Below are 56276 nucleotides of genomic sequence, written 5' to 3'. Positions count from 1 at the left end.
AGTCGACGTAATAATGGCCCTGGCCGGGACCGTCGATGCCATAGGCCCAATGGAGGCCGGTGTTGAACCATTGCGGGGAGTTGGGCGCGACGCGCTGGGTGGCGAGCATATAGGCAAGCTCGTCGCGGAAGGCGAGCGCATCGGCTTCCGAATCGAAATAGCCGCCTTTCCAGCCCCAATAGGTCCAGGTTCCGGCGAGGCGATCAAAGACCTGCCGCGCGTCCATTTCCGAGCCGTAGCGCTCTTCCTCGGGGAGGGCGGCGAGCGCTTCCTCATCGGCCACGGAGCGCCAGAGCCAGGAGGGGACGGAATTCTCCTCGATCCTTTTCAGGCGCGCGGGCACGCCAGCCTTGCGGAAATATTTCTGCGCCAGAACGTCGGTCGCAACCTGGCTGAACTGCGCGGGCACGTCGATGCCTTCCAAGCGGAACACAACGGAACCGTCGGGATTCCTGATCTCGCTGGTCGCCTTGCGGAACGGAATCTCCGCATAGGCCGACTGGTTTTCCTTCGTAAAACGACGTTCGATCTTCATTGGTCCGATCCATCCTCGTATATATGGCGACTGGCCCGCGTCATTTCATCCTGACGCCCGGGACAGCAGCCGCGCGCCGCCGCATTCCGGCCTTGCGTTGCCGCAAAACCAAGCCCCCTTACCGCAAGTTCCAGCCGGCCCTTCCGGGCTTGCTAAACGACTTGCCGCACGATCCCGTTCGAAAAGTCTGCAACTTTCCGGGACCACGCTCTATTTGTCCGCCACCTGATTGTTTTGATCCCGCAACCGGGGAGATCACATTATCTGGTGCTTATTGTGAATGCAAACACTAAATCTTGTGTTAACGCACCATCTCCCCATCCATTTAACGGCGGCCTTGGGCAGCCGCCAACCCGCCAAAAGCCCGACATGAGAACCCGAACGCAAAATGCATGGATTTTCACGCATTTTCCGTCGCAAAAGCTCTGATGTCGGTGAAAAGCCGGCCTTCTACACGCGCGGCCACGCCACAAACGCAACGCTGAAAACCATAAAATGTGACTCGACCCGGTGCGTCAAGGGCTGGTCTGTTTCAAATTTATGACCGCAATATCTTGTGTGCCTTGCGTGTGGATAATGGGGAGAAGGGGTGGAAAAAGGGTCGCGCGCCTTGCCTGACGCGCGAGGGCAACGCGGGGAAAAGGGGCGCGTGGGAGATCGCCGTTAACGGCCTTGTTTTTGGTGAATCAGGTTGATCGGGGGCGTGGCGGAGAGGTTGAGGCATGGATTCCTGTGACAAGCACAGGAATGACGGGTTGCGTGATTGTCGCTGATAACCTTCAACCTGATAGCCTGCACAACGGTTCCGGTTGAGGAGCGCCATCTCCACTTCCGTCATTCCTGTGCTTGTCACAGGAATCCATTCCTCTACGGCGGCATTGCCTCAGCAGGGAAAAATATCTTCCGTTCGCTATTCCGCCGCCATCTGGCTGGACATGCCGAAGCCGCGCAGGATGATCTTCAGCTCCGGCTCGTCGACGCGCAGCGCCGCTTCTTCGGGACTCACCCATTCGGCCCGCCGCTCGCCGCATTCAGGATAGTCCTTTTCCTGATGCGAGAAGTGGACGGGGAAGACATCGACGGTGAAGGCGCTATCGGTGTCGTGAGGAATGTCGCTTTTTTCATAAGGGTAGCTGCCGACCGGCCGGGTGGCGACAGCGCCGCGCACGCCTGCCTCCTCATAAGCCTCGCGCAATGCCGCCTGCGGCAGCGTCTTGCCGACTTGCGGCCAGCCCTTGGGGATGATCCAGCGGCCCGTGCCACGACTGGTGATCAGCAGAACTTCCAGCCGGCCGCCATTATCGCGCCAGACGAGCGCCCCTACTTGCAGCCAGCGGCCGGTGGGCGTTCTCATCCTTTTGTCCGTCGCGACGGTGTTGGCAAGGTCGAAGTGCACGGGAAGCGTCTTTCCATTCATCTCCCCAAGATGGGTCGATTCGCTACGATAGCAACGTGCGAAATGAAAAAACCGCTAAGAATGCGCCGAAAACCCGCTTGTTTACGGCAAAATGCCGCGATTTATCCCCGGTGTGACTTGGCGATCGGCTCTTGATAGGTAAAACCCATGTCCCAGGGGAAGTATATCCAGGTGTCCTGAGAGACCTCGGTGACGAAAGTGTCGACCAGCGGACGGCCGAGCGGCTTGGCGTAGACAGTGGCGAAATGCGCCTTCGGCATCATCTCGCGCACCATGGCGGCGGTCTTGCCGGTGTCGGTCAGATCGTCCACCACGAGCACGCCGTCGCCGCCATTCTCAAGCAGATTGCCGCCTATGCCCTTGAGGATCTGGAGCTTACCCTGCTCGGAATAATCATGATAGGAAGCGATGCAGACGGTTTCGATGAGGCGGATGCCGAGTTCGCGGCAGATGATGGCCGCAGGCACCAGGCCGCCGCGGGTAATGGCGACCATGGCGCGCCATTCCCTACCGATGCCGGAGATACGCCAAGCCAGCGCGCGCGCGTCGCGGTGGAACTGGTCCCAGGAAACGGGAAAGGCTTTTTCGGGCAGGGACATCGGCGCGCACTCCAATTCAGCCGCATGGTCGGGCGCAATCTCCCGCCATGCTCTTCAAGAATGCGCTGCTGTTAAGCGGAAAAAGCCGCGCGTTGCAAGCGTCCGCTGCCCGAAACGCCTAGATTGTCAACGTGAAACCAGCGTCATCGTCGGCATGTCCGTGAGGATGGACCGGGTCACGCCGCCAAAGACCAGCTCCCGCAGCCGCGAATGGCTGTAGGCGCCCATGACGAGAAGGTCGAACCCGTTGGTCATCACATATTGCCGGATGGTCTCCTGCACCGACAGGCCCTGCGAGCTCAGCTGCTTGACAGCCACCTTGGCGCCGTGCCGCTCGAGCGCTTCGGCAAGGGCTGTGCCGGCCACGGCATTGGCCTTCTGGCTGGAGGATTCCGGCGGGTCGACCCAGACGATCTCGACCGAATTGACGGCGACGAGCAAGGGCAGAGCGTCGAAAGCGGCGCGGGCCGCCTCGCGCTTGCCGTTGAACGCGACGGCGATGCGGGAAATCTCTAATGGAGCCGAAAAGGCATAGGGGACGAGAAGCACCGGGCGTCCGCTGTCGAACACCAGTGTTTCGCTCGTATCGTTGGAGAGTTCGGGATCGTTGGGGTCGGGCTGACCGGCGATGATCAGATCGGCGCGGAATGCGCTCTGCAGGATCCCGTCGGAGCCGTCGCTGCTGTTGGCGTGGACGATGCGGAATTCATGCGGCAGATCGTACTGGCGCATTTCGACATCGAACAATTCCTTGAGGTTCTCGGCGTTTTCCTTGTGGCGCGCCTCGTGGACCTCGAACATCGTCGCATCAACGAAGCCGTTCGGGTCGGCATAAACGACCGGGGAAGGGATGGCATAAATGCCGATGATATGTGCGCGGTCGCTTTTTGCCGCCACAAGGGCTGCCGCGGCGACGACCCGCTTCATCTCGGCGGCGTTGCGCACATAGGCGATAAGGGTCCGGTATCCCATATTGAGCCTCCTTCCGGTCTCCTGCTGCGCATTATGCTGTCTCGGACGGCTTCGCCCGGCGGCAAAATGCATATGGTCCGTTCCGTATAACGCGCAGAAGCCTGCTGCGTTGCACCCTGTCTAGCCGTACTTCGCTTCGCCGGCCTTGCGCCAGCGCAAAACCCGGCGAGGGCGATCAGGCGGCCTGCTGGGCTTTCAGCCGCGCGACCATCTCCTCCACGGCGGCGACCGCCGCTGCAAGCTTTTCCTCGTCGCGCGAGCGCACCACCAGCTCGGTCGAGAACCGGCCTTCCTCATAGCGGGGATAGGAGCCGATGACGGTATCGGGGTGGGCCTTCTGAATGGCGCGCAGCGGCTCGCCGATGACGCCTTCGCCGAAGGGGCACTGCACCAGCCGCGAGATGAGCTTGCTGCCGGTGCGAAGCGTGGGCACCACCTGGTCGAGCATGGCCTGGAAGATGGAGGGCACGCCCGCCATCACATAGACATTGCCGATGATGAAGCCCGGCGCGACCGAGATGGGGTTGTCGATATGCTGTGCGCCGCGCGGCATCCGCGCCATGCGCATGCGCGATTCGGTGAATTCGATGTTGCGCGCAGCGTAATGGGCGCCGAGAATCTCCATCGCCTTTTCGTCATGCTCGCAGGGCACACCGAAGGCCTTCGCCACCGCATCGGCGGTGATGTCGTCATGAGTCGGGCCGATGCCGCCTGATGTGAAGACATAATCATGGGCGCTGCGCAGCGTGTTCAGCGCGTCGACAATGCGATCCTCCTCATCAGGGACGATGCGGACCTCCTTCAAATCGATGCCGATGGTGGTCATGATATCGGCGAGATGGCCGATATTCTTGTCCTTGGTGCGGCCCGACAGAAGCTCGTCGCCTATGGCGAGCATGGCCGCAGTTACCGGCTTTTCCTGATGTCCATCCGACATGGTGTCATTCTCCGTTACCTCTCAAATATGTAAGCCGGAAATGCCCTGGTGAACAGTCCGTCACCGATTGGGGCGGTTACATTCTTTTCCATTGCGGAACATAAAGGGAGGCCGCGACGGGCCGGCGATTTCGACCGATACGGAGATTTTAAATGGCGAAGATTCTGGTGCTTTACTATTCATCCTGGGGGCATATGGAAGCGATGGCGAGGGCCGCCGCGGAAGGCGCGCGCGAGGCCGGCGCGGATGTGACGGTCAAGCGCGTGCCGGAGCTGGTGCCGGAAGACGTGGCGAAAAAAGCCCATTACAAGCTCGACCAGGAAGCGCCTGTGGCCAATCCGCTGGAGCTTGCTGATTATGACGGCATCATTTTCGGCATGTCTACGCGCTACGGCATGATGGCATCGCAGCTGAAGAATTTCCTCGACCAGACGGGACCGCTCTGGGCCGAAGGCAAGCTTCTCGACAAGACGGTAACAGTCATGGCCTCGACCGCGACCCAGCATGGCGGCGCGGAACTGGCGCTGGTCTCGGCGCAGATCTCGTTCCAGCACCACGGCATGATCATCGTGCCGCTCTCCTATGCCTATCAGGGGCAGATGGGCAATGATGTGGTGCGCGGCGGCTCGCCCTATGGCATGACCACGACCACCAATGGCGATGGCTCGCGTCTGCCTTCCGAGCAGGAACTGGCGGGCGCGAAATTCCAGGGCAAGCGCTTTGCGGAGATTACGGCAAGGCTGCACGGGTGATTGCGAATGGTTGGTAGCGAATAGGGCGAAAACCCTATTCGCGGGCATCGCTTCGCTACTCGCGCTTCCCGAATCGCTCGATCACCTCTTCAAGCGGGAGATGCCCCTGACAGGCTCCGTTGCCGGGCAGTGTCTCGCCATTTTCGAGGGCGGTGGCATAGGCGACTTCGGGGAGCGCCTCGATGCGTTGCCTCAGCGCCTGGAGCTGCGGCCAGCGCTGCGGTTCGGCCACTTCATGGAAGTCCAGCCAGCGGGCGACGCCGATAAGCATACCGTCCGCGAGCGTCGGATGGTCGGCGACGAGGAATTTCGTGTCACCGATCATTTCCTCCAGCCGGTCATGACGCTCGATCACGCGTTCCCGGCCCCATTGCCGCAACGTGGCTTGGACGGCGGGATCGGGCTCCGACATTTCCAGTGCAAACCAAAGTGGATAGAACGCGCCGGTAAAGCCGGTGTTGATGAAACCCATCAGCTGATGCATCCGGTCGGCTTCACAGGAAAGCGGATCAAAGCTGATTTTCCGCTCCGTATCGCGCGCTTCCATCCAGGTGGCAATCGCCATGGTTTCGGTCACAACATCGCCCTTGTCGGTGATGAGCACAGGCGTTTCGACGCGGGGATTGATGCGCTTATAGGCCGGCTCGCGCATTTCGCCGAGCATGTCGACGCGGCAGAGCCGGTAGGGCTGTCCGAGCCGTTCGAAGCTTGCGACGAGGCCCATGGAGCTTCCCAGCGGAAAGCCATATATAAGAATAGGGTCCATGATTTCGTTCTTCCGTGATTTCTGTTGACCACGCTGCGCAGCGGGGCGGAGATAAGCCGACCCTGCCGTTGAAGTAAATTACGCACCTTTTTGTTACCATGGAGCGGCTTATGAAGGACCTCGTCTCCCGTTGTCCCATTGAGGAAGTGATGCAATTGCTCAGCGGTCGCTGGCCGACGCTGCTGATCTATTATCTGCAGAAGGGGCCGAAGCGCTTCAGCGATCTGCGGCGGGATAATCCGACGATTTCGCATAAGATGCTGACGCTCGAACTGCGCAAGCTGGAGGAGGCGGGGATTGTCCGGCGCGTCGAGTTCGACGGCTATCCGCTGCGTGTGGAATATGATCTGACGCCCGCCGGGGAGAGGCTTGTTCCTTTGCTCAACGCCCTAGGGGATTGGTGGGAAGACGCGAGCGAAGACCAGCAGACGGAGGCTCGGTCTAACCCCATTCCTGCCTTCAATTCGTGACGGTAGATTGACGAGAGCTATTTACCGATGGTCAAAAAGACCGGGGTCGCCGCGGCATGGTGTAAGCTTGCTCTGTTCTCCGACGCGACAGGTTCGACCCTGTAGACAGTCAGGTAGGCGAAGAGCGCGACGCAGAGGATAAACGCAACGCCGATGGCGATGAGGAAAATGGTGAAGGCTCGCATTGTCTTGTCTTTCTGCCGCTGTCGCATGAGCCCCAGCAGCGAAGTTCACAGAACCTAGAAATGAATTTCCCCCGTCGCTTGTTCCCGTCGGATCATGTTCGTTCGACGAGATGCCAAAACCTGCGGAACCACCCACTACCCGTCGCGTTCACCCCTGACCAAGACGGAGAGAAACGATGGGAAAAAAACGCAAAGCGATTCCAAAGCGGATAGGCGGATTTAAAGTGCCGAAGCCCCTGCGGCGGTCAAAAATGCTGCGCGCCTTGCTTGGCACGTCCACCGGCCGCAACCTCCTAGCCAGTGCCCTGACGGCGGCTGCCGCTGCAGCGGCCGCAGCCCTTGTGGAGGAAAGGCATGAGATTGCCGAGGCCGGCAAAAAGGGGCTGAAAAAGAGCGGAAAATCGATGGCCATCGCGACAAGAGCGGTGCAGAGCGCGGCGGATGCCGCTATCGAGGTCATCGGCAACACCGCACACTCGCTGCTACCGGAGGGGGCGTCAAAAGAAAAAAAGCTCGATGCCGGCGAGGCCGTGATAAGACATTAAGCCTTGTGCGCGTGGAGCCCTTGCCGGAGACGAGAAGCGGTCTTCCCCATTTCCTGGAGAAAAGGCTCGCCGGCAATACTGGCGATTCAGCCTTTGCCCGCATGATGGCGGCGGGGAAATTGCGCGCCATCGGTGTGCTTGTGAGGAAACACCCGAGGGCTGTCTTCGATGCGCTGTCAGCGGGTATCTGGCAAGCCGGCCGTGTCGGCGTGGACGAATTGCTCGCCGCCGTGGCTTCCAAGCGTGTCCGGACGGAGAACCCCGAGCTTGACCTGTCGGATGGTGCGGACGGCGGGGGTCGATGAGAAACTCCTTATAAACCAAGAATACAACAGTTTCCCGAATGATGGCCTCCTCCATCAAGAGGTCACACTGAGACCTCCCAATAGCGTGGCGATTCGATATCAACAAACGAGGTTGTGTATGATGCTGCGCATTTCGCTTCTGGCGCTTGCCATGGGTTTGTCGCTCGTGCCCGTGAAGGCCGACCAGCCGAGCTATGGCCCGCAACTGGAAGGTTTCTCCTATCCGCATCAGATCCAGCGCTTCGACTTTACGTCGCAGGGCAAACCGCTCTCCGTGGCCTATATGGATATCGCGCCGAAAGGACAGGCAAACGGCAGGACAGCCGTCCTCCTGCACGGTAAGAATTTCTGCGGTGCGACCTGGGAGAAAACCATCGACGTGCTGAGCAATGCCGGCTACCGGGTGATCGCGCCCGACCAGATTGGCTTCTGCGCATCGAGCAAGCCCGAAGGCTATCAGTTCAGCTTCAATCAGCTCGCGGCCAATACCAAGGCCCTTCTCGACTCGCTGGGAATCAAGAAGACCACCGTCATCGGCCATTCCATGGGCGGAATGCTGGCAGCGCGCTATGCTCTGGCTTATCCGCAGGCGGTCGAGCAGCTCGTCCTCGTCAATCCCATCGGGCTTGAGGATTGGCAAGCGGAAGGCGTGCCTTATGCGACCATCGACCAGCTCTATGCGAGCGAGCTGAAGACCAGCTTCGACAGCATCAAGGCCTATCAGCAGCGTTTCTATTATAATGGCCGCTGGAAGCCGGAATATGACCGCTGGGTATCGATGCTCGCGGGCATGTATTCCGGGCCCGGCAAGGAGGCGGTGGCGCTCAATCAGGCGCAAACATCCGACATGATTTTCACGCAACCGGTCGTGCATGAATTCAGCCATATCAAAGCGCCCACGCTTCTCCTCATCGGCGGCAAGGACCGGACGGCGCCGGGGGCCAATCGGGCACCCAAGGAAATCGCCGAGCGGCTCGGCAACTACCCCGAACTTGGCCGACGCACCGCGCAAGCCATCCCCAACGCCACACTCGTGGCGTTTCCGGAGCTTGGGCATTCCCCCCAGGTGGAAGCGCCCGAGGAATTCCATCAGGCGCTGGTCAAGGGGCTTGAAGCTCTCGGTAAATGAGCCTCTCTTGCCTCCGTGGATACAGCCCGGAGGCGATCACCTGCGGCAGGTCAGGCCCCCTCCAGATCGACAGCGTGAACGTTGGGGTGCGAGCCTGTTACTTGCCGCTTTTTTCCCAGTTGGGTTTATACGACTGTAGTCTTCTGGACAGGCGTCAACGTGCAATGAATCCTGTGGAGATCAGGTGTACCACGCCTAAGAAGGGAAGGGCCGCCATTGGGCGGCTCTTGCTTAGTCCTTGGATTTTCTGAAAATCCGGAGCGGACGTTGGTGCGGACGGCGGGGGTCGAACCCGCACGGGCAAGCCCGAGGGATTTTAAGTCCCTTGCGTCTACCAGTTTCGCCACGTCCGCGTATCGTTTTCAATCAAGCACGTAAGCGAAACAGTCAAGAGGATGTTTTGTAAATTTTTCTTCGCGTTGCAAAACCTGTTCCCCGACCGTTCCAGTCATTTCTTTCTCTTGCCTTCGAAGGCCCTGATTACTTTGGCACATTTTCCAGGTGGCGAGTGTAGTGCGCTCCCATTCCCATTCGCTCCGATTTGTCGCCCAAAGCGGCTGCTCTGGGCGCCAACCGTTGGGGATAGCAGCCATAGACGCAGACGATCAAAGATAAGTGGCTATGGTACAGGTCGCCCCGGTATACGCGGGGCAGGGTGCGGTAACCATTTCCGCGTCCTCGACGTCCTCGGTCGCAAATGGAGCAAATTCTGCCAGCGTCTTTCGGGGTGACAAATTGGAGCCCGAAGACACTGGCAAATCAATAAAGGCCCGGTCTACCAGACCGGGCCTTGACGGAATGCGAGGCGAAAGCAGAAGCACGGTAAGCATACAGCGGGGTAGGCTTCGTGCCTTCTATCTAGCCGGGTAGCGTCCGGCCCGTTCTGAAGTGGGATTGCCTCCTAGCGCCATTATTAGCGCCAGGAGGCAATCGACCTTAGGTGAGGCTACTTGCGAACGTCCAAAGGCTCGCAGATATTGCCCATAGTTTTGCTGCAGCCATAACTAGTGGTCAGGCGAGCTGCCACTTCGAGTTTCATGCGGGAACCAACAACAGTTTCCGCCAGCTGCGTATCGAACTTTGACGAGATCATCTTTTCCTCCATCAGTTGGGTTAGAGATGAATTCCCCTGTTGAGGGGAGGGGGAGCTTTCCCAACAAAACAGGCCGAACGGTGGATATTTTATGGTCCCGCCAAGGCGCGCATCACGATGGCGCGACTTGTAGTGCCAAGCGAGCAAGGCTTGTTTTGCACCAGTCTGGTTTGGGCGCCGATTGACTCCCGCAACCGGAAGTGCATTCGTTGACGAAACATGGGAGCCTTGAGGATAAAAATGGCGAGGACGGTTTTCGTCACCGGAGCGGCGGGATTCATCGGGCAGCATGTGGTCCGCCGGTTTGCCGATGCCGGCTGGAACGTCAAGGCGGGCGTCCGCGATTCCCTTGATGGGCAACAGGATGACCGTTTTCATATCGTGCCTATGGGTGACATGACTGCCGTGGATGACTGGACGCCAATCCTCTCGGGTTCTGATGTCGTCGTCCATCTGGCCGCGAGAGCCCACAAAACCGCAGAGAGCGCCGGCGACGGGGCGGAGCTTTTCCGAAAAGTGAATGTCGAGGCAACGTTGAACCTGGCGCGCGGGGCAGCACGGGCCAGGGTGAAGCGGTTTGTGTTTCTGAGTTCCGCTGGGGTGATGGGCGATTTTACCGACAGGCCGAAACGCGAAACCGATGCCCCCCGTCCGGTAAGCCAATACGCTGTCAGCAAGCTCGAGGCTGAAACGCAGCTTCGCGCATTTTGCGAAAGCGTGGATATGGAACTCGTCATCTTCCGTCCCACGCTTGTCTATGGCGAGGGCAATCCGGGCAATTTGGAGCGGCTGATCAAGCTCATCAAGCTTGGCATTCCGCTGCCCTTCGGGCGCGCGCAAAACCGCCGAAGCCTTCTGGGTGTCGGCCATCTGGCTGAGGTAATTCTCAAAGCCGCCGAACTCCCCGGCCTCGATGGCGAAGTGTTCCTCGTCGCGGACGGCGATGATGTGACAACGGCCGATATCGTCCGGTGTCTCGCCCAGGGATGCGGACGGAAAGTCACTTTGATCGGCGTCCCGCTGTCCCTGCTTCGGCTCGTCGGGAAAGCGGCCGGCAAGTCGGCGGAGATCGAGAAGCTCTTCGGTTCGTTCCAAGTGGACACGGCAAAGAAGCGGGCGGTCTTCGGCGACGTTTCCAGGGAGGAGACGATGAGAGGACTTGTCGCCGCCGGGCGTTCCAGCAATGCCTAGCTCGTAACGACGGTCCAGTGCGTTCTACAGCAATCGCGCGCTCAGTCCTCCACAAAAATCTCCTCGCGCTTACGGTTGATACTGGGCAAGAGCACCACGACCAGAACGATAAGCGCCAGCAGGAGCAGGCCCGCGCTGATGGGCCTCGTGACGAAGATCGCCGGGTCGCCGCGTGAGATGATCATAGCGCGGCGCAAATGTTCCTCTATCAGCGGCCCCAATACGAAGCCGAGCAGCAGCGGTGCCGGCTCGCAATGCAGCTTCACCAGGATGTAGCCGATGAGGCCGAAGAAGGCGACCGTATAGAGGTCGAACACGTTGGAATTGACGCTGTAGACCCCGATGGACGAGAAGGCGAGGATGATCGGGAACAGCACGTAATAGGGGATCGTCAGCAGCTTCACCCACAGGCCGATGAGCGGCAGGTTCAAGACGATCAGCATCAGATTGCCGATCCACATCGAGGCGATGATGCCCCAGAACAGCGCGGGCTGCTCGATGGCGACGTTCGGACCCGGCACGATGCCCTGAATGATCATGGCGCCGATCATCAAGGCCATGACCGGATTGGCGGGGATGCCGAGGGTCAGCATGGGGATGAATGAGGTCTGTGCGCCGGCATTGTTGGCCGATTCCGGTCCCGCAACCCCCTCGATCGCGCCCTTGCCGAAGGTTTGGGGCTGCTTCGAGACGCGCTTTTCCACCGTGTAGGAGGCGAAGGAGGCAAGGATCGCGCCGCCGCCAGGGAGGATGCCAAGCGCGGAGCCCAGCGCCGTGCCGCGCAGGATCGGCGCGAACATCCGCTTGAAATCCTCGCGCGTCGGCATGAGGCCGGTCACCTTCTTGACCATCACGGAACGCTGATGCTCGTTCTCGAGATTGCGCAGGATTTCAGCGACACCGAAGACACCGACAGCCACGGCGACAAAATTAAGGCCGTCCGAGAGGTCGCGCATGCCAAGGATGAAGCGCGGCGTGCCGGTATAGATGTCGGTGCCGACGAGGCCGAGCAGGAGACCCAGCACGACCATCGCCAGCGCCTTGATGACAGAGCCATGGGCGAGCGCGATGGACATGATGAGGCCGACGATCATCAGCGAGAAATATTCCGGCGAGCCGAATTCAAGCGCGATGGCGGTCAGCGGCGGGGCGAAGATGGCGACGAGGAAGGTCGAGACGGTGCCGGCGAAGAAGGAGCCGATAGCGGCGGTGGCGAGCGCCACCCCGGCCCGTCCGTTGCGCGCCATCTGGTAGCCGTCGATGGCAGTGACGGCGGAGGAGGATTCGCCCGGCATATTGATGAGGATCGCCGTGGTCGAGCCGCCATATTGCGCGCCGTAATAAATGCCCGCGAGCATGATCAGCGCCGATACCGGCTCCAGCTGGAAGGTGATCGGCAGCAGCATGGCGATGGTCGCCGTCGCGCCGATGCCCGGAAGCACGCCGATGAGCGTACCGAGCAGTACGCCGATGAGACAGAACAGCAGGTTCCAGGGCGTGGCGGCGGTGGCGAAGCCGAGGGCGAGATTGTGGAAGAGTTCCATGGGAGGTCCTCTCAGCCGGCAATCCACGGGCCGAAGCGCCGGAACGGCAGGCCCAGCGCATAGCTGAACACGATGACGGAAAAGAGCGTGAGCCCGGCGACGAGAATGAGGGCGAAGCCCGGCTTCATCCGGTTGGAAGCGAAGGCGGCGATGAGGCCGGTCAGGAACACGGCGGGCACGAAGCCGAGGCCGCGGATCGTCAGGCCGAAGATGATGGGAGCGGGCAGGATGAACAGCATCCCGCGCCAGGCGAGGGGGCCGATGGGCTCCGCCTTGTATTGCGTCGCCTGCACGAGGATGACGAGGCCGAGAACGATCAGCAGCCCCGACAGAACCAGCGGGAAATAACCGGGTCCCATCCGGAACGCTGTTCCGAGTTCCAGCCCCAGCGCCTGCATGGCGAAGAATGCGCCGAGTGCGATGAAGATCGTAGCGCATAGGCCGTCACGGGGGTTGATGGTGATGGGTTTCATGGTTGGCCTCGGTTTCTGGCTCACGCCCTCCTTCCACCTTGCGGGGAAGGTGCCTGCGTTAGCGGGCGGATGGGGGTGGTGACGTTTGCGCTTTTGCTGGCGGCAGGGGCGTGTGCGTCACCACCCCCACCCGGCCCTTCGGGCCACCCTCCCCGCAAGGGGGAGGGATGGGGCCGCTGCTAATCCGCGTATTGCCCCGCGCCGTCGATGACTGGTTTCCAGCGGGCGACTTCGGTTTCGAGCTTGGCCTTCAGCCCCTCGGGCGTCGCCTCCGCATCGGTGGCGGGGAGGGTGCCGAGTTCGGCGAAGCGGGCGACGACGTTCTGGTCTTTCAGCGCCTTCTGCAGCGAGACGGAGAGCTTCTGCGTCACTTCCGCCGGGGTGCCCTTCGGCGCGTAGATGCCGTGCCAGATGCCAACAGTGAAACCGGGAAGACCGGCTTCGGAGGTGGGCGGCAGGTCGGGCAGGACGTCGAGCTTCTTGGGCGAGGTGACGGCATAGGCCTTGATGGTGCCGGCCTGGATCTGCTTCGTCGTGTTGGTGGTCTGGTCGCACATCATGTCGACCTGGCCGCCGAGAAGGTCCGTCATTGCCGGGCCGGTGCCCTTGTAGGGAACGGTGACGAGCTGGGTCTGGATCGCGTTCATGAACATCATGCCGCACAGATGCGAAGCCGCGCCGATGCCGGCATTGGCGAGCGTCACCTTGTCGGCATTGGCCTTCACATAGTCGATGAGGCCCTTCAGGTCCTTCGGCTCGAAATCCTTCTTCGCGACGATGGTCATCGGCACGTCGGTGACGAGGCCGACATATTCGAAGGCGTTCAGCGTATCATAGGGCAGCTTGCGGTAGAGCGTGGCGCTGGTCGCCATGCCGATGTGGTGGAGCAGCAGCGTATAGCCGTCAGGATCGGCCTTGGCCACGCGCGCCGCACCCAGCGTGCCGCCTGCGCCGCCGACATTCTCCACGATGATCTGCTGGCCGAGATCCTTCGACATGGCCTCGGCGACAAGCCGCGTCACCGTGTCCGTGGGCCCGCCCGCCGAGAACGGCACCACCATGGTGATGTTGCGCTGCGGATAATCCTGCGCGCCCGCTGCCGATGCGGCTAGGGTGAAAGCCGCGGCTGCCGCCACGGCTGCGAATAGATTCTTCATGCTGTCCTCCCCAGATAAGCCCGGGCCCCGGCGATTCTCCTCCCGCCAAAAGCTCAGGCACATGGCAGATATCGAACGGGAGAGGACGGCAAGTGTCAAGGGGAAACGCCATCGGCATTTTCTTTCCTTCCACCATAGTATAATCCCGAACGTTCATTAGTCGTCGGAATTGGCGAAGTACCGCAGCATAGGAGGCACCCTTGCCCGCAGCCAGCAAAACGTCCGCCGGGACGACGAGACAGCAGCCGAAATCCTGGGTCGAGGTGGCGCCACTGCTTGTCGATGTGGCCATGGGGCGCAAGCATGCCGACCTCGTCGTGCGCAACGGGCGATTGGTGAGTGTCTACTCGGGCGAGATCGTCGCCGGCATCGACATCGCCATCGTTGCCGGGCGCTTCGCCTATGTCGGCCATGACGCGGCGCATTGCATCGGCCCGACGACCAAGGTGGTCGATGCCGAGGGGCGCTATCTCGTGCCGGGGCTGTGCGACGCGCATATGCATGTGGAAAGCGGCATGGTGACGGTGACGGAATTCACCCGCGCCGTCATCCCGCACGGCACCACATCCATGTTCATCGATCCGCATGAGATCGCTAATGTGCTGGGGCTGGAGGGCGTGCGGCTGATGCATGACGAGGCGCTGGCGATGCCCATCAATGTCAAGGTGCAGATGCCGAGCTGCGTTCCCTCCGCGCCGGGTCTGGAAAATGCCGGGGCGTCCATCGGGGCGGCGGAAGTCGCGGAGGCGATGACTTGGCCCAACATTATCGGGCTGGGCGAGGTGATGAATTTTCCCGGAGTCGCCGGAAATGACGCCACCATGCGCGGGGTGATCGATGCGACGGCGAACGCGGGCAAGACCGTGGGCGGGCACTATGCCTCGCCGGACCTTGGCCGCGCCTTCCACGGCTATGTCGCCGGCGGCCCGGAGGACGACCATGAGGGCACGCGCGTCGAGGACGCAATTGCCCGCGTCCGGCAGGGCATGCGCGCCATGCTGCGGCTCGGCTCGGCCTGGTATGATGTGGCGAGCCAGATCAAGGCGGTGACCGAGCAGGGGCTCGATCCGCGCAATTTCATCCTGTGCACTGACGACAGCCATTCCGGCACTTTGGTGGGTGAGGGGCACATGGACCGGGTGGTGCGCCATGCGATCCGCCAAGGGCTGAAGCCGGTGACGGCGATCCAGATGGCGACGCTCAACACCGCCCAGCATTTCCGCATGGAGCGGGAGATCGGCTCGATCACGCCCGGAAGGCTGGCGGATTTTCTCATCGTCTCCGATTTGCCTGCCCTCACGATAGATCGGGTCTATGGGCGCGGCGTGCTTCTGGCCGAGAAGGGCAGGCTGCTGGCGGATATTCCGGCCTATGATTATCCGGCAAAGGCGAAGAACACGGTGAAGCTCGGGCGCAAGCTTGTCGCGCGTGACTTCGATATCACCGCGCCGAAGCCCGGCAAGACCGTCACGGCGCGTGTCATCGGCGTCATCGAGAACCAGGCGCCGACGCGGGCGCTGGACGCGGAGCTTCCCGTCAATGATGGCATCGTACAGATGGATCGGCGCAACGATGTCTGCCAGATTGCGCTGGTCGAGCGGCACCGGGGAACGGGCACTGTCGTCAATGGCTTCGTCTCCGGCTTCGGCTACACCCTCGATTGCGCGCTCGCCTCGACCGTGGCGCATGACAGTCATCACATGATCGTCGTCGGCACCAACAAGGACGACATGGCCAAGGCCGCCAACCGGCTCGGTGAGGTGGGCGGCGGGGTTGTGCTCTTCTCCAAGGGCCGCGAACTAGCGCTGGTCGAGATGCCGATTGCGGGCTTGATGTCGGATGAGCGGGCCGAAAAGGTGGCAGCCAAGGCCGACAAGCTCGTCAATGCCATGCGGGCGATGGGCTGCACGCTCAACAATGCCTATATGCAGCACTCGCTGCTGGCGCTGGTGGTGATTCCGGAATTGCGCATATCGGATATCGGCCTTATCGATGTCCGCACCTTCGAGAAAGTAGACCTCTTCCCATGACCGGTTTTACCAAAAGCGTCGAGCGCGCCACGGCAAAAATGCGCGCGCTCTTCCCCGAGACGCCGCTGCAGATCAATCATCACCTCTCCCGCAAATATGGCGCGGAAATCTGGCTGAAGCGCGAGGACCTCTCGCCCGTGCGCTCCTACAAGATCCGCGGCGCGTTCAATTTCATCTCCGCCGCGATCGAGCATTGCCCTGACGATACGGTGTTCGTCTGCGCCTCGGCGGGCAATCATGCGCAGGGCTTCGCCTTCGTCTGCCGCCATTTCGGGCGGCGCGGCGTGGTATACATGCCGGTGACGACGCCGCAGCAGAAGATCGACAAGACCCGCGCCTTCGGCGGCGATTTCATCGAAATCCGGCTTATCGGCGATATTTTCGACGCCTGCTATGCCGCGGCGCAGGCCCATGTCGCGGAAACCGGCGCAATGATGGTGCCGCCATTCGACCACGCCGAAATCATCGAGGGGCAGGCGACGGTGGCCCATGAAATCCGCGAGCAATTGCCCGATGGCAAAGAGCCGGATTTGATGATCCTGCCGGTCGGGGGCGGCGGGCTTTCGGCAGGCGTCACCCGCTATCTCGGCGATCTCGGCTGGAAGACGCGGTTCCGCTTCGTGGAGCCGAAGGGTGCGCCGAGCCTTAAGCAAAGCCTGGAAGCCGGCAAGCGCGTGAAGCTTTCCCGCGTCGACAATTTCGTCGATGGTGCGGCGGTTGCCGAGATCGGCAAGGAAAACTTTAGGCTTCTCAAAGGTTTCGAGCCGGACTCTGTGATTCTGATTCCGGAAAACCGCCTCTGCGGCACCATTGTCGAGATGCTGAATATCGAAGGCGTGGTGGTGGAACCTGCGGGTGCGCTCGCCATCGACGCGCTCAAGGATTTCAAAAAGAGCGAGCTCAAGGGCAAGCGCATCGTGCTGGTGGTCTCGGGCGGCAATTTCGATTTCGAGCGCCTGCCCGATGTGAAGGAGAGGGCGCTGCGCCATGAGGGGCTGAAGAAATATTTCATCTTCCGCTTTCCGCAGCGGCCCGGCGCGCTGCGCTCCTTCCTCGACCTTCTGGGGCCCGACGACGACATCGCCCGCTTCGAATATCTGAAGAAATCGGCGCGCAATTTCGGCTCGGTGCTGATCGGCATCGAAACGAAGGACCCCAATAATTTCAGCATCCTCAACAAGCGCTTCGAGGCGGCCGGCTGGTCCTACCAGGATGTGACCGAGGACGAGGTGCTGGCGGATTTCGTTATTTGAGTGAGATAGTGAACAGGAGAAATGCTCTGTCTCACTATCTCATTATTCCCTACTCACTATTTTCATTTGCATTTCCTATCGAATACCCCCATATGTCGCGGCAGGCGCTTGGGCCGGATCATCCGGCTTTCCCGTGGTATGGACTTGGTTGCGTCGAAAAAGGTTCCGGAGCGTGAGGCTTCGGACACGGCAGCGCAAGTCGCGTGCGGGCATTATGCTCCAGCGCTTCGTCGTTTACCGAAAAGAGAATTGCCAGCAGGTTGCGCCTGCCGGCAGACCGTTTTTGCGGGACCGGAAGGCCGGTGCCCGCTCGAAAGAGATTGAGTTTGGAAAACACCATCGAAAATAGCGGCTTTGCCGCATTGGGCATCACGGGCGTGCTGCTTAAGGCTGTCGAGAGCGCCGGCATGAGCGCGCCGAAGCCGATCCAGGAGCAGGCCATTCCGGCGCAGATCGCGGGCCGCGATATTCTCGGCATCGCGCAGACCGGCTCCGGCAAGACGGCGGCATTCAGCCTGCCGATCCTCGCCAAGATCATCGGCCTTGGCGACAAGCGCAAGGGCAAGACCGCACGCGCGCTGATCCTCGCCCCGACGCGGGAACTCGCCGTGCAGATCGAAGAGACGATCCGCACGCTGTCGAAAGGTGCGCATATCTCGACCGCGCTGATTCTGGGCGGCGTGTCGCGTCTCACCCAGATCAAGCGGATGCAGTCGGGCGTCGATGTGCTCATCGCCACGCCGGGCCGGTTGACCGATCTGGTGCGCGAGAATGCCGTCGACCTCTCCGAAACGCGCTGGCTGGTGCTCGACGAGGCCGACCGGATGCTGGACATGGGCTTCATCAACGATGTGAAGCGCATCGCCAAGGCAACGCATAACGACCGCCAGACGGCTTTGTTCTCCGCCACCATGCCGCAGGAAGTGGCGTCGCTCGCCGCCGGGCTGCTGCGCGATCCGGTGCGCGTCGAAGTCGCGCCGCAGGGCACGACAGCGGCTGAGATCACGCAGGTTCTGCATCCCGTGCCGACCAAGGAGAAGAAGCGGGTGCTTTCGGGCATGCTGACAGACCAGACGATGGCGTCGGTCATCGTCTTCACCCGCACCAAGCATGGCGCCGATGCGGTGACGCGCAATCTGGAACGCGACGGCTATGACGTCGCCGCCATCCATGGCAACAAATCGCAGAACGCGCGCCAGCGGGCGCTGAACGGCTTCAAGGACGGCTCGGTGCGCATTCTGGTGGCGACCGATATCGCCGCGCGCGGTATCGACGTGCCGGGCATCAGCCATGTGGTCAATTACGACCTGCCGGACGAGCCGGAAAGCTATGTGCACCGCATCGGCCGTACGGGCCGCAATGGCGCTTCGGGAGCAGCGATCACGCTTTACGATCCGGCGGCCGAGCATGCCAAGCTGAAGGCGGTGGAGCGGGTGATCCGCATGAAGCTGCCGGTCAAGGACGCGCCGGCCCCGGTCGGTCCGCTGCCGGTGAAGCCGAGGGCGGAAAAGCCAGAAGCAGCTGCCGAACGCCCCGCCGGCAACCGCAACAAGCCCAAAGGCGGCCAGCGCCCCGGCCAGCGCAACCATGCCAAGCCGCATGGCGAGCGCCGCGAGGCGATCTGGAGCAATGACGGCTCCGCGCGCGAGGGCGCCGAGCGCGATGGCCAGAAGAAGAAGCCCTTCCGCCGCAGACGGCGCGCGGCTGGGGCGAGGGCGGCTTAATTCGCCTCCTCGATTTCCCGCTTGGCGGCCCGGACCAGGAAACCGGACCGGGTCAGCCCATGCTTGCTCGCGTAGTCATCGATCTGCTGAAGCATATCTTCGTTCAGCGTGATGTTGACGCGCACCGCCCTGGGCGCTTTGACCTTGAGCGGTACAAGGAACGCCACGGCATCTCTATTGTCGGGATCGGCCATGATGGCTTCCAGGCTGGAGGGCTCGGGGATGGTTTCGCCATCCTCGGTCATGCCCTCGACATGGAAGGCTAGCGCTTCCTCGGCATTCGCCCGCGCTTCATCCAAATCCCTGCCCGCGGTTACGACGCCGGGAAAATCCGGAAAATGGACGCCGTAATCGCTACCGGGTTCCTTGTGAATCAATCCGACATAGTTTCGCATAATCGTCTACCTTAGTTTCAGCCCGGATTGCTTTTCGATGCTCTTGAGGGGGCCGATGGGAACATCCCGTTCCGGATGAGGGACGGTGACGCGGCCAGGTTTGACCGGATGCTTGAGCTGGACGTGGCTTCCCTTCTGGCCGACGATCCGCCAACCGTCCCGCTCAAGCGATCTGATAATGTCCGCGCTTTTCAGGTGTGTATTTATACACATAGTTGCGCTTATATCAATTCCCGTTGAATCCGCGGGCCTTGGAAAACTTATCCCGCATTTGCCCCGATTTATGTATTTCAATGCTTGAACGGCGTTCCGCCTGCCAATAGTTTCGCGCCAATGATAATGATGCGAGGCATTTGCGATGCTGGATTCGGTGATTGACGCGATCGGGAACACGCCGCTGATAAGGCTGAAAAAGGCATCCGAGATCACCGGCTGCAACATCTGGGGCAAGGCGGAGTTTCTCAATCCAGGCCAGTCGGTCAAGGACCGCGCAGCGCTCTACATCATCCGCGACGCAGAGCGGAAAGGTCTGCTCAAGCCCGGCGGCGTCATCGTCGAGGGGACAGCGGGCAATACCGGCATCGGCCTTACCATGGTGGCCAAGGCGCTCGGATATCGCACTGTTATCGTCATTCCCGAAACGCAGGCGCAGGAAAAGAAGGATGCGCTGCGGCTGCTGGGCGCCGAGCTTATTGAAGTGCCGGCGGTCCCTTACAAGAATCCTGATAATTATGTGCGCCTGTCCGGGCGTCTCGCCGAGCAACTGGCACAGACCGAGCCGAACGGCGCGATCTGGGCCAATCAGTTCGACAATCAGGTGAACCGTCAGGCGCATATCGAAACGACTGCTGAGGAAATCTGGCGCGATACGGATGGCAAGGTGGACGGCTTCATCTGCGCTGTCGGCTCGGGCGGCACGCTTGCGGGCACCGGCATAGGCCTGAAGGCGAAGAACCCGGATATCAAGATCGGACTTGCCGACCCGCATGGCGCGGCGCTCTATTCCTGGTACACGAATGGCGAATTGAAGGCCGAGGGAAGCTCGATCACCGAGGGGATCGGGCAGGGGCGTATCACCGCCAATCTCGAAGGTTTTACTCCGGATTTTTCCTATCGCATCGGGGATGCCGAGGCATTGAAGACTATCTTCGATCTCGCTGAAGAGGAGGGGCTGTGCCTGGGCGGCTCGTCCGGCATCAATATCGCCGGGGCGATCCGGCTCGCGCGCGATCTCGGGCCGGGCCACAGCATCGTCACCATGCTCTGTGACTATGGCAACCGCTACCAGTCGAAAATGTTTAATCCGGACTTCCTGCGTTCCAAGGACCTGCCCGTTCCGGCATGGCTGGAAAGGAAGGCCGAAATTTCCATTCCTTATGAGGCTGTGTGACCCGATGGCTTACGAGACGAAAGCGCTGTTCCGCGACGATGCCTATCTGGCGAAGGCAGAAGGGACTGTTGTCGCGGTCAACGAGCGCGGCGGCGTCATTCTCGACGCCACGAATTTCTACGCCACATCGGGTGGCCAGCCGGGCGACACCGGCCATTTCGAACGGGCGGACGGCTCGCGCATCGAAATCGCGGCGACGGTGACGGGCGAGACCAAGAACGAGATCATCCATATTCCCGCGGAGGGGCAGGCGTTGCCGCAAACCGGCGAACAGCTCACCCTCCATATCGACTGGCCGCGCCGCTATCGCCTGATGCGGATGCACACGGCCTGCCATCTGCTTTCGGTGATCTGCCCGTTCCCGATCACCGGCGCGGCGGTTGGCGAGGAGGAAAGCCGGGTGGATTTCGACCTGCCCGACCCATCCTATACGCGCGAGAACGTGACGGAGCGGCTCATGGAAATGGTTCGCGCCAATGCGGTCCTATCCACCCGTTGGATCAGCGATGAGGAACTGGCGGCCAATCCGGGGTTGGTGAAATCGAAGAATGTCCGTCCGCCCATGGGCAGCGGCCGGATAAGGCTCGTTCTTATCGGCGAGAATGGCGCAATCGATTCGCAGCCCTGCGGCGGCACCCATGTGGCCGCGACGGAGGAAGTCGGCGAAATCCATATCGGCAAGATCGAGAAGAAAGGCCGTGAAAACCGCCGCTTCCGCATCCGGTTCGGAGCGCTGGTTTAGCCGAAATCATGCGATTGCCCAAGCGGACCGCTTGGCTGCAATATGGTTAGCAAGGAGAATGAGAGATGAGCAACAAAAGCCCCTTCGTCGTTTCCGCCGATTGGCTGGAAGAGCACCTGAACGAGCCCGGCCTCTCCATTCTGGATGCTTCCTGGTATCTGCCGGGGCAGAACCGGAACCCGCGCGACGAATATGACGCAGCGCATATTCCAGGCGCGATCTTTTACGACCAGGACAAGATTGCCGATCATTCCTCGGGCCTGCCGCATACGATCCCATCGGAAGAGGATTTTGCCCGTGAGGCAAGCGCCATGGGGCTGACGGTGGATGACACGATCGTCGTTTATGACGGGCCGGGCATGTATACGGCGCCGCGCGTCTGGTTCCTGCTCCGGATCATGGGGGCGAAAAAGGTTTTCGTGCTCGATGGCGGATTCGATCGCTGGAAGCGGGAAGGGCGGCCCGTCACGGCTGAGGTGACGAAGATCGCGCCCTCGACCTTCACCGCCAGCCTCGACATGGGGCGGGTGGCGAGCTTCGAGAAAATGCTGCAAATCGTCGAGAAGGGCTCGGTGCAGATCGCCGACGCGCGCGCGCCGGGCCGGTTTTCGGGTGAGGAGCCTGAACCGCGCGCGGGCATGCGGTCCGGTCATATGCCGGGCGCGCGCAATGTGCCGGTCGCGAGCCTTTCGAAAGATGGAGAACTGAAGACTCTCGATGAGCTCAAGGAGATTTTCGACCGGGCCGGGGTCGATCTCGCAAAGCCGGTCGTGACGAGCTGCGGCTCGGGCGTGACGGCGGCGGTCATCACGCTGGCGCTGGAATCGCTCGGCCACACGGACAATTTTCTTTATGACGGCTCGTGGAGCGAGTGGGGTGGACGGCCCGACACGCCGATCGAAACGGGCAAGGCCGCGTAGGATGGCCGGGTCGCCGAAAAAGCTGGTCGCGCGGATCACGCATCTGGAGATGACGGAGCGCAGCACGGTGAGCGTGCCGTCGCCCACCGGCATGAAGCTCGCGATCATGCGAGCATCCAACATCCCGGTGCATTATTATCGCTATCTCTATGAGCAGGTTGGAAAGCCGCATCACTGGCTGATGCGGCGCAAGCAAGACGATGCGGAGCTTTCCGAGGCGATCAATGCCCGTCCCGCGGAAATTCACGTGCTTCATGTCGATGGCTGCCCGGCAGGCTTTGCCGAATTCGATCTGGCGCGTTTGCCGGACGAGGCGGAAATCCTCTATTTCGGCCTCGTTCCCGACTATCAGGGGCGGGGGCTTGGGAGCTTCTTCCTTGCCGAGATGATCGAAGCGGCGTGGTGGCATGGACCGAAGAAAGTGACCATCCACACCAATACGCTCGACAGCCCCCGCGCGCTCCAACTCTACCAGAAGATGGGCTTCGTGCCCGTGGGCTGGTCGGAGGAGGAAGTGGAGGCGTGGGAGTAGGGCTCAGGCCGACGCATCCCTTTCGCCTTCCACCGTCTGCCGTGGAAGCAGATGATAGGCGGGTTGGTCGTCGCCATCGTCATAGACGACGCAATTGCGCCCGCGCTTCTTGGCGCGGTAGAGGCATTTATCCGCCCGGCTCAAGACCTGCGAATTCGATTCATGCTTGAGCGCTATGGCGCAGCCGATGCTGATCGTCAGCGGGTGGATCTGGTTTGACGCCGTATAAAGCGGCGTGTTCTCGACCTCGGCGCGCACCCGCTCCGCCAGGCGCAAGGCGGTTTCCCGCGAAGCGCCGGGCAGATAGATGCAGAATTCCTCGCCGCCGATCCGGCCGACGATATCGCCCTTGCGGGTGGTATTCTGCAAGGCGAAGGCGATGATCTTCAAGGCGCGGTCGCCCACCGCATGTCCGTAGGTGTCGTTGATCGCCTTGAAATGATCGGCGTCGATAGCCAGCGCCGCGCCGGTTTCCACGCGCGCGCGGCTGATCTTCATGGCCTCGAAGAAAGAGCCGCGATTGAGCAGCCCGGTCATGTCATCGATCCGCGATTTGGCCTGCAATTGCTGATGCGCCAGCTTCAATTCGTGCAGGGCCACCTTCAGTTTGTGGTTCTGCACATAAGTATAGAGCGCATTGGGGAAGGCGGTGACGGCGGGGAGGGCAGCCGTCATGACGAGCGGGAAAAGCGTTATCTCGCTTCCCATCCACCACAGGACGGCCATGCAAACCAGCTCACAAAAGACAATGACAGCCAAAGTCGTCACAAACGCCTTCAGCAAAGCGGACTTCATGCTTGTACGTCCCCCAAAGATTCATCCGCGGCTCATATAGGAAAGCGCGGGTGAACCCTCCATGAACGGGGAATAAACGGTTTGTTCAGGACGAATTCAAAAGTGGGGGAATGCGCTGAAGGCTGATCTTTAAGCGGCAACCCCCAGAGGCACTTGACCGGCTATCTCTTCCTGCGGCTGGTGCTTAGGTGGCGAAATGCTGAACGCGGTGAAGAAAAACACGAAATCGAGGCAGTCAAAGAGGCTGAAGGCGTCGAAGAATGCCCGTCCCGCATAAATCCCAAGCAGGGTCACAAGAAATATATCGCCACCCTTCATTCGCCTTAGAGCGCTGAAAAAGACCGTTGCGATAAGAACGAGGTAGGCGATCCCGAAATAAGCGTGGCCACGGATGAATGAGTTATGCGGATTCATGTTGTGGGCGACGATTGCGGGGGAGGCGGTCAGGGCACCGCCGAGGACAACCGCCTTCAAGTCAAGCGCAGACACATATTCCGACGCCATCCTCCAGCGGACGGACTGTAAACCGGCGCGCGACCATCCGGAATAAGCGGTTTGTGCAGGAGGGGGAGCGACGGGAGCGCGGGTTGTCAGGGGTGGGGTGCTGGCCGGCGCGACGGTGCTCTTTGCCGCAGGTTTGCTCCCGACAGAAGGGGCGGGCTGCGTTACAATCACGGGGGCTGGGCGGGATGCCATTACACTGCGAATAGCCGCGGAGATTTGCGGGCCGGCCAATGCATATGCCATCAGCGCGGAGCCGATGACGAGGGCGATCAAAGGCTGTATGAACGATCTTTTCCCGATAATCACCTGTGCACAGGATGCGATCAATAGCGCAAATCCGAACCCCGATCCCGAGCGGCCATAGCATAAAATACAGATCAGCAGGGTGATCACAGGTGTGATGAGCGGCGCTTCTTTTTTCTCACGGAAGTAGGCCGTGCTATAGAAGATCTGAAGGAATATGGCGGCGGCGCTGACCCCGTTTCGGCTGACATTCGGAAAGTAAGTGTTGATGTCCTCAGGGCTGGCGCCGAACATCACGGCGCAGATCGCCAGGATGACAAGGTAGGAAAAATACAGGATCGATGCGAGCGGGAGTGCTTTGCCGCTCTTGGCGATGTGGTGTCCTATCAAGACCGTCGATACCGCCAGAAGTCCATAATAAACTGGACGATAATGGTATTCCAAAGCGTTGACCAGTGAAAACAGGATAACGCCGGCGAGGCAGATCGTAATTGCTTTGTTAGTCCGGTAAAAATCAACCAGAGAGCGAGGTTCGGTTGCGATACTGCCGGCTAAGGCCAACATCCCCAAGAGCGGGACTGCCAAGGGCGCTGAAAGCGCTCGCAATGCAATCAGCACCGTTGCTAGATCGACCAACCGGTCGCGAATGCTCGAACGGGTCATTTGTTCGCCCCCACTGGATTTCCCCCCAGCCCCTATTCCAAATCTAAAGAAAGTTGGCAACCTCTAATTTCAATGCCGCGATACAACTCTGCGATGTTGTGGCTTCCGAGACGCGGTCCATGCCATAGGCATCAAGCTTTCCGCCGGAAGCCCTCGCTCGCTCGCATCAGATTGCGGGTATAATCCTCGTGCACATTGCCTTTGGCGAGATCGGCGGCATCCAGCTGTTCGACGATTTCGCCATTCTGCATCACCGCCAGCCGGTCGCACATATGGGTGACGACTGCCAGATCGTGGCTGACCATGATGAAGGTGAGTTTGCGGTCGTGGCGGATCTGTTCGAGCAGGTTCAGCACCTCAGCCTGCACTGAGGCATCGAGCGCCGAGGTCGGCTCGTCGAGAAGCAGGATCGAGGGTTCGATGATCAGCGCGCGGGCAATGGCGACGCGCTGGCGCTGGCCGCCGGACAGCTGGTGCGGGTAGCGGAAGCGGAAACTCGAGCCGAGGCCTACCTCGTCCAGCGCCTGGACGATGCGCGTCTCCGTCTCGCCGAAGCCATGGATGGCGAGCGGCTCGCGCAGCAGGCGGTCCACCGTCTGGCGCGGGTGCAGGGAGCCGTAAGGGTCCTGAAACACCATCTGGACGCTGCTGTAGAATGCATTGCCGCGCGGTGTGCGGACGGGCGCTCCATGGACATGAACTTCACCCGAGGTAATGGGGGACAACCCCACGACGGCGCGCAGCAGCGTCGATTTGCCGGAGCCGGATTCGCCGACAAGGCCGAAGGAATCACCTTGCGCCACATCGATGCTGACGCCTTTCAGCGCCCGGAAATGATCGAAGGCGACTTCGAGATTTCTGATGGAGAGGGCAAGGGCTTCGGTCATTGCGACCACTCCGCCTGGCGCTGCAAGGTGGGGAGGGGATGCCGGTCCGCGCCCAGCTTCGGCATGCAGTCGAGCAGCCCTTGCGTATAGGGATGCTTGGCATTGGCGAGGTCGCTTGCGGCGAGTTCTTCGACGATACGGCCTGCATACATGACGATGACGCGGTCGCAGAAAGAAGAGACGAGGCGCAGATCGTGCGAAATGAAGATGAGCCCCATGCCGCGTGTCCTGACCAGCCGGTCGAGAATGCCGAGCACTTCCAGCTGCACCGTCACGTCGAGGGCCGAGGTTGGCTCGTCGGCGATGAGCAGTTCCGGTCCCGCAATCAGCATCATCGCGATCATGGCGCGCTGGCCCATGCCGCCCGAAACCTCATGCGGGTAAAGGCCAAAGACGCGCTCCGGGTCGCGAATCTGCACCGCCTCCAGCATTGCGAGCGCGCGTCGCCTGGCTTCCGCGCGGCTGACATTTTCATGGGTGCGCAGCGTCTCGATGATCTGGCGGCCGATGGTCATGACCGGGTTCAGCGAATATTTCGGATCCTGCAGCACCATGGCGATGCGGCTGCCGCGCAATCGGCGGCGCTCAGTGGGTGAGGCGTTGAGAAGATCGATGCCATCGAAATCGAGGCGCTTGGCGGTGACATCAGCATGGGGCGGCGTCAGGCCCATAATGGCGCGGCCCGTCTGCGATTTGCCGGAGCCGGATTCGCCGACAATGCCGAGCCGCTCGCGCCCGAGCGAGAAGGAGACGCCGCGCACCGCCTCCACCGTGCCTGTGCGGGTGGGGAAGCGGACACGCAGGTCTTCGACGGTCAGGAGGGCGCTCATTGCTTGTTCTCCCGCGGGTCGAGCGCATCGCGCAGGCCGTCGCCGAGCAGGTTGAAGCCGAGGCTGACGATAAGGATGGCGAGGCCCGGCATGGCCGCGACCCACCACTCATCGAGGATGAAGCGGCGGCCGGAGGCGATCATCGCGCCCCATTCCGGCAAGGGCGGCTGCGCGCCGAGGCCGAGGAAGCCGAGCCCGGCGGCGGTGAGGATGATGCCGGCCATGTCGAGCGTCACTCGTACGATGAGCGAGGAGAGGCAGAGCGGCATGATATGGCGCGTGACGATGCGGGCAGGGGAGGCGCCCATCAGCTGCACGGCGGCGATATAGTCGGAATTGCGCACCGTCAGCGTCTCCGCCCTTGCGATGCGCGCATAGGGCGGCCAGGAGGTGATGGCGATGGCGATGACGGCGTTCTCGATGCCCGGTCCGAGCGCGGCGACGAAGGCGAGCGCGAGGATGAGCTTGGGGAAGGCGAGGAAAATGTCCGTGATGCGCATCAGCACCGCATCGACCCAGCCGCCGGCATAGCCTGCGACTGTGCCGACGATGAGCCCGATGGGCGCCGCGATGATGGCGACGAGCAGCACGACGTAGAGCGTCAGCCGCGAGCCGTAGATGAGGCGCGAGAGAATGTCGCGGCCCTGATCATCGGTACCGAGCAGATAGTCACCGCCGGGCGGCAGCAGCCGCTGCGTCGCGAGATCGCCCGCGATGGGCGAATGCGGCGCAAGCAGATCGGCGAAGGCGGCGACGAAGGCGAGCGCGAGGATGATGACGAGGCCGAGGACGGCGAGCCGGTTGGCGGTGAAGCGCCGCCAGACCATATAGGCGCGGCCGAGACGCGCCTGCGCGCGCGATTGCGGGCGGTCGGAGAGAAGCCAGTCGCGGAGGCTTTGCCGGTTGGTGCTTGCGATTTCGCTCATCGTGCGCGCGTCCGGGGATCGAGGGTCCGATAGAGAAGATCGGAGAGGAGGTTCAGGGCGATGAAGACCGAGCCGATGACGATCGTACCGCCGAGCACGGCGTTCATGTCGGCATTCTGCAGCGAGTTCGTGATGTACTGGCCAAGGCCCGGCCAGGAGAACACGGTTTCGGTGAGGACGGAGCCTTCCAGCAGCCCGGCATAGGAAAGGGCGATCACCGTCACCAGCGGGACGGCGGCATTGCGCAAGGCATGACCCCAGATGATGCGCCGTTCGGAGAGGCCCTTGGCGCGGGCGGCGACGATATATTCCTGCTCCAGCTCATTCAGCATGAAGGAGCGCGTCATGCGGCTGATATAGGCGAGCGAATAGTAACCGAGCAGGCAGGCGGGCAGCACGATGTGGCTCAGGATATCGCGCAGCGCGTCCCATTGGCGCTGGAGGATGGCGTCGAGGATGTAGAAACCTGTTATCGGCGTGAAGGTGTATTCATAGATGACGTCGATGCGCCCCGGTCCCGCCGTCCAGCCGAGCCGTGCGTAGAAGATGAGGAGTGCCATCAGCCCGAGCCAGAAGATCGGCACCGAATAGCCGAAGAGGCCGATGACCCGCACCGCCTGGTCGAAAAACCCGCCCCGCTTTACCGCCGCCAGCACGCCGAGCGGAACGCCGATGAGGGAGCCGATGAGCGTGCCGAGGGTTGCCAGCTCCATGGTCGCGGGGAAGACGCGGCGGATGTCGGTCATGACGGGGTTGGTGGTCAGGACAGATGTGCCGAAATCGCCATGCAGCGCTTTCCAGACATAGATGACGAACTGCCAGTAGAGCGGCTCGTTGAGGCCGAGCTCCTCGCGGGCCCGCGCAATGGCACTGGCAGGCGCCCGGTCGCCGACGATGGCAAGCACCGGATCGATGGGGATGACACGGCCGATGAAGAAAGTGACGGCGAGGAGGCCGAGATAGGTCGTGATCACCACGCCGAGGAAGGCGGCGATGGAGATGGCGAGGCGGGAGATGGGGCGCCGAGTAGTTCGGGTTACGTCAAGCGTTGTCATGACTTAGAGGCCTCCGCTGCACCCACCCTCCCCCTTGCGGGGAGGGTGGCCCGAAGGGTCGGGTGGGGGTGGTAAAGGCAGTGCGCTTCGATTGCACGTTGGCTTACACTCGTCACCACCCCCATCCGCCCGCTAACGCGGCCACCTTCCCCGCAGGGGGAAGGAGGGGCGCAGCGACAGCCATGTCCCCTTTACTTCTTCCCCACCGGATAAACATAATTGGTCGAGAAGGTCGGGCCGAGCTTGTAGTTCTCGATATTGTCCCGCACGCCTGCCACTTCCGTCTGCTGATACAGGATCACGAAGGGGCCTTCGTTCAGCACCTTTTTCTGCAGATCGTGGTACATCTCGATGCGCTTGCCCGTATCGCGCTCCAGCACGGCGGCCTTGGTTTCCTTGGTCAGTTCCGGAATATCCCAGCTGTTGCGCCAGGCGAGGGTCTTGGCGGAAGCGCCATCGCTGTTGTCGGGATTGGAGGTGAAGGTGTCGGCGTTGCTGTGCGGGTCCCAATAATCCATGCCCCAGTCACCGATATAGATATCGTGGTTGCGGGCGCGATATTTGGTGAGCGTCTGCTTTCCGTCGCCGGGGACGATCTCCAGCTTCACGCCCGCCTTGGCGAAGGTCTGCTGCATGGATTCGGCGATGCCTGTTATCGGCTGGGTGTTGCGCGTGTCCATGGTGACGGTGAAGCCGTCCTTGAGGCCGGCCTTTTCCAAGAGCGACTTGGCCTTCTTCACGTCGAGCTTGAAGGGCTTTTCGTCGATTGCGCCAAGCACACCCGTTGGCAGGAAGGTCTGGTGGATCGTGCCGATGCCCTTGATCAGCGTCTTGCCGATGGCGTTGTAGTCCACGAGATATTTCAGCGCCTCGCGCACTTCAGGCTTCGCCAGGTTCGGGTTCTTCTGGTTCAGGCTGAAATAATAGACCGTGCCCTTGGGTGCGCTGGTGATGTGGATGCCCTTTTCCTTGGACACCGCTTCGAGGTCGCCGGGCTGGAGATTGCGCGCGATATCGACATCGCCCTTCTCAAGGAGCAGGCGCTGCGTCGCGCTTTCCTTGACGTGGCGATAGATAATGCGGTTCAGCTTCGCCTTCTCGCCGTAATAATTGTCGTTGCGCTCCATGACGAGGATTTCGTTGGCGCGCCAGTCACGGATCTTCAGCGGGCCGGAGCCGGCATAATGGGTCTTGAGCCAGGCATTGCCGAAATCATTGTCGACGACATTTTCCAGCACCAGCTTCTTGTCCACCACGGACGCCACATCGGCGGTGAGGCAGTTCAGGACGAAGCTCGGCGCATAGGGCTTGTCGACGGTCAGCACGAAGGTGGAGGGATCGACGGCCTTCGCCTTTTCGTCGACATTATCGGGCTTAAGGCCGAACTGGGTCAGGATGAAGGACGGGCTGCGGTCGAGCTTGACCGCGCGCTGGATCGAGAACGCCACATCATCGGCGGTCACCGGATTGCCGGAGGCGAATTTGAGGCCGGGCTTCAGCTTGAACGTATAGGTCAGGCCATCGTCGGAAATGGTCCAGCTTTCAGCGATATCGCCCACGACCTTGGAGGTGTCGTTGAGATCGAGGCGCACAAGCCTATCATAGGCATTGCCGATGATCTCGCCGGTGCTGATTTCGAAGGATTCGCCGGGATCGAGCGTGATGATGTCATCGAATGCCCATGCCAGAACCAGCGTGTCCTGCGGCGTCGCCGCCGAGACAGGCCCCGTCGCCGTCAGAGCCAGGGCAATCGCGGCCCCGGCGGCAAGCATCCGAAATCGTGCGAAATTCATCATCATAATCGTTCCCTTTGATCCCATTTTTAGCGAACAGGAAGTAGCGCGTAGCGAACAGGGCGTAAACCGCTGCTATTCGCTATTCGTGCCAGGCAGAGCGCAGCACGCGGAGCCAGTTCCCACGGCAGATTTTCGCGAGGTCTTCCTCACCATATCCAGCCTTGCGCAAGGCGGCAATCAGGTTTTGCGTGCCGGATGCGTCACCGATCTCCCGGGGAATGAGCGCGCCGTCATAGTCCGAGCCGAGCGCGACGCAATCGATGCCGGCACGCTCCACCATGTAATCCATATGGCGCACCATGTCCTCAAGCGGCGTATCGGCATTTTCACGCCCATCGGCGCGCAGCATGGTGACGGCGAAGTTGAGCCCGACAAGGCCCTTGCGCTCGCGGATCGCGTCGAGCTGGCGGTCCGTGACATTGCGCGCGACCGGGGTCAGCGCATGGGCATTGGAGTGGCTGGCGATGGGCGGCTGGTCGCTCAGGTTCACCACGTCCCAGAAGCCTTTTTCGGTCATATGGGCGGTGTCGATCAGGATGCCGAGACTGTTGCAGGCCTTGACGAGCTCGCGTCCTGTATCTGTCAGGCCTGGGCCGGTATCGGGGCTCATCGGATAGGCAAAGGGCACGCCGTGGCCGAAAATGGTGTTGCGGCTCCAGACAGGCCCGAGCGAGCGCAGGCCCGCGGCATAGAACACTTCGAGCGCGGCCAGATCCTTGTCGATAGGCTCGCATCCCTCCATGTGCAGAACGGCGGCAAATTTGGCCTCCGCCACGGCTCTATCGATGTCTGCGCTGCTGCGGCAAAGCACACAGCCGCCGGCGCGCTCAATCTTATGGGCGATGGCGGCGAGCTCCAGCGCGATGTCGAGCGAACGGGAGCGTTCCAAGGGAGCGGCGAGGGGCGTCTCGTAATGACCGTTCTCGTCGGGCTTGCGTAAAACGAGGCCGCCTTCGGAGGGGATATAAATCGCGCAAAGGCCGCCGATAACTCCGCCTTTTTTCGCGCGCGGCAGATCCAGATGGCCGCGCTCGGTGCCGTCGATGAATTCCCTGACGGGATCGGCGCCTTTGCGAGCATTGGTCCACAAACGCAAAAGCACATCGTTATGACCGTCGAAAACGGTTTGCATCGCATCATCCTCTATGACGGTTTTCCAAACTCGGCACCCCGGATACTCGAATCGTATTTAGACGAGAAAGCGGAAGGAGTCGCTGGATTTTGTATGGTGCGATGTGATCGAAGTACGAGATATAGTAAAAATTAATATACTTGAATTCTGTAAAGCTATGTTTCGTTTATATTTCAAGAAGCCAAGCCCGCTTTAAAATAAAAAATAAAACATCCATTAAATTGGGGTTTCGCTTTGGTTTAATATGTTGCAATTTACTTCCGCTGGCAACCCACCCAGCTCTGAGACCCGGCGCTCCCCAAGCCCGCTAGCCCCCGGATTGCCGGGTCTCTTCATTTCTTTTCTTTCCTCCTCCAAAGTGGAAGCCGCCCGAAAGGGCGGCTTTTTTTTAAAAGAGCCTGGCGTAGAATTGGCTTTTCATAGCGGGGTCGCCGGTCGCGGTGTCGAAATCGTTGCGGGCCATGAACAGGGTGACGAAGAATGCCATGAGGAAAAGGTAGAGCGTCGCTCGGGAAAGAAATTCCGTATTCATGGATGGCCTCGAAATCAAAATTGAAAAAGGACGAAATAGTTCCGCTACACGTACTAGCATCAGTGGCAGTGATTGCACACGAAAAGGTTGTTCATGTCAATATCGTTCTATTAAAAAGAAAGCGCCGGGCGCGTCGCTTTCCCGCGACAGGCACCCGGCGCTTCGATTGTAAATTCCAGCAGGCCTCAGAACTTGTAATTCAAGCCCGCCTTGATGGCGTGATTGCTCAGATTGTCGCGCTGGTCTCTGCCTGCGACTTCCGTCTTTACATCGCCGAAGCGCATATAGTCATACTCGACCTTGGCGGAGAGGGGGCCGGAAATCTTCTGCTCGACGCCCGCGCCCAGGAGCACGCCGCCTTCCCAATTGTTGCCCGAGGTGACGGTGCCCTTCGGCTTGAACTTGGTCACGCCATAGCCGAGCGTGCCATAGACGAGCGTATTGTCGAGAGCAACGCCGGCCTTGGCCTTGGCAACGCCGGACCAGGATTGCTGCAGCGTGCCGCCGCGGCCGAGGCGGTGTTCGGCTTCGGCAAAATTGCCTTCCAGTTCACCGCCATAGACGAATTTGCCGCTCTGGAAGTTCTTGCCGACGACAACCCCGCCCAGCGCGCCGGTGCGGTTGGAAAACGGGTTCGGAAATTCCGACGAGGACGCGCCGATCTGCGCGCCGACATAATTACCGGACCAGTCCGTGCCCGACTCGAGCGGGGCAGGCTCGGAATAATAGTCGTTGTTGTAATTGCCGAGATCGGCGGCCAGCGCTGCGGAAGCGGACAGGATAGCGGCGAGGCCGGCGGTGACGACGAGCGAAAGGGGGCGTTTGGACATTACACGTACTCCGATATGCGAATGGCGCGGGAATTTGATCAGGACCGGCCCGCGCCGAAACTCTCTTTCGGGGATGTAGGGCAAATGTGCCGGAAATGCGTAAAATTCGAACTTAATTATATGTTTTCTTTAATGAATTTTCATTTATGCTTAACGATGGGTAAAGATGCCGCAGGGGATTCTTAACGCAGCGGCCAGAAATACATCAGCGCCGGAACCGCCGTCAGCACGATGAGGATAGACAGGGGCAGACCGAGGCGGGGATAGTCGCTGAACTTATAGCCGCCCGGACCCATGACGAGCGTGTTGCATTGGTGGCCGATGGGGGTGAGGAAGTCGCAGCCCGCGCCGATGGCGACGGCCATCAGGAAGGCTTCCGGCTTGAAGCCGAGGCCGGTGGCGAAGCTGGTGGCGATGGGCGCCATGACGAGCACGGTCGCGGCATTGTTGAGGAACGGCGTGACGGCCATGGCGGTGACGAGGATCAGCGCCAGCGCCCCGTATGCCGGGAGGTGATGGCCGAAGATGGTGAGCCAGTTGGCGATGACGTTGCTTGCGCCTGTTGTCCGCAGGGCGTCGCTGACCGGGATGAGCGCGGCGAGCATGACCAGGATGGGGCCGTTGATCGCGCCATAGACCTCGCGCAGCGGCAGGGCGCGGAAGAGCACCATGGCGACGGCGGCGGCGAAAAAGGCGACCGCGACCGGCAGCACCCCGAGCGCCGTCGTCCCCATGGCGGCGATGAGGATGACGAGCGGAACCAGCCCGCGGCGGATGCTGCCGAGCAGGATGGGGCGGCGGGCGAGGGGAAGGCAGCCGAACTCGCGCAATATGTTCGGCAGGTTGGTGTCCTTGCCCTGCAGCACGACGACATCGCCGAGCCGGAAGATGATCTCGCCAAGCCGCTCCTTGATGCGTTCGCCCTGGCGGCTCACCGCGAGGAGATTGACGTTATAGCGGTCGAACAGCTCCAACTGCCGGGCGGAGAGGCCGATGAGGGGGGAGCCGTCGGTGATAACGGCTTCTATGGTGTCGATTTCCGCTGAATTGCCATCCGCCGAAGGCTTGCGTTCCCCCGAAAGCACGAGCTTCCCTTGCGTGACGATCTGGTCCAGCGCCTTCGGGTCGCCCTCGATCAGCAGGAGGTCGTTTTCCTTTAAGGCAGCATCGGGAAGCGGCGGCATCTGCCTTTCTGCGCGTATGATCGAAATCACCCGTGCATTGCTTTCGGCCGATTGAAGGAGTTCGGCGACGGTCTTGCCGAGGGCGGTGGAGTCCTTGGTGACCCTGGCTTCGGAGACGTAATTCTTGATCTCGATGGCTTCGTCCAGCGAGGCCGTCTCGCGAGTGCGCTGCGGCACCAGCCAATAGAACAGGACGAGGAAGATGACGCCGGTGGCGGCGAGCGTCGCGCCGACCGGCGTGAAATCGAACATGGTGAAGGCTTGCCCGGTCAGCTCGGCGCGCATGCGAGAGACGACGATATTGGGCGAGGTTCCGATCTCCGTCATCAGCCCGCCAAGCAGCGAGCCGAACGCCATCGGCATCAGAAAGACGGAAGGCGAGACATTGGACCGGCGGGCAAACTGAAAGGCGATGGGGATCATGATCGCCAGCGCGCCGATATTCTTGACGAACGCCGCCAGCACCGTCACCGTGATGACCAGAACCGCCAATTGGCCCCGGACCGAAGTCAATCGCGGGGTCAGCCGCTGGATGACAGTCTCCATGAGGCCGGACCGCGCGACACCGGCGCTGACGATCAGCGCGCTTCCGACGATGATGACGATTTCGTCGCTGAATCCCTCGAAGGCGGCATCGAAGGGCACGACGCCGACCGCGACGGCGACGAGCAGGGAGCATACCGATACGATATCATAGCGGAAGCGTCCCCAAATGAACGCCGCCATCATCAGCATGATGACGGTAATTGACAAAATCTGCTGGGCGGTCACGCTTCACTCCGTCCAAGTCTTTTTAAAAATGCGATTCAGTATCGTTCTCTTGAAATAACATTGGGCTCAGGCGGAGAAAAGCCAGAGTTGCGCTCGACGAAACCGGCAGATAATTTCGCGGCATCGATTTCATGTGGGAATACGCTCTTGAAACTGTTTCACGGCCTCTCGGCTTTTCCATTGACGCCCACCGATGCGGAGGGGCGGGTGCAGACGGATGCGCTCGGTATCCTTGTGGAGCGCATTCATGCAGCCGGTGCGGATTCCATCGGTCTCCTCGGCAGCACCGGAGGGTACGCTTTCCTGACGCGGGCCGAACGCAGACGCGCCGTCGAGGCCGCGGTTAGCCGGATCGCGGGCAGGATGCCGGTTATCGTCGGGGTCGGCGCGCTGCGCACTGACGAGGCGCAGTCATTGGCCCGCGATGCGGCGGAGGCCGGAGCCGATGGCCTACTGCTCGCGCCGGTCTCCTACACGCCTTTGACCGAGGAGGAGGTGTTCCAGCATTTCGTCGCGGTGGCGTCGGTGACCGACCTGCCGCTCTGCATCTACAACAATCCGGCCACCACCAAATTTACCTTCAGCCATGAGCTGATCGAACGGCTGTCGAAGGTGCCGAACATCGTCGCCGCCAAGATGCCCGCCCCCGATGACCGCGATTTTGCGGAAGAGATCAGGCGTTTGCGAAGCCTGACGCCTGATGGCTTCGCCATCGGCTATAGCGGCGATTGGAACGCGGCGAATGCGCTGCTCCACGGCGCGGACGCCTGGTACAGCGTCGTGGCCGGGCTCCTGCCGGAACCCGCGCTGAAGCTCACCCGCCCGGCGCAACAAGGCGAGGCAAGCGAAGCGCGACGTATGAACGAAGCCTTCCAGCCGCTCTGGACTTTATTCCAGGAATTCGGCAGCTTCCGCGTCATGTACGCCATCGCCAATCTGCAGGGCTTAACCGAAGCGCAACCGCCGCGGCCGATCTTGCCGTTGTCCGCGGAGGTGCGGGGGCGGGTGGAGATGGCTTTGGAATCGGTTGAGCGAGAAATGCTGATGGTGGCTGGTTGAGCGTGCTCATTCACCCTCCAGCAAAGCGTTTATAACACTCCACGACTTCGCGGCTTCGCGCTGGTTCTTGTCATGCCCGCTGATGGTGATCAGCGCCTTCCACAATGCCCAACCTTTGGCGCGGGCCCATGTGGTTTCGTCGTAGACAAGCGCATCGCGGAAGATTTTCCGGCTTTCGCCTGAGAAAAACGTCCAGGCTATGACGAGATCGCAGGCGGGGTCGCCCACGGCGGAACTGCCGAAATCGATGACGGCACAGAGTCTGCCCTGCTCGACAAGCAGATTGCCGGTGGCGACGTCGCCATGCACCCAGACGGGCGCGCCTTGCCAGCGGGAGGCGAGGGCGGCTTGCCATATTTCTTCGGCGGCGGCGATATCGATACCGTCCCGCAGGGTTGCAAGCGCGGCGCGGGTTTCGTGGTCATAGACGCGGAGATCACCGCCGCGGTGGAAATTATGCGCGCCGGCTCGCGGGGCGTCGGGGGCAACCTCGATCCGGTGAAGCGCAGCGAGAAAAGCCGCCAATGCCCGCGCAAATGCAACGGGATCGGAGATCCCGGCATCGCTGGCGGGGGCGCCGTCGAGCCAGCGATAGACGGACCACGGCCAGGGATAGCGGGCGTCCGGCACTCCCCGCGCCAGTGGTACTGGAACGGGTAGAGGAAGGTACGGCGCAAGAAAGGGGAGCCAGCGATGCTCCTTCGCCACCTGCGCGGCATAGGCGGCTGCGCTCGGCAGGCGAACCGACATGGAGTCGCCCAGCCGGAACGTGCGATTGTCCCATCCGCCGGGCTCGACCTGCTCTATCGGCAGACCGGCCCATTGCGGAAACTGCGCCGCGACGAGATGGCGGACGAGCGGGACATCGATGGTTACGCTGGTCTGCGGCATTGTCTCACAGCCTCAGCGTCCGCAGCCGCAGCGCATTCGCGATCACCGATACCGACGACAGGCTCATCGCCGCCGCGGCGAGCATTGGAGAGAGCACGAGGCCGAAGATTGGGTAGAGGATGCCCGCTGCGATTGGCACGCCAAGCGCGTTGTAGACAAAGGCGAAGAAGAGGTTCTGCTTGATGTTGCCAATTGTCGCCTCCGCCAGCCGCCGGGCGCGGACGATGCCGGTCAGATCGCCCTTGACCAGCGTGATGCCGGCGCTTTCCATGGCGACGTCAGCGCCGGTGCCCATGGCGATGCCGACATAGGCGCTGGCCAAGGCCGGGGCGTCGTTGACGCCGTCGCCTGCCATCGCCACCTTGGCGCCCTTCGCCTGCAATTCGTCGATGAGCGCCTTCTTGCCCTCCGGCAGGACGCCGGCGCGCACCTCGTCAATGCCGAGCTTCTCGGCGACGGCTTTTGCGGTGCGCTCCTCGTCGCCCGTCGCCATGAGGACCTCAAGGCCGAGCGCGTGCAGCTCGCGGATCGCATCGGCCGCGTTGTGCTTGATCGGATCGGCCACGGCGACGATGCCCGCCAGCTTGCCGTCGACAGCGACATACATGGCCGTCTTGCCGCCGGTACGCAGCTTGTCCGCCTGTTTGTTGAGGGCGAAGACCGGAAGGTTCAGATCATACATCATCGCCGTATTGCCGAGCGCCACCGCGCGGCCGCAGATCGTGCCGATGACGCCCTTGCCGGTCTCCGCATGAAAATCCGTGGCGTCCTCGAGCTGGAGCTTGCGCTCCACCGCTCCCTCGACAATGGCTTCGGCGAGCGGGTGCTCCGAGCCGCGCTCGAGGCTGGCGGCGAGGGCGAGAAGCTCGTTCTCATCGAAGCCGGGCGCGGCGATGACATCGGTCAGAACAGGCCTGCCCTCGGTCAGCGTGCCGGTCTTGTCAACGACGATGGTGTCCACCCTGGCGAAGCGCTCCAGCGCCTCGGCGTCCTTGATGAGCACGCCTGCCTGCGCGCCGCGCCCGGTGGCGGTCATGACGGACATGGGCGTCGCGAGCCCGAGCGCGCAGGGGCAGGCGATGATCAGCACCGACACGGCGGAGACGATAGCATGGACCATGCTGGGCTCCGGCCCGAAAAGCGCCCAGGCACCGAAGGCGAGGAGGGCTGACAGCACCACCGCGGGCACGAAATAGAACGAAACCGCATCCGCCAGCCCCTGAATGGGCGCGCGGGAGCGCTGCGCCTTCGCGACCATCTCGACGATCCGTGACAGCATGGTTTCCGCGCCGACCTTCTCTGCCCGGATGACGAGCGTGCCGTTCTTGTTGAGCGTGCCGCCGGTGACATGATCGCCTTCGGTCTTCTCGACCGGGACCGGCTCGCCCGTGATCATCGATTCATCGATGGCGGAGCGGCCTTCCACCACTACGCCATCGACGGGGACGGATTCGCCGGGGCGGATGCGCAAGAGATCGCCGGCACGGACGTCATCCAGCGGCACATCCGTTTCCGAGCCGTCCTTGCCGATGCGGCGGGCGGTCTTGGGAGCGAGGCCCAAGAGCGCGCGGATCGCCGAGCCTGTGCGCTCACGCGCCTTCAGCTCCAGCACCTGCCCCAGGAAGACCAGCGCGACGATGACCGCCGCCGCCTCGAAATAAACCGGCACCGCGCCGCCATGGCCGCGGAATGAGTGCGGGAAGATATCAGGGAATAGCGTGGCGACAACGCTGTAGAGATAGGCGGTGGCAACGCCGATGGAGATCAGCGTCCACATATTCGGGCTGCGGTTGCGGATCGAATCCCAGCCGCGCTTGAAAAAGGGCAGGGCAGCCCAGAGCACAACAGGCGTCGCCAGCACCAGTTCCGCCCATGCGGCGACGCGCTCGCCGATCCACTCGCGGATGGGCAGGCCGAGCATGGGACCCATGGTGAGAACGAGCAGGGGAATTGCGCAGGCCGCGCTCACCCAAAGGCGATGGGTGAAATCGACGAGCTCCGGGTTCGGCCCCTCCTCGCCGGTGGGAACACCCATCGGCTCCAGCGCCATGCCGCAAAGCGGGCAGGAGCCGGGCTTGTCCTCGACGATCTCCGGATGCATCGGGCAGGTATAGAGCGTGCCGGGCTTGGCGGGTTCTTCCTGGCGCGGCTTGCCGCTGAGATAGCGCTCCGGATCGGCCTCGAACTTCGTCTTGCAGCCGGCGGAGCAGAAATGGAACAGTGTTCCGTTATATTCCGTCGAAGGTTTTCCCGCATTGGGATCGACGGTCATTCCGCAGACGGGGTCTTTCGCCAGCGTGTCAGCCGCTGCTGCCCCATGTCCGTGGTGATGGCCGCTGTGGTGATCGTGCCCATGATGTTTGCAGCACTCAGCCATGATTTGAGCCCTTTCCAATTCCGTTTGAAGGCAAGATAGGGCTTCCAATCGTGGGAAGGTCAAGAGGCTGCGCGCTATCCCATTATGCTGAAATCGCCGGGTATCTCGCCGGTATAATCTTTAGCCGAAATCACATCGGAGACGGCGGCTCCGGGCGGGCCTTGCCAAAAGCTCTCCAGCATCGCGGCCACTGCGTCCTCCGGTCCGGCGACGAGGGCCATGACCGAACCGTCGGGTTCATTGCGCACCCAGCCGGTGAGGCCCAGCTCAAGCGCCTCGGTGCGGGTCCAGGCGCGGAAGCTCACGCCCTGCACTCTGCCTGTTATCCGCACCAGCACGGCGATCCGATCGGCGTTCATTGTCTCCTCCATCATAAAGTCAGTCCGGCCAAGCCCATCAGCACCCGGAAGGCCAGGGCGATGAGACCGAGCGCCACGACGCTCGCCGCCCAGATGAGAACCATCCAGCCCAGGCGGGAGGGCAATGATCGTTTGTCACGCGCCGGGCTCAATGGTGGTATCCCTCGCCAGCCTTCACCTTGCCACGGAAAACGTAATAGGACCATGCGGTGTAGCCGAGGATGAAGGGGATGATGAACAGTGCCCCCACCAGCGCGAAGCCCATGCTCTGCGGCGGGGCGGCGGCGTCCCAGATGGAGATGGACGGCGGGATGATGTTGGGCCAGAGGCTGATGGCAAGGCCGCTATAGCCGAGGAACAGCAGCACCAGCGTCAGGACGAAGGGCGACGCGTGCGGCTCGCGGCCCAGCATATGCAGGATGGCCCAGCTCACGGCAAGGACCAGTACGGGCACGGGGGCGAAATAGAAGATGTTCGGCAGCGTGAACCAGCGGTTATAGACCTCCGGATGGGTGAGGGGCGTCCAGATGCTGACGATGCCGATAACAACAAGCAAAGCGAGGACGCCGGGCTTGGCGAGCCCAATCATTTCACGCTGGAGATGCCCCTCGGTCTTCAAAATCAGCCAGGTGCAGCCGAGAAGCGCATAGGCCACGACCAGCGCCAGTCCGGTGAAGATGCTGAATGGGTGTATCCAGGCAAGCCCGCCGCCATGATAGACGCCATTCTCCATGGGAAAGCCGTTGATGAAGGAGCCGAGGATCATGCCTTGCGCGATGGTGGCGATGTAGGAACCCCAGGCGAAGGCATGGTCCCAGAACGGCTTGTGCGCCTCGTCCGCCTTGAAGCGAAACTCGAAGGCGACCCCGCGCCAGATCAGCCCCGCCAGCATCAGCATCGCCGGTAAATAGAGCGCGGATAGGATGACGGAATAGGCCATGGGAAAGGCGGCCAGCAGGGCAGCGCCGCCGAGCGCCAGCCATGTCTCGTTGCCATCCCAGACCGGCGCCACGGTGTTGACCATGGTGTCGCGGTCGGTACGGTTGCGGATGAAGGGAAAGAGGATGCCTATCCCTAGATCGAAGCCATCCATGATGACATACATCATCAGGCCGAAGCCGATGATGATGGCCCAGATCAGCGGAAGATCGATGCCCATGTTCATCTCCATCATCAGCGGTTCGGGTCGATATGGTCGGGCGCGGCGGAAAGCGGGCGGGCAGGGCGGTCGGATTGGCCGCGATCCCTGATATCGATGAACCGACCGGGACCCTTCGCCACCAGTTTCAGCATGTAGCTGATGCCCGTGCCGAAAATGGCGATGTACATCACGATGAAAAGGCCGAGCGTCGTGGACATCTCCAGCGCCGAATGGTTGGAGACGGCGTCCCTGGTGCGCATGATGCCATAGACGACCCATGGCTGGCGGCCGATCTCGGTGGTGTACCACCCCGCCAGAATGGCGATCAGCCCCGATGGACCCATGGCGAGCGCGAAGCGCTGGAACGTCTTCGATCCATAGAGGCGTCCCCTATAGCGCAGCCAGAGGCTTGTGAGTCCAAGGAACAGCATGAGAAAGCCGAGCCCCACCATGACGCGGAAGGTCCAGAATACGACGGTCGAATTGGGCCGATCTTCAGGCGGGAACTCCTTCAGGCCCGGAATGGTGCCGCCCCAGCGATGGGTGAGGATGAGGCTGCCGATCTCCGGGATTTCAAGCGCGTAGCGGGTGGTCTCCGCCTGCATGTCGGGCAGGCCGAACAGGATGAGCGGCAGGCCTTCGCCGGGCTTGTTCTCCCAATGGCCTTCGAGCGCGGCGATCTTGGCCGGCTGGTGTTTCAATGTGTTGAGGCCATGCTGGTCGCCAATGAAAATCTGGATGGGCGCAACGATGGCAACCATCCACATGGCCATGGAAAACATGGCGCGAACCGCGGGCCGCTTGTTGCCCTTGAGGAGATGCCACGCGCCCGACGCGCCAACGAAGAGGGCGGTGGCGAGATAGGCCGCGACAGTCATGTGCGCGAGCCTATAGGGGAAGGACGGGTTGAAGATGACCGCCAGCCAGTCGGTGGGAACGACCCGGCCATTGACGATCTCGAAGCCCTGCGGCGTCTGCATCCAGCTGTTGGATGCAAGGATCCAGAAGGTGGATATGAGCGTGCCGATGGCGACCATGAGGGTGGAAAACCAATGGAGTCCCGGCCCGACCTTGTTCCAGCCGAACAGCATGACTCCAAGGAAGCCCGCTTCCAGAAAGAAGGCGGTCAGCACCTCATAGGTCAGGAGCGGCCCGGTAATGCTGCCGGCAAAGGCGGAGAAATAGCTCCAGTTGGTGCCGAATTGATAGGCCATGACGAGGCCCGAGACAACGCCCATGGCGAAATTGATGGCAAAGATCTTGACCCAGAAATGATAGAGGTCGCGATAGACCCGCTGGCCCTTCCACAGCCACAGCCCTTCGAGCACGACGAGATAGCTGGCAAGGCCGATCGTGATGGCCGGAAAGATGATGTGGAAGGATATGGTAAAGCCGAACTGGATGCGGGCCAGTTCCAGCGCCGTCAGGCCGAACATGCTGCCATGCCCCTTCATGCGGGTAAAAGCCAAGCTGAAGGGGGTAACGCACGGGGCTTATGAAAGGCTCCATGCATTCTATTCTTGCCGTCATTCTCGGGCTTGTCCCGAGAATCTACCGTGGCTTAACGCGCCGGGACGGTAATCGCTCATCGTTTTCTTATGGCAGATTCTCGGGACAAGCCCGAGAATGACGGCGAGGTTGTGCCGGCGACTCGGTTGAATTCTGACAAGCTCTAGAATTCCAAATCTAGTGTCGGGTCGACTGTTCCCTTGAGCTTTTCAAACTCTTCGGGAAACTTATCTTCCTCTTCGAGAAAATTATATTCGATAGCGACATTTGCCAGGGCAAATTCGATAAGGTCCGTATCTGATTGAATGCCTGTGAGCCGCTTGGCTTGCTCAACGAGGATCGGGCTGACCCGGCCCGCAATCCGAGCGCTTTTATCGCCGATCAGGCCGGTTTTCCGCGCCTCCTTGGCCACGGCGTCGATGCGCAGCTTCATGCCCTCGCTCGGGTGCTTTCGAACTGCCTTTCTTGCAATGGCCATCGCATAGCCTCGTTGGACAATTTTATATTGTACAACATAGCATAACGGTCGATCTTTCCAAGAAACAGAATGTTATGATGCTGGGCCGTTGGGCTGACGATCTTCGTTGTTGGGGGAAACTCCACCGTAGAGGAATGGATCCCAGTGACAAGCACTGGGATGACGAGGTGGAGAGGGATTCGCCCAACTGGACAACCGTTGTGGCAGATGGAACGGTTGGAGATTATCGCGAACAGCCACCCCATCCGTCATCCCAGTGCTTGTCACTGGGATCCATTCCTCTCCTTATCCATTACAACACGGCAAAATGCCTGCAGATGATTTCGTCAAAACGCGATTTGTTCTCAAATCGAAAAGCTCGTGCCGCAGCCGCAGGAGGCGACGGCGTGGGGGTTTTTGATCTGGAAAGACTGGCCCATGAGGTCGTCGACGAAATCGATCTCCGAGCCATCCATATAGGGCAGGGAGATGGTGTCGATGAGCACGCGCGCACCGTTCTTCTCGATGACGATATCGTCCTCGGCTGCCGCGCCGTCGACCAGATCATATTTATAGGAAAAGCCCGAGCAGCCGCCGCCCTCGACCGAAATGCGCAGCGCGGTCTTGTCCGGCTCGGATTTCAGGATGGCGGCGATGCGCTTTGCGGCGGCGTCGGATACGGAAATGCCTGTCGTCTCGCTCATTGTGGTATTCCCCGACTTTGAAAAGCTGTACCAGATAGCTATGAACTGACCTCATCGAAGTCAATTGGGCGTGTAATCATATTACGGTGATTCTGCATGGCGTTTCGGGATATCGGTTTCGGCTACCGGGAGAGAGCCGCCTATGCCTGCGATCCGGTGAAAAGCCGCGGGCGGCTTGTGCCGGAGAACGAAAGCCCGACGCGCACGCCCTTCCAGCGCGACCGCGACCGCATCATCCACTCCACCGCCTTCCGCAGGCTGAAGCATAAGACGCAGGTGTTCATCGCCCATGAAGGCGACCATTACCGCACGCGGCTGACGCATACCATCGAAGTTGCGCAGATCGCCCGCGCCCTGGCCCGCGCGCTGCGGCTCGATGAGGATCTGGCCGAGGCCATCGCCTTGGTGCATGATTTCGGCCACACGCCCTTCGGCCATACCGGCGAGGATGCGCTCAATGACCGGATGAAGGATTTCGGCGGCTTCGATCATAACGCTCAGTCGCTGCGCATCGTCACCAGACTGGAGCGGCGCTATGCGGATTTCGATGGGCTGAATTTGAGCTGGGAGACGCTGGAGGGGCTGGTCAAGCATAATGGCCCGCTCATCGGCGCCCATGCGTGGGATGGAACCGTGCCGCAGCCGATTCTCGACTACAGCGCCGGGCACGATCTGGAACTTGCGAGCTTCGCCAGTCTGGAGGCGCAATGCGCGGCCATTGCCGATGATATCGCCTATGACGCGCATGATATCGATGACGGGCTGCGCTCCGGCCTGCTGACGCTGAATATTCTGGACGAAGTGCCGTTGACGCATGGCCTGCTGGATCAGGTGCGCGGCCGTTATCCATCGCTCGACGAGGTGCGGACCGCGCATGAGCTGGTGCGGCGGCAGATCACCATTATGGTGGAGGATGTCATCGGCCAATCGCAGATGAACATCGCCGCGCTGCAGCCCGCCTCGGTGGAAGAGGTGCGCGGGGCAGGGATGGCGCTGGTGACGTTTTCGCCCGATATGGCGCGGGCAGAGAAGGAGCTGAAGCGCTTCCTCTACAAAAACCTCTATTTTCATGAAAAGGTCATCTCCGCCCGCCGCTCGGCGGACCGCATAGTGCGCGATCTTTTCGATGCCTATATGGGCGACCCGAATGCGATGCCCGGTGAGTGGCATGAGGGGCTGGAAAAATGCGAGACGCCGGTGCTGGCACGCCGAATCGCCGATTTCTTGGCGGGCATGACCGACAATTATGCCGTGCGAGAACATCGCCGATTGTTTGACCATACTCCTGAATTGAATTAGAGCGGGCCTAATTCCAATCCGAGGCTATCATGAACATCTTCGCAGATTTCGACGCGCGCATCAAAAAAGCCCTTCAAGGGCTTGATCTACAAGCAAAAGACGGCGGAGCGATCGATTTCACCCGTGTCGCGGTGGAGCCGCCGCGCGACGCCTCGCATGGTGATGTAGCGACGAATGCGGCGATGGTGCTTTCCAAGGCTGTGGGCGAGCCGCCGCGCGATCTGGCGACACGTATTGCCGCGGCGCTGGCAGAGGACGGGGATGTGGCCTCGGTGGATGTCGCGGGGCCGGGCTTCATCAATCTGCGCCTGAAGGACAGCTATTGGCAGCGGCAGCTCTCGGGCATGATCGAGGCGGGGACCGATTACGGGCGCTCTACGCTCGGCGCCGGGCGCAAGGTCAATGTCGAATATGTCTCGGCGAACCCGACCGGCCCGATGCATGTCGGCCATTGCCGGGGCGCGGTGGTGGGCGACACGCTCGCCAATCTGCTGAAATTCGCTGGCTACGACGTCACCAAGGAATATTACATCAATGATGCCGGCGTGCAGATCGATGTGCTCGCGCGCTCCGTCATGCTGCGCTACCGCGAGGCTTTGGGCGACGAAATCGGTGAGATTCCGGCGGGGCTTTATCCCGGAGATTATCTCGTGCCGGTGGGGCAGGAGCTAGCGAAGGAATATGGCCGGAACCTCCTGCAGATGCCCGACGACGAGGCGCTTGATATCATCAAGGATCGCACGATCGAAGCGATGATGGCGATGATTCGCGTCGATCTCGACGCGCTCAACGTCAAGCATGACGTGTTCTATTCCGAGCGCTCGCTCCATGCCGATAATGCGCGGGCGATTCGTTCCGCAATCAACGATTTGACGCTCAAGGGCCACATCTACAAAGGCAAGCTGCCGCCGCCGAAGGGGCAGGTGCCTGACGATTGGGAAGACCGCGAGCAGACGCTGTTCCGCTCCACCGATGTCGGCGACGACATGGACCGCCCGCTGATGAAGTCTGACGGCGCATTCACCTATTTCGCCGCCGATGTCGCCTACTTCAAGGACAAGTACGACCGCGGCTTCAACGAGATGATCTATGTGCTGGGCGCGGATCATGGCGGCTATGTCAAGCGGTTGGAAGCGGTAGCGCGGGCCGTCTCGGCCGGCGAGGCGAAGCTGACGGTGATTCTCTGCCAACTGGTGAAGCTGTTCCGCGCCGGGGAGCCGGTGCGCATGTCGAAGCGGGCGGGGGAGTTCGTCACGCTGCGCGACGTGGTGGACGAGGTCGGCCGCGATCCCGTGCGCTTCATGATGCTTTACCGCAAGAACGATGCGCCGCTCGATTTCGATTTCGCCAAGGTGACGGAGCACTCCAAGGACAATCCGGTGTTCTATGTGCAATATGCCTCGGCGCGCTGCCATTCGGTGTTCCGGCAGGCGAAAGAGGCGGGTTTTGCCGATCTCGACCGGAAAACGCTGGGTAAGCATCTGGGCAAACTCACAGATGAAAGCGAGATCGCGCTCGTCCGCAAGCTTGCGGAATATCCGCGCCTGATCGAGACGGCGGCGCAGCATCAGGAGCCGCACAGGCTGGCGTTCTACCTCTATGATCTTGCCAGCGCCTTCCATGCGCAATGGAATAAAGGCACGGAAAATCCGGACTTACGTTTTATTAAGGTTAACGATCCAGACTTGTCGCTTGCCAGGCTAGGGCTGGTGCAGGTCGTTTCCGATGTCCTGGCGTCCGGATTGTCGATTATCGGCGCGGATGCCCCGACGGAAATGCGCTAAGGCAGGATGCAAGTCGATCGAGCATCCTGTTTCGAGTTTAGTTGCGTGATATCCCCGAAAAAGCGGCGGCTTTTTCGGGTCGTGCTCTAAAAAGCGTTGGAAATTACTGTCACCATTTGCCCACAATGCGTTGGTAATCGCTATAGTGGGTGACGTCGGCGGGCGCCCCGTGTTATGAGTACAGGATAACGCCATGACGGACAGCAATTACAGAAACCGTGACTATGGGGGGCGCTCTTCGCAGGAAGACGATCCGCTGATGGAGCTGTCACGGATCATCGGCTTCGACGAGCCGGTGAAAAACGCTGCTTCGCGGGAGGGGACGGACGATTTCTCCTTCGATCTGGAACAGGAGCTGGTGGGTGCGGTCGAAGCCGATCTTCACGCCCAGCCCCAGGCCAACTATTCCGAAAGCCAGGATCATTATCAGCCTGCGGCGCGCCAGAGCTATCAGCCGGCGGCGCAGCATGGCTGGACAGTGCCGCGCCAGCTGGCGGGCCGGGACGAGGAAAAGCTCGATTTCTCCGCTTCGCTCGAGAACGAGCTGAACCTTTCGCTCGATGACGATATCGAGCAGCCGGGGGATTTCTCCCTCGACGCGCCGTTCGAGACCGCTCAGCATGACGAGGAAGACTCGACGATTTACCAGCCGGCCTATGAGGCCGAGGATGAGGTCGCGCCGAACCTGGAAGACGAGCTCGAGCTGATGCTCGGGAGCCAGCAGGGCAGTGCCGCCGAGCCGGTACAGGCCTATGCGCCGCAGGCTCAGGCCTATGCACAGCAGGCCTATGCGCAAGCGCCGCACTATACGGCCGGCCACGGCGCGGCGCAGGCCCAGCCTGTTTCGGAGCCGCGTTATCCCTTCCCGCCGTCCCGCTCCTATGCCGCCCCGGCGCCGCAACCTGCCGAGCCGCGCTATGAGCCGGCTGCGCTGCATCAGGAACCGGCGGCATCGCAGGGCTGGGACGAGCCGCAGCTCGACGAGGATTTCTTCGCCGAGGATAATGCCGCGTACGTGGCCGAGACGGCGCCTGCCGCGCAAGCCGCCGCAGCCTATCCCAACCATTCCAGCTACCGCTACACGGCGCCTGAAGCTGCGCCGCAGGTGGAAACCGTATCGGTCGCCGAGGCGCGGGTGGAGCAGACGGATGCGCTCGACCTGCCTGAGGTGGAATATGAGCCGGAGCCGGCGGCGAATGCCGGCCTCACCGCGCTCGAAAGCGAGTTCGCGGAAGTTTTCACCTCCCTCGACGTGGAGGAGCAGACGCCGCAGCAGCCGGAAGCCAAGACGGACCGCGCCTTCGAGGACATCTTCAACGATGTCTACGGAGCCTATGGCGCGGCCAATGCCGCCGAGGGGAACGCGCAGGCTGCCTACGCGGCTGACGATTACGCCCCGCAGGCATCCGGCACCCCGGGCGATTACTACAATCACTGGGCCAATTCCGGGCAGCAGGATTTCAGCTTCGACCAGCAATCGTCCGACGGTCTCGGCATACCCGCCGCGGCCAATGAGAACCAGTCCGGCTGGGGACGGCGCGGCCTGGTCTTCGCCTCGGTCGCGGGCGCAGCGCTGCTGATCGGCGGCCTTGGCTATTACGGCCTTTCCTCCGGCGGCACCGGCGCGCCTGTCGTCATTGCCGCCGACAGCCAGCCTACCAAGGTCCAGCCGGAAAATCCCGGCGGCGCGCCGGTGCCCAACCAGGACAAGGCGGTCTATGACCGGGTGGCGGGAACCGCGCCTGAGGCACCCGAGCAGAAGAGCCTCATCAGCAGTGAGGAAAACCCTGTCGATATCGCCCTGGCCGAGGATGAGGACGGCGGCGCGGAGGATAGGGCGGTTAATGACCGCGTCCAGCCATCGGCGCTCGAAACCACCGTCGCCAATAATTCCACCCCGCAGCCGGCGCTCGTTCCGCGCCGTGTGCAGACCATGATCGTCAAGCCCGATGGCACCATCGTGCAGCAGGAAGCGGCCCCCGCCGCGCCTGCCGCCAGCGAGGTTGCAGCGCCGAGGGCGCGTCCGGCCGGTACGGAAGTGGCGGCGCTGACGCCCACCGCCGCTCCCGCTAATGCCGCCGACAATGCCCCGGTGCAGACGGGTGCGATCCCGCCACGGGAGGTTCAGACGCGGCAAACCCCGCCGCCGCCCGCCAATGCGGCACAGGCTCCCGCTGCCCCGGCCCGTGTGGTGAAGACGCAGGCAATCACGCCGGAAAGCGCGGCCGCCAAGCCGAAGAACGTGCCGGTCGTGCCGTCGCGTCCCGCCGAGCAGCCGACGCGCATCGTCGGCGACGCCACGCAGGCCTCAGGCCAGGCCAGGCCCACGCAGGTCGCTTCGGCGGCAGGCGCTGCGGCGACGGCAGCGGCAAGCGCCGGCGGCTATGCGATCCAGATCGCCTCGACGCCTTCGGCGGAAGACGCCAAGAAGAGCTATGCCAATTTGTCCCGCCGCTATGGCAATGTCATCGGCGGCCGCGGCGTCGATATCCGCCGCGCCGACGTGCCGGGCAAAGGCACCTTCTACCGCGTCCGCATCAATGCCGGGTCGAAGAGCGAGGCCATCGATCTTTGCACGCGGTATAAGGCGGCGGGCGGCAGCTGCTTTGTGACGCAGTAAGTTTCGCACCCTCCTTCCCCCCTTGCGGGGAAGGTGCCCGCGTTAGCGGGCGGATGGGGTGGTGACGTGTGCGCTTTTGCTGGAGACAGTGGCACAAACGTCACCACCCCCACCCGACCCTTCGGGCCACCCTCCCCGCAAGGGGGAGGGAGGGCGCGCATCCGCAGAGCAGCGGCGGTCACCAAGAGAATAATCCGTCAGCACCAGGTAACCAAACCCCATGATCCACTCCAAAGCACTCATCGCAGGCGTGTCCGGCACCAGCCTGACGGCGGATGAAATTGCTCTTATCCGCGATGAGCGGCCCTGGGGCTTCATCCTCTTCGCTCGCAATATCGGCGAGGCGAAGCAGGTTTCGGATCTCACCGCCCATCTGCGCGAGCTGACGGGGAGGCCGACAACGCCTGTCTTCATCGATCAGGAAGGCGGGCGGGTGCAGCGGCTCCGGCCGCCTCTTGCGCCGAACTATCCGCCCGCGGCGGAGCTGGGCGAGATCTATCGCCGTGATGAGCAGGGCGGATTGCGCGCGGCGTGGCTGATGTCGCGGCTCCATGCCTTCGATCTCATGCGGCTCGGCATAAACGCCGATTGCCTGCCGGTGCTTGATGTGCCGGTGGAGGGCGCGCATGATGTGATCGGTCACCGCGCCTATGCCAAGGACCCGCATGTCGTCGCCGCGCTGGGGCGGGCGGCTGCCGAGGGGCTGCTTTCCGGCGGAGTCCTGCCGGTCATGAAGCATATTCCCGGCCATGGCCGCGCCTTTGCCGACACGCACAAGGAACTGGCGAAGGTCGATGTGCCGCTCTGCGATCTCGAAGAGCATGACTTCCTCCCGTTCAAGGCGCTCGCGGACCTGCCGATGGCGATGACCGCCCATGTGATCTTCACGGCGATCGATCCGGCCCACCCCGCGACGCTCTCTCCTACCGTTGTCGAAACCATCATAAGGGACTTCATCGGCTTCGACGGGCTTCTGATGAGCGATGACATCTCCATGAAGGCGCTTTCTGGGGATTTCGGGGATTTGACCGACGCAATCTTTGCCGCCGGTTGTGATGTTGTGCTTCATTGCAACGGGGTTATGGAAGAGTTATCCAAGGTGGCGGCGCGCGCGCCCGTCCTTGACGGCAAGACGAAGCAGAGGGCTGAACTCGCCGAGATCTTCGCCGGCGAGCCGGATTTGTCTGACGAGGCGGAACTGCGCGAAGAGTTTCAAGGCTTCTTTCAGGCGGTCGCGTAAAAGGGATAGTCAGGTTTGGCGGCAGGCGCGAAAGCGACAGGCAGGGACGATGCGGCGGCGCCGATGGAGGCGCTGTGGCTGACCGATGCCGAGCGCGCCGAGAGCGAGCCCGCGCTCGTCATCGACGTGCAGGGCTTCGAAGGCCCGCTCGACCTGCTGCTCCATCTGGCCCGCAGTCAGCGCGTCGACATGGCGCGCATCTCCGTGCTGGCGCTGGCGGAGCAATATCTCAAATTCATCGATGAAGCGCGGGAACTGCGGCTGGAACTGGCCGCCGATTATCTTGTGATGGCGGCATGGCTGGCCTATTTGAAGTCGAAGCTGCTGATCCCGAAAGCGCCCGGCGACGAGGGCGAGAGCGGCGAGGAAATGGCGGCGGTGCTGCAATTCCGCCTGAAGCGCCTCGAGGCCATGCGCGACGCGGCGGTAAAGCTCGTCAACCGCAACCGGCTCGGGCGCGACGTCTTCGCGCGCGGCATGCCGGAAATGGTGGTGGTGGAAAAGAAGCACCAATTCTCCGCCACGCTCTACGATCTGCTGACGGCCTATGCCACGCAGCGCCAGCGGCAGGCGGTGAGCCGCGTCGAGATCGCGCAGCGCAGTGTCTGGTCGCTCAAGGAGGCGCGCACCATCCTGACGCGGATGATGGGTGAGATCAGCGATTGGACGGCACTCGACCAGTTTCTTATCGCCTTCATTCCAAATCCGCGCGACCGGGCGACGGCGCTTGCCAGTTCCTTTGCGGCAAGCCTGGAACTGGTGCGCGAAGGCAAGATCGAAATCCGTCAGGAATCGCCGTTCAAACCGCTTTACATGCGCAAGAAGCCGGGCTCTTCTTTCGAAGACGAGGAGGCGGGCGATGTCTGAAAAGGGCAGGGCGCAAATCATGACATTGCCGGGTCTGGAAACGGACGCGGCTGACGACACGATGGCGCAACTGGCGCTGCGCGAAGCCGTGCGCATGGTCGAGGCGCTAATCTTCGCTTCCACCGATCCGGTGACCGAGCGGGCGCTAATCGAGCGGTTGCCGTCGAACATCGATCTCACCAAGGTGCTGAAGGCATTGCAGGCCGATTATGTGAGGCGCGGCGTCAATCTGGTGCGGGTGGGTGATGCCTGGGCCTTCCGCACCGCGCCTGATCTCGCCTTTCTCATGAACCGCGAGGCGGTGCAGCAGAGGAAGCTGTCGCGCGCCGCCCTGGAGGTGCTCGCCATCATCGCCTATCACCAGCCGGTGACGCGGGCGGAGCTGGAAGATATCAGGGGCGTCGAGACCTCGAAGGGCACGCTGGATGTGCTGATGGAGACAGGCTGGGTCAAGATGCGCGGCCGCCGCCGCGTGCCGGGCCGCCCCGTCACCTATGGCACGACGGAAAGCTTCCTCGACCATTTCGGCCTGCCTGACATCCGTGACCTGCCGGGCATGGAGGAACTGCGCGGGGCAGGGCTGCTGTCGGCCCGCATGCCGCCGCAATTTTCGATCCCCATACCATCGGTCGACCCGGACGAACTCACCGACGACGAGGAGCCGCTCAACGATATCGATCTGGAGGAGCTGGGGCTGTTGCCGCCGAAGGGGGAGGGGTAGGGGGCATGTTTTGATGGAACCGCTTGGATGCCCTTTGGCACCGTTGCGGTAGCGGAGCCGGAGAGGCATGGATTCCTGTGACAAGCACAGGAATGACGGCTGCTTTGTTGTTGGTCGCCAATTTCCAGCCGTTCCGCTTGGCAAGAACGGTTTTCAGTTGCGCAGGATATCTCCACCCCGTCATTCCTGTGCTCGTCACAGGAATCCATGCCTCAACAACGATGTTGTTTTAAACGGCGCAGAATGCGGGACCGTTTATTATTCCGTCGAACCATTATCATGCACGCGTGCCTGCAGGCGACTTGGGCAATGAATGCTGACAAGCGTCGGTGTCATAAATCAGTGTCACAAATCAATGTAACACGCGGCAAATTCGCCATTGTGATGATCTCACGGTATGGTTCTGTTTGAATCATGCTGATAAAACGCTTACATCAATCACGGATCGTGATCCGGGGTAACCAAGAGGAAAGTTATGGGCAGTTTTTCAATCTGGCACTGGCTGATCGTGCTTGCCGTCGTGCTTCTGCTGTTCGGCCGTGGCAAGATACCTGAGCTGATGGGTGACGTGGCCAAGGGCATCAAGAATTTCAAGCAGGGCATGGCTGACAATGACGAGGCCGACACGGCCGATGCGGCCCGGACCATCGACAACAATCCCGACCAGCCGGTTTCTTCCGTAAACGCGAAGAAGACCTCGAAATCCTGAGGGTGTTCAACCGCATGATCGTGTCCAAAAAGCCTTCGACTTTTTGGGATCATGCTTTCATTCCCGGGCGGCTTTTTTGCCCGCGCGGGCAGGGACGGTATCATGCTTGACGTCGGTTGGTCCGAAATCCTGGTGATCATGATCGTCATCATCGTGGTCGTCGGGCCGAAGGACTTGCCCAAGATGCTGCGGGCCTTCGGCAAGGCGACGGCGCGGATGCGCAGCACCGCGGACGAGTTTCGCCGACAGTTCGATGAAGCGCTGCGAGAGGCTGAACTGGAGGACGTGAAGAACGTCGTCGAGGACGCACGCCGTCTCGATCCGCGCACCGACATCAAGAAGATGTTCGACCCGATCCGCTCCGCCGGGGAAGATCTGCGCCAAAGCCTGCATGGCCCGGTTGCCGGGGCGACGCCGGCAGAGGATGTCGTCACGCTGGTTCCCCCGCCACCGCCCGAGCCGGTTCCCTCCGCGCCTCCGCCCGCCACCCTTGCGACGACGCCCGTCGCCACTGTGCCCGCCGTACCCGTGAGTACCGCAACCGTACCGGCCAGTACGCCCGTCGCCGCGACGGAGCTGGCTGCGGTCAAGAAGCCCGCGCGGGCGGCGAAGAAGACGGCGGCTCCCAAGGCCGCGACCGCTTCTTCCAAAGAGGCCGGTGAGCCTGCCGCCAAGCCTGCCAGACGCACGGCCAGAACGCCAAAGGCCAAAGCAGACGAGACAAAAGCGTGACCCGCGAAGACGACGAAATCGAGCAAAGCGCCGCGCCGCTGCTGGAGCACCTGATCGAATTGCGCCGCCGGTTGATCTGGGCGATCGTGGCGTTCTTTCTGGCTTTCATCCTGTGCTTCTCCTTGGCGAAGCATCTGTTCAATCTGCTCGTGCTGCCCTATCAATGGGCGATCGCCTGGGCTGGCATGGACGCCTCTAAGGCAGAACTCATCTATACCGCGCCGCAGGAATTCTTCTTCACGCAGGTGAAGGTGGCGATGTTCGGCGGGGTCGTGCTCGCCTTTCCGGTCATCGCCTCGCAAATCTATAAATTCGTCGCGCCCGGCCTTTACCGCCATGAGCGCGCGGCTTTTCTGCCGTTCCTCATCGCATCGCCCATCCTGTTCCTCATGGGCGGCGCGCTCGTCTATTTCTTCTTCACGCCGATGGTGATGTGGTTCTTCCTCGCCATGCAGCAGACGGGCGGGGGCGGCGAGGTGCAGATTTCACTGCTGCCGAAAGTGTCGGAATATCTCAGCCTCATCATGACGCTGATCTTCGCCTTCGGCCTCGTGTTCCAGCTTCCTGTCGTCACCTCGCTGCTGGCGCGGGCCGGCCTCGTCAGTTCACAGGCGCTGAAAGAGAAGCGAAAATATGCCATCGTCATCGCCTTCGTCGTCGCGGCGGTGCTGACGCCGCCTGACCCCGCGAGCCAGATCGGCCTTGCCTTGCCGACCATCCTTCTCTACGAGATTTCCATCTGGATGGCGCGATTGATCGAGCGGAAGCGCGAAGCCGAAGCCGGGAAGCAGGACTCGGATAATCTTCCTTCCGTAAACGATTGATTTTGCGTTTCTCATGAATCGTCGCTCTCCTCGCGAGAGCGTAAACCTAATTATTTGAAGGCAATCGCTCCCCTTGCGGGAACGTGGTGGAACCATGCTCGATATCAAATGGATACGCGAAAACCCTGAGGCACTGGACGAGGCGCTTGCCAAGCGCGGCGCCGCGCCGCTCTCTGCCGATCTGATCGCGCTCGACGAAAAGCGGCGCCAGCATGTCGGCAAGGTGCAGGAGGCGCAGGAGCGCCGCAATTCCGCATCCAAGGAAATCGGCAAGGCGATGGCGCAGAAGGATAGCGCCACCGCGGAGAAGCTGAAGGCCGAGGTCGCGGAGCTGAAAGGCTGGCTGCAGCTCGCCGAGGAGGAGGAGCGCCGCCTCGATAAGGAGCTTGCCGACGCGCTCGCCGTCATCCCTAACGTGCCGCTCGAGGACGTGCCCGCCGGTAAGGACGAGGCGGACAATGTCGAAATCCGCCGCGCCGGCAATATCCGCAACTTCGCCTTCGAGCCGAAGGAGCATTTCGAGATCGGCGAGGCGCTGGGCTATATGGATTTCGAGCGGGCCGCCAAGCTCTCGGGCAGCCGCTTCACGGTGCTGAAAAGCCAGCTTGCACGGCTGGAGCGCGCGCTCGGTCAGTTCATGCTCGACCTGCATACGCGCGAGCATGGCTATACGGAAGTGATGCCGCCGCTGCTCGTCAACGACGCCACTATGTATGGCACCGGGCAATTGCCGAAATTTTCCGAGGACTTGTTCCGCACCACCGATGGGCGTTGGATGATCCCCACCGCCGAGGTGCCGCTGACCAATCTGGTGCGCGAGGAGATCCTCGATGTGAAGGATCTGCCGATGCGCATGACCGCGCTGACGCCCTGTTTCCGCTCGGAGGCGGGATCGGCGGGGCGCGATACGCGCGGCATGCTGCGCCAGCACCAGTTCTGGAAGGTGGAGATGGTGTCGGTCACCGATGCCGAAAGCTCGCTGGCCGAGCTTGAGCGGATGACGGCTTGCGCCGAGGAGGTGTTGAAGCGCCTTGGGCTGCCGTTCCGCACCATCGTGCTTTGCACCGGCGATATGGGTTTCGGGGCGCGCAAGACTTATGACATCGAGGTCTGGCTGCCGGGGCAGAAGGCCTATCGCGAGATTTCGAGCTGCTCGGTCTGCGGCGACTTCCAGGGCCGGCGCATGAATGCGCGCTACCGGCCGGAAGGCGAGAAGAACACCCGTTTCGTCCACACGCTCAACGGTTCGGGCGTGGCGGTTGGGCGGGCGCTGATCGCGGTTCTCGAAAACTATCAGGAGGCCGATGGCAGCGTGACGGTTCCCGAAGCGCTTATCCCCTATATGGGCGGTTTAACGAGGATTATAGCCGCATGATTGTGGCAAAAGCCCTCTCTATCGCTCCCGGATCGTGGCGGAATCGAGGCTAAATGACGGCGAAACTGACGGAACGGGAGGAATTCGCCGCCTTCGTGCTTCGGATGCGCGGGCGCGGGCTCAACGATCCGCGCCTCTTCGCCGCCGTCGAGGCGACGCCCCGGCGCGGCTTCGTCAATCCGGTCTGGGCCGACGTCGCCTACAAGAACCGCACCATTCCGCTCGACTGCGGGGAGTATATCGAAGGGCTCGATGACCAGGCGCGGATGATCTCGGCGCTCGGCGTGGAGGAGGGGCATCGCGTGCTGGAAATCGGCACCGGCTCCGGCTACACCGCCGCGATCATGGGCCGGCTCGGCGGGCGCGTCACCACGCTCGAGCGCTACAAGACGCTGATCGACCAG

Annotated in this window: 57 protein-coding genes and 1 tRNA gene (2 of these 58 only partly in view); 25 read left to right on the top strand and 33 right to left on the bottom strand. The window is 61.6% G+C overall.

Features of this window, described 5'->3' with window-relative positions; genetic code table 11:
* The 5 genes from ACOWVG_RS11880 to ACOWVG_RS11860 form a co-directional block, all read right to left on the bottom strand.
* Nucleotides 1–535 carry the 5' portion of a vitamin B12-dependent ribonucleotide reductase gene (locus ACOWVG_RS11880; RefSeq protein WP_420962389.1) on the bottom strand. Its footprint begins 3272 nt before the window's first position, so the window shows 535 of its 3807 coding nt (coding positions 1–535); it begins with the start codon at nt 533–535; its stop codon lies off the left edge, out of view.
* Between the two features lie 910 nt (nt 536–1445).
* The gene (locus ACOWVG_RS11875) at nt 1446–1952 is read right to left on the bottom strand and encodes an NUDIX hydrolase (RefSeq protein ID WP_420962388.1); all 507 of its coding nucleotides are present in this window, start codon (nt 1950–1952) and stop codon (nt 1446–1448) included.
* Nucleotides 1953–2053: 101 nt separating this feature from the next.
* Entirely contained in the window at nt 2054–2551 is a 498-nt protein-coding gene (gene gpt, locus ACOWVG_RS11870; protein ID WP_420962387.1) for a xanthine phosphoribosyltransferase, read from the bottom strand.
* 126 nt (nt 2552–2677) lie between these two features.
* Entirely contained in the window at nt 2678–3523 is an 846-nt protein-coding gene (locus ACOWVG_RS11865; RefSeq protein WP_420962386.1) for a universal stress protein, read from the bottom strand.
* 175 nt (nt 3524–3698) lie between these two features.
* A complete protein-coding gene (locus ACOWVG_RS11860) occupies nt 3699–4460 on the bottom strand; it encodes a competence/damage-inducible protein A (RefSeq protein WP_420962384.1) in 762 nt (253 codons plus the stop codon).
* Nucleotides 4461–4612: 152 nt separating this feature from the next.
* Here ACOWVG_RS11860 and wrbA point away from each other — a divergent pair, with 152 nt between their 5' ends.
* A complete protein-coding gene (wrbA, locus tag ACOWVG_RS11855) occupies nt 4613–5212 on the top strand; it encodes an NAD(P)H:quinone oxidoreductase (RefSeq protein WP_420962383.1) in 600 nt (199 codons plus the stop codon).
* Nucleotides 5213–5267: 55 nt separating this feature from the next.
* Here the strand turns inward: wrbA and ACOWVG_RS11850 are convergent, their stop codons facing one another.
* On the bottom strand, nt 5268–5978 hold the full coding sequence (locus ACOWVG_RS11850; protein WP_420962382.1) for a glutathione S-transferase family protein: 711 nt from the start codon (nt 5976–5978) through the stop codon (nt 5268–5270).
* Between the two features lie 110 nt (nt 5979–6088).
* Here ACOWVG_RS11850 and ACOWVG_RS11845 point away from each other — a divergent pair, with 110 nt between their 5' ends.
* The gene (locus ACOWVG_RS11845; protein WP_420962381.1) at nt 6089–6448 is read left to right on the top strand and encodes a winged helix-turn-helix transcriptional regulator; all 360 of its coding nucleotides are present in this window, start codon (nt 6089–6091) and stop codon (nt 6446–6448) included.
* 17 nt (nt 6449–6465) lie between these two features.
* Here the strand turns inward: ACOWVG_RS11845 and ACOWVG_RS11840 are convergent, their stop codons facing one another.
* Entirely contained in the window at nt 6466–6633 is a 168-nt protein-coding gene (locus ACOWVG_RS11840; RefSeq protein ID WP_420962380.1) for a hypothetical protein, read from the bottom strand.
* 176 nt (nt 6634–6809) lie between these two features.
* Between ACOWVG_RS11840 and ACOWVG_RS11835 the strand changes: the two genes are divergently transcribed.
* The 3 genes from ACOWVG_RS11835 (at nt 6810) to ACOWVG_RS11825 (ending at nt 8612) form a co-directional block, all read left to right on the top strand.
* Nucleotides 6810–7178 carry a hypothetical protein gene (locus tag ACOWVG_RS11835; protein ID WP_420962379.1) on the top strand — a complete coding sequence of 123 codons (369 nt, stop codon included), beginning with the start codon at nt 6810–6812 and terminating at the stop codon, nt 7176–7178.
* A 20-nt stretch (nt 7179–7198) separates the two neighbouring features.
* Nucleotides 7199–7483: a hypothetical protein gene (locus tag ACOWVG_RS11830; RefSeq protein WP_420962378.1), complete on the top strand. Its 285-nt coding sequence runs from the start codon at nt 7199–7201 to the stop codon at nt 7481–7483.
* Between the two features lie 121 nt (nt 7484–7604).
* Nucleotides 7605–8612 (top strand): alpha/beta fold hydrolase, encoded by a 1008-nt coding sequence (locus tag ACOWVG_RS11825; protein ID WP_420962429.1) that lies wholly within the window; start codon nt 7605–7607, stop codon nt 8610–8612.
* A gap of 268 nt (nt 8613–8880) precedes the next feature.
* Here ACOWVG_RS11825 and ACOWVG_RS11820 read toward each other — a convergent pair.
* Nucleotides 8881–8965, bottom strand: a tRNA-Leu gene (locus ACOWVG_RS11820).
* Between the two features lie 593 nt (nt 8966–9558).
* Nucleotides 9559–10083 (bottom strand): hypothetical protein, encoded by a 525-nt coding sequence (locus ACOWVG_RS11815; RefSeq protein ID WP_420962431.1) that lies wholly within the window; start codon nt 10081–10083, stop codon nt 9559–9561.
* Between ACOWVG_RS11815 and ACOWVG_RS11810 the strand changes: the two genes are divergently transcribed.
* Nucleotides 9997–10896, top strand: a complete 900-nt coding sequence (locus tag ACOWVG_RS11810) for an NAD-dependent epimerase/dehydratase family protein (RefSeq protein ID WP_420962428.1) — start codon at nt 9997–9999, stop codon at nt 10894–10896. The two genes, ACOWVG_RS11815 and ACOWVG_RS11810, sit on opposite strands and share 87 nt — an antisense overlap.
* A 41-nt stretch (nt 10897–10937) precedes the next feature.
* Here the strand turns inward: ACOWVG_RS11810 and ACOWVG_RS11805 are convergent, their stop codons facing one another.
* From ACOWVG_RS11805 to ACOWVG_RS11795, 3 genes are all read right to left on the bottom strand, one after another.
* A complete protein-coding gene (locus tag ACOWVG_RS11805) occupies nt 10938–12440 on the bottom strand; it encodes a tripartite tricarboxylate transporter permease (protein WP_420962377.1) in 1503 nt (500 codons plus the stop codon).
* An 11-nt stretch (nt 12441–12451) separates the two neighbouring features.
* Nucleotides 12452–12913 (bottom strand): tripartite tricarboxylate transporter TctB family protein, encoded by a 462-nt coding sequence (locus ACOWVG_RS11800; protein ID WP_420962376.1) that lies wholly within the window; start codon nt 12911–12913, stop codon nt 12452–12454.
* 179 nt (nt 12914–13092) lie between these two features.
* The gene (locus ACOWVG_RS11795) at nt 13093–14070 is read right to left on the bottom strand and encodes a tripartite tricarboxylate transporter substrate-binding protein (RefSeq protein ID WP_420962375.1); all 978 of its coding nucleotides are present in this window, start codon (nt 14068–14070) and stop codon (nt 13093–13095) included.
* A 290-nt stretch (nt 14071–14360) separates the two neighbouring features.
* Between ACOWVG_RS11795 and ade the strand changes: the two genes are divergently transcribed.
* From ade to ACOWVG_RS11780, 3 genes are all read left to right on the top strand, one after another.
* Nucleotides 14361–16100 (top strand): adenine deaminase, encoded by a 1740-nt coding sequence (gene ade, locus ACOWVG_RS11790; protein WP_420962427.1) that lies wholly within the window; start codon nt 14361–14363, stop codon nt 16098–16100.
* The gene (ilvA, locus tag ACOWVG_RS11785; protein WP_420962374.1) at nt 16097–17353 is read left to right on the top strand and encodes a threonine ammonia-lyase IlvA; all 1257 of its coding nucleotides are present in this window, start codon (nt 16097–16099) and stop codon (nt 17351–17353) included. The genes ade and ilvA overlap by 4 nt, the downstream gene beginning before the upstream one ends.
* 203 nt (nt 17354–17556) lie before the next feature.
* Entirely contained in the window at nt 17557–19077 is a 1521-nt protein-coding gene (locus ACOWVG_RS11780; protein WP_420962373.1) for a DEAD/DEAH box helicase, read from the top strand.
* On the opposite strand, the gene ACOWVG_RS11775 is transcribed toward ACOWVG_RS11780, so the two are convergent.
* Nucleotides 19074–19472 (bottom strand): type II toxin-antitoxin system HicB family antitoxin, encoded by a 399-nt coding sequence (locus ACOWVG_RS11775; protein ID WP_420962372.1) that lies wholly within the window; start codon nt 19470–19472, stop codon nt 19074–19076. The two genes, ACOWVG_RS11780 and ACOWVG_RS11775, sit on opposite strands and share 4 nt — an antisense overlap.
* 6 nt (nt 19473–19478) lie before the next feature.
* A complete protein-coding gene (locus ACOWVG_RS11770) occupies nt 19479–19667 on the bottom strand; it encodes a type II toxin-antitoxin system HicA family toxin (protein ID WP_420962426.1) in 189 nt (62 codons plus the stop codon).
* Between the two features lie 163 nt (nt 19668–19830).
* On the opposite strand from ACOWVG_RS11770, the gene ACOWVG_RS11765 reads away from it, so the two are divergent.
* The 4 genes from ACOWVG_RS11765 to ACOWVG_RS11750 all read left to right on the top strand — a co-directional run bounded on the left by ACOWVG_RS11765 (nt 19831) and on the right by ACOWVG_RS11750 (nt 23056).
* Entirely contained in the window at nt 19831–20862 is a 1032-nt protein-coding gene (locus ACOWVG_RS11765; RefSeq protein ID WP_420962371.1) for a cysteine synthase A, read from the top strand.
* Between the two features lie 4 nt (nt 20863–20866).
* Nucleotides 20867–21604: an alanyl-tRNA editing protein gene (locus ACOWVG_RS11760; RefSeq protein ID WP_420962369.1), complete on the top strand. Its 738-nt coding sequence runs from the start codon at nt 20867–20869 to the stop codon at nt 21602–21604.
* 65 nt (nt 21605–21669) lie between these two features.
* Complete coding sequence (sseA, locus tag ACOWVG_RS11755) at nt 21670–22524, top strand: 3-mercaptopyruvate sulfurtransferase (protein WP_420962368.1); 855 nt, start codon at nt 21670–21672, stop codon at nt 22522–22524.
* 1 nt (nt 22525) lies between these two features.
* A complete protein-coding gene (locus ACOWVG_RS11750; RefSeq protein ID WP_420962367.1) occupies nt 22526–23056 on the top strand; it encodes a GNAT family N-acetyltransferase in 531 nt (176 codons plus the stop codon).
* A gap of 3 nt (nt 23057–23059) precedes the next feature.
* Here ACOWVG_RS11750 and ACOWVG_RS11745 read toward each other — a convergent pair whose 3' ends face one another.
* From ACOWVG_RS11745 to ACOWVG_RS11695, 11 genes are all read right to left on the bottom strand, one after another.
* The gene (locus ACOWVG_RS11745; protein WP_420962366.1) at nt 23060–23851 is read right to left on the bottom strand and encodes a GGDEF domain-containing protein; all 792 of its coding nucleotides are present in this window, start codon (nt 23849–23851) and stop codon (nt 23060–23062) included.
* A 129-nt stretch (nt 23852–23980) separates the two neighbouring features.
* A complete protein-coding gene (locus ACOWVG_RS11740) occupies nt 23981–25261 on the bottom strand; it encodes a hypothetical protein (RefSeq protein ID WP_420962365.1) in 1281 nt (426 codons plus the stop codon).
* 131 nt (nt 25262–25392) lie between these two features.
* Nucleotides 25393–26148, bottom strand: a complete 756-nt coding sequence (locus ACOWVG_RS11735) for an ABC transporter ATP-binding protein (RefSeq protein WP_420962363.1) — start codon at nt 26146–26148, stop codon at nt 25393–25395.
* The gene (locus tag ACOWVG_RS11730; protein ID WP_420962362.1) at nt 26145–26978 is read right to left on the bottom strand and encodes an ABC transporter ATP-binding protein; all 834 of its coding nucleotides are present in this window, start codon (nt 26976–26978) and stop codon (nt 26145–26147) included. Before ACOWVG_RS11730 ends, ACOWVG_RS11735 begins: the two co-directional genes overlap by 4 nt.
* Nucleotides 26975–27904: a nickel transporter permease gene (gene nikC, locus ACOWVG_RS11725; protein ID WP_420962361.1), complete on the bottom strand. Its 930-nt coding sequence runs from the start codon at nt 27902–27904 to the stop codon at nt 26975–26977. The genes ACOWVG_RS11730 and nikC overlap by 4 nt, the downstream gene beginning before the upstream one ends.
* The gene (locus tag ACOWVG_RS11720; RefSeq protein ID WP_420962360.1) at nt 27901–28959 is read right to left on the bottom strand and encodes an ABC transporter permease; all 1059 of its coding nucleotides are present in this window, start codon (nt 28957–28959) and stop codon (nt 27901–27903) included. Before ACOWVG_RS11720 ends, nikC begins: the two co-directional genes overlap by 4 nt.
* A gap of 191 nt (nt 28960–29150) precedes the next feature.
* Nucleotides 29151–30752: an ABC transporter substrate-binding protein gene (locus ACOWVG_RS11715; RefSeq protein ID WP_420962425.1), complete on the bottom strand. Its 1602-nt coding sequence runs from the start codon at nt 30750–30752 to the stop codon at nt 29151–29153.
* Nucleotides 30753–30834: 82 nt separating this feature from the next.
* On the bottom strand, nt 30835–31887 hold the full coding sequence (locus ACOWVG_RS11710) for a dipeptidase (RefSeq protein WP_420962359.1): 1053 nt from the start codon (nt 31885–31887) through the stop codon (nt 30835–30837).
* A 388-nt stretch (nt 31888–32275) separates the two neighbouring features.
* On the bottom strand, nt 32276–32419 hold the full coding sequence (locus tag ACOWVG_RS11705; RefSeq protein WP_420962358.1) for a hypothetical protein: 144 nt from the start codon (nt 32417–32419) through the stop codon (nt 32276–32278).
* Between the two features lie 185 nt (nt 32420–32604).
* Complete coding sequence (locus tag ACOWVG_RS11700) at nt 32605–33249, bottom strand: outer membrane protein (protein WP_420962357.1); 645 nt, start codon at nt 33247–33249, stop codon at nt 32605–32607.
* Between the two features lie 182 nt (nt 33250–33431).
* Nucleotides 33432–35204, bottom strand: coding sequence for an SLC13 family permease (locus ACOWVG_RS11695; RefSeq protein WP_420962356.1), 1773 nt, complete (start codon nt 35202–35204; stop codon nt 33432–33434).
* A gap of 147 nt (nt 35205–35351) precedes the next feature.
* Here ACOWVG_RS11695 and ACOWVG_RS11690 point away from each other — a divergent pair, with 147 nt between their 5' ends.
* Nucleotides 35352–36263 (top strand): dihydrodipicolinate synthase family protein, encoded by a 912-nt coding sequence (locus ACOWVG_RS11690; protein WP_420962355.1) that lies wholly within the window; start codon nt 35352–35354, stop codon nt 36261–36263.
* 6 nt (nt 36264–36269) lie between these two features.
* Here ACOWVG_RS11690 and ACOWVG_RS11685 read toward each other — a convergent pair whose 3' ends face one another.
* The 8 genes from ACOWVG_RS11685 to erpA form a co-directional block, all read right to left on the bottom strand.
* Nucleotides 36270–37154, bottom strand: a complete 885-nt coding sequence (locus ACOWVG_RS11685) for an aminoglycoside phosphotransferase family protein (protein WP_420962354.1) — start codon at nt 37152–37154, stop codon at nt 36270–36272.
* Nucleotides 37155–37158: 4 nt separating this feature from the next.
* Nucleotides 37159–39531 carry a heavy metal translocating P-type ATPase gene (locus ACOWVG_RS11680; RefSeq protein ID WP_420962353.1) on the bottom strand — a complete coding sequence of 791 codons (2373 nt, stop codon included), beginning with the start codon at nt 39529–39531 and terminating at the stop codon, nt 37159–37161.
* 74 nt (nt 39532–39605) lie between these two features.
* Nucleotides 39606–39890, bottom strand: a complete 285-nt coding sequence (locus tag ACOWVG_RS11675; protein WP_420962352.1) for an acylphosphatase — start codon at nt 39888–39890, stop codon at nt 39606–39608.
* Nucleotides 39891–39901: 11 nt separating this feature from the next.
* Nucleotides 39902–40042 carry a DUF2474 domain-containing protein gene (locus ACOWVG_RS11670; protein ID WP_420962351.1) on the bottom strand — a complete coding sequence of 47 codons (141 nt, stop codon included), beginning with the start codon at nt 40040–40042 and terminating at the stop codon, nt 39902–39904.
* On the bottom strand, nt 40039–41049 hold the full coding sequence (gene cydB / locus ACOWVG_RS11665) for a cytochrome d ubiquinol oxidase subunit II (RefSeq protein ID WP_420962350.1): 1011 nt from the start codon (nt 41047–41049) through the stop codon (nt 40039–40041). The genes ACOWVG_RS11670 and cydB overlap by 4 nt, the downstream gene beginning before the upstream one ends.
* A 14-nt stretch (nt 41050–41063) precedes the next feature.
* Nucleotides 41064–42467, bottom strand: coding sequence for a cytochrome ubiquinol oxidase subunit I (locus ACOWVG_RS11660; protein ID WP_420962349.1), 1404 nt, complete (start codon nt 42465–42467; stop codon nt 41064–41066).
* 236 nt (nt 42468–42703) lie between these two features.
* On the bottom strand, nt 42704–42973 hold the full coding sequence (locus ACOWVG_RS11655; RefSeq protein ID WP_420962347.1) for a hypothetical protein: 270 nt from the start codon (nt 42971–42973) through the stop codon (nt 42704–42706).
* Between the two features lie 389 nt (nt 42974–43362).
* Complete coding sequence (gene erpA / locus ACOWVG_RS11650; RefSeq protein ID WP_420962346.1) at nt 43363–43701, bottom strand: iron-sulfur cluster insertion protein ErpA; 339 nt, start codon at nt 43699–43701, stop codon at nt 43363–43365.
* A 96-nt stretch (nt 43702–43797) separates the two neighbouring features.
* Here erpA and ACOWVG_RS11645 point away from each other — a divergent pair, with 96 nt between their 5' ends.
* The 11 genes from ACOWVG_RS11645 to ACOWVG_RS11595 all read left to right on the top strand — a co-directional run.
* Nucleotides 43798–45000 (top strand): deoxyguanosinetriphosphate triphosphohydrolase, encoded by a 1203-nt coding sequence (locus tag ACOWVG_RS11645; protein WP_420962345.1) that lies wholly within the window; start codon nt 43798–43800, stop codon nt 44998–45000.
* 29 nt (nt 45001–45029) lie between these two features.
* On the top strand, nt 45030–46784 hold the full coding sequence (gene argS, locus ACOWVG_RS11640; protein ID WP_420962344.1) for an arginine--tRNA ligase: 1755 nt from the start codon (nt 45030–45032) through the stop codon (nt 46782–46784).
* A gap of 193 nt (nt 46785–46977) precedes the next feature.
* Nucleotides 46978–49404 carry an SPOR domain-containing protein gene (locus ACOWVG_RS11635; RefSeq protein ID WP_420962343.1) on the top strand — a complete coding sequence of 809 codons (2427 nt, stop codon included), beginning with the start codon at nt 46978–46980 and terminating at the stop codon, nt 49402–49404.
* A gap of 220 nt (nt 49405–49624) precedes the next feature.
* Complete coding sequence (gene nagZ / locus ACOWVG_RS11630) at nt 49625–50644, top strand: beta-N-acetylhexosaminidase (RefSeq protein WP_420962342.1); 1020 nt, start codon at nt 49625–49627, stop codon at nt 50642–50644.
* Nucleotides 50645–50707: 63 nt separating this feature from the next.
* Nucleotides 50708–51511 (top strand): segregation and condensation protein A, encoded by an 804-nt coding sequence (locus ACOWVG_RS11625; protein ID WP_420962424.1) that lies wholly within the window; start codon nt 50708–50710, stop codon nt 51509–51511.
* Between the two features lie 61 nt (nt 51512–51572).
* Complete coding sequence (gene scpB / locus ACOWVG_RS11620; protein ID WP_420962423.1) at nt 51573–52232, top strand: SMC-Scp complex subunit ScpB; 660 nt, start codon at nt 51573–51575, stop codon at nt 52230–52232.
* Nucleotides 52233–52707: 475 nt separating this feature from the next.
* Nucleotides 52708–52941 carry a twin-arginine translocase TatA/TatE family subunit gene (locus ACOWVG_RS11615; protein WP_420962341.1) on the top strand — a complete coding sequence of 78 codons (234 nt, stop codon included), beginning with the start codon at nt 52708–52710 and terminating at the stop codon, nt 52939–52941.
* Nucleotides 52942–53043: 102 nt separating this feature from the next.
* Nucleotides 53044–53673: a Sec-independent protein translocase protein TatB gene (gene tatB, locus ACOWVG_RS11610; protein ID WP_420962340.1), complete on the top strand. Its 630-nt coding sequence runs from the start codon at nt 53044–53046 to the stop codon at nt 53671–53673.
* Nucleotides 53670–54497, top strand: coding sequence for a twin-arginine translocase subunit TatC (gene tatC, locus ACOWVG_RS11605; RefSeq protein WP_420962339.1), 828 nt, complete (start codon nt 53670–53672; stop codon nt 54495–54497). Before tatB ends, tatC begins: the two co-directional genes overlap by 4 nt.
* 94 nt (nt 54498–54591) lie before the next feature.
* Nucleotides 54592–55872 (top strand): serine--tRNA ligase, encoded by a 1281-nt coding sequence (serS, locus tag ACOWVG_RS11600; RefSeq protein WP_420962338.1) that lies wholly within the window; start codon nt 54592–54594, stop codon nt 55870–55872.
* A gap of 53 nt (nt 55873–55925) precedes the next feature.
* Nucleotides 55926–56276 carry the 5' portion of a protein-L-isoaspartate(D-aspartate) O-methyltransferase gene (locus ACOWVG_RS11595; RefSeq protein WP_420962337.1) on the top strand. 303 nt of this gene lie beyond the right edge of the window, so only the first 351 of its 654 coding nucleotides appear in the window; its start codon is at nt 55926–55928; its stop codon lies beyond the right edge, outside the window.

The sequence above is a fragment of the Brucella sp. IR073 genome, assembly GCF_049065735.1.
Lineage (GTDB): Bacteria > Pseudomonadota > Alphaproteobacteria > Rhizobiales > Rhizobiaceae > Paramesorhizobium.
The sequence above is the reverse complement of the archived record's forward strand: the minus strand, read 5'-3'. Positions and strand labels throughout refer to the sequence as shown.

Excerpts from the sequence above, each read along its gene's own strand:
- ACOWVG_RS11875 (WP_420962388.1), bottom strand. The coding sequence starts at position 1,952 with ATGAATGGAAAGACGCTTCCCGTGCACTTCGACCTTGCCAACACCGTC.
- gpt (WP_420962387.1), bottom strand. The coding sequence starts at position 2,551 with ATGTCCCTGCCCGAAAAAGCCTTTCCCGTTTCCTGGGACCAGTTCCAC.
- ACOWVG_RS11865 (WP_420962386.1), bottom strand. The coding sequence starts at position 3,523 with ATGGGATACCGGACCCTTATCGCCTATGTGCGCAACGCCGCCGAGATG.
- ACOWVG_RS11860 (WP_420962384.1), bottom strand. The coding sequence starts at position 4,460 with ATGTCGGATGGACATCAGGAAAAGCCGGTAACTGCGGCCATGCTCGCC.
- wrbA (WP_420962383.1), top strand. The coding sequence starts at position 4,613 with ATGGCGAAGATTCTGGTGCTTTACTATTCATCCTGGGGGCATATGGAA.
- ACOWVG_RS11850 (WP_420962382.1), bottom strand. The coding sequence starts at position 5,978 with ATGGACCCTATTCTTATATATGGCTTTCCGCTGGGAAGCTCCATGGGC.
- ACOWVG_RS11845 (WP_420962381.1), top strand. The coding sequence starts at position 6,089 with ATGAAGGACCTCGTCTCCCGTTGTCCCATTGAGGAAGTGATGCAATTG.
- ACOWVG_RS11840 (WP_420962380.1), bottom strand. The coding sequence starts at position 6,633 with ATGCGAGCCTTCACCATTTTCCTCATCGCCATCGGCGTTGCGTTTATC.
- ACOWVG_RS11835 (WP_420962379.1), top strand. The coding sequence starts at position 6,810 with ATGGGAAAAAAACGCAAAGCGATTCCAAAGCGGATAGGCGGATTTAAA.
- ACOWVG_RS11825 (WP_420962429.1), top strand. The coding sequence starts at position 7,605 with ATGCTGCGCATTTCGCTTCTGGCGCTTGCCATGGGTTTGTCGCTCGTG.
- ACOWVG_RS11815 (WP_420962431.1), bottom strand. The coding sequence starts at position 10,083 with ATGAAAACGGTCATCCTGTTGCCCATCAAGGGAATCGCGGACGCCCGC.
- ACOWVG_RS11805 (WP_420962377.1), bottom strand. The coding sequence starts at position 12,440 with ATGGAACTCTTCCACAATCTCGCCCTCGGCTTCGCCACCGCCGCCACG.
- ACOWVG_RS11800 (WP_420962376.1), bottom strand. The coding sequence starts at position 12,913 with ATGAAACCCATCACCATCAACCCCCGTGACGGCCTATGCGCTACGATC.
- ACOWVG_RS11795 (WP_420962375.1), bottom strand. The coding sequence starts at position 14,070 with ATGAAGAATCTATTCGCAGCCGTGGCGGCAGCCGCGGCTTTCACCCTA.
- ade (WP_420962427.1), top strand. The coding sequence starts at position 14,361 with ATGGGGCGCAAGCATGCCGACCTCGTCGTGCGCAACGGGCGATTGGTG.
- ilvA (WP_420962374.1), top strand. The coding sequence starts at position 16,097 with ATGACCGGTTTTACCAAAAGCGTCGAGCGCGCCACGGCAAAAATGCGC.
- ACOWVG_RS11775 (WP_420962372.1), bottom strand. The coding sequence starts at position 19,472 with ATGCGAAACTATGTCGGATTGATTCACAAGGAACCCGGTAGCGATTAC.
- ACOWVG_RS11765 (WP_420962371.1), top strand. The coding sequence starts at position 19,831 with ATGCTGGATTCGGTGATTGACGCGATCGGGAACACGCCGCTGATAAGG.
- ACOWVG_RS11760 (WP_420962369.1), top strand. The coding sequence starts at position 20,867 with ATGGCTTACGAGACGAAAGCGCTGTTCCGCGACGATGCCTATCTGGCG.
- sseA (WP_420962368.1), top strand. The coding sequence starts at position 21,670 with ATGAGCAACAAAAGCCCCTTCGTCGTTTCCGCCGATTGGCTGGAAGAG.
- ACOWVG_RS11750 (WP_420962367.1), top strand. The coding sequence starts at position 22,526 with ATGGCCGGGTCGCCGAAAAAGCTGGTCGCGCGGATCACGCATCTGGAG.
- ACOWVG_RS11745 (WP_420962366.1), bottom strand. The coding sequence starts at position 23,851 with ATGAAGTCCGCTTTGCTGAAGGCGTTTGTGACGACTTTGGCTGTCATT.
- ACOWVG_RS11740 (WP_420962365.1), bottom strand. The coding sequence starts at position 25,261 with ATGACCCGTTCGAGCATTCGCGACCGGTTGGTCGATCTAGCAACGGTG.
- ACOWVG_RS11735 (WP_420962363.1), bottom strand. The coding sequence starts at position 26,148 with ATGACCGAAGCCCTTGCCCTCTCCATCAGAAATCTCGAAGTCGCCTTC.
- ACOWVG_RS11730 (WP_420962362.1), bottom strand. The coding sequence starts at position 26,978 with ATGAGCGCCCTCCTGACCGTCGAAGACCTGCGTGTCCGCTTCCCCACC.
- nikC (WP_420962361.1), bottom strand. The coding sequence starts at position 27,904 with ATGAGCGAAATCGCAAGCACCAACCGGCAAAGCCTCCGCGACTGGCTT.
- ACOWVG_RS11720 (WP_420962360.1), bottom strand. The coding sequence starts at position 28,959 with ATGACAACGCTTGACGTAACCCGAACTACTCGGCGCCCCATCTCCCGC.
- ACOWVG_RS11715 (WP_420962425.1), bottom strand. The coding sequence starts at position 30,752 with ATGAATTTCGCACGATTTCGGATGCTTGCCGCCGGGGCCGCGATTGCC.
- ACOWVG_RS11710 (WP_420962359.1), bottom strand. The coding sequence starts at position 31,887 with ATGCAAACCGTTTTCGACGGTCATAACGATGTGCTTTTGCGTTTGTGG.
- ACOWVG_RS11705 (WP_420962358.1), bottom strand. The coding sequence starts at position 32,419 with ATGAATACGGAATTTCTTTCCCGAGCGACGCTCTACCTTTTCCTCATG.
- ACOWVG_RS11700 (WP_420962357.1), bottom strand. The coding sequence starts at position 33,249 with ATGTCCAAACGCCCCCTTTCGCTCGTCGTCACCGCCGGCCTCGCCGCT.
- ACOWVG_RS11685 (WP_420962354.1), bottom strand. The coding sequence starts at position 37,154 with ATGCCGCAGACCAGCGTAACCATCGATGTCCCGCTCGTCCGCCATCTC.
- ACOWVG_RS11680 (WP_420962353.1), bottom strand. The coding sequence starts at position 39,531 with ATGGCTGAGTGCTGCAAACATCATGGGCACGATCACCACAGCGGCCAT.
- ACOWVG_RS11675 (WP_420962352.1), bottom strand. The coding sequence starts at position 39,890 with ATGAACGCCGATCGGATCGCCGTGCTGGTGCGGATAACAGGCAGAGTG.
- cydB (WP_420962350.1), bottom strand. The coding sequence starts at position 41,049 with ATGGGCATCGATCTTCCGCTGATCTGGGCCATCATCATCGGCTTCGGC.
- ACOWVG_RS11660 (WP_420962349.1), bottom strand. The coding sequence starts at position 42,467 with ATGTTCGGCCTGACGGCGCTGGAACTGGCCCGCATCCAGTTCGGCTTT.
- ACOWVG_RS11655 (WP_420962347.1), bottom strand. The coding sequence starts at position 42,973 with ATGAAGCTGCGCATCGACGCCGTGGCCAAGGAGGCGCGGAAAACCGGC.
- erpA (WP_420962346.1), bottom strand. The coding sequence starts at position 43,701 with ATGAGCGAGACGACAGGCATTTCCGTATCCGACGCCGCCGCAAAGCGC.
- ACOWVG_RS11645 (WP_420962345.1), top strand. The coding sequence starts at position 43,798 with ATGGCGTTTCGGGATATCGGTTTCGGCTACCGGGAGAGAGCCGCCTAT.
- argS (WP_420962344.1), top strand. The coding sequence starts at position 45,030 with ATGAACATCTTCGCAGATTTCGACGCGCGCATCAAAAAAGCCCTTCAA.
- ACOWVG_RS11635 (WP_420962343.1), top strand. The coding sequence starts at position 46,978 with ATGACGGACAGCAATTACAGAAACCGTGACTATGGGGGGCGCTCTTCG.
- nagZ (WP_420962342.1), top strand. The coding sequence starts at position 49,625 with ATGATCCACTCCAAAGCACTCATCGCAGGCGTGTCCGGCACCAGCCTG.
- ACOWVG_RS11625 (WP_420962424.1), top strand. The coding sequence starts at position 50,708 with ATGGAGGCGCTGTGGCTGACCGATGCCGAGCGCGCCGAGAGCGAGCCC.
- scpB (WP_420962423.1), top strand. The coding sequence starts at position 51,573 with ATGGCGCAACTGGCGCTGCGCGAAGCCGTGCGCATGGTCGAGGCGCTA.
- ACOWVG_RS11615 (WP_420962341.1), top strand. The coding sequence starts at position 52,708 with ATGGGCAGTTTTTCAATCTGGCACTGGCTGATCGTGCTTGCCGTCGTG.
- tatB (WP_420962340.1), top strand. The coding sequence starts at position 53,044 with ATGCTTGACGTCGGTTGGTCCGAAATCCTGGTGATCATGATCGTCATC.
- serS (WP_420962338.1), top strand. The coding sequence starts at position 54,592 with ATGCTCGATATCAAATGGATACGCGAAAACCCTGAGGCACTGGACGAG.